We start from the raw sequence: 57196 nt of genomic DNA on the forward strand, positions 1-57196 counted from the left end.
CCCGAAAACAAAAAACCACAGAAAACCAACAATCCAGGGAATTATATGAATTGAGAAAAACATGACGGGCGGACAGAATCCGTTTGCCCCTCCCCCGTCAGCATAAATCCTATCCATTTTAAGATGGACGCATCGGGACAGATTCTGAGACATACCCCTGAATTATTACACCATATTGCTGCAAGCAGGTTCCCATGCCGAATCCTTCGACCAAACCCTCCCTTCTTCATGAAGTGAACGATCATGTGGCCGTGCGCATGACGATCATATTCGGAAGCATCTGGTGCGTTTATGCCTTTCTGGTCTTTTCCCTTATCCCGCTGGCCGCACCCGGGTGGCAGAATACGCTGCTTTACATAAGCAACTGTATCCAGCTGGTTGCCCTCCCTGCCCTTATGGTGGGCAATGCGGTACTCAGCCGGGGGACCGACCGGCGCGCGGCGGAAGATCACGCAGCCCTGTTGGAAATATTGAATGATGTCAGATCTGAAGTCGCGGAACTGAAAACAGTGACAGATGATCTGGCCCGCAAAACGAACGAAGCGGCCAGCCGCACACCTTCGGAAGTCGTATCGTTTTCCGATGAAGCTGTTATAAATGTAACGGAAAACGGTGCCCATGCAGCGCCTGCAGCCAAGACATAACGTCACCATCACATTTTATGGAAACATCATGTCCCCTGTCCTGAACCGTCCTGAAATCGTCGCGGAACTGACCGCCATGTCCGATCGCTATGAAAAGGCGCTGGGTGAAAATAACCTTCAGGAACTTGATGCGCTCTTTTACCACGGGCCGGAAACCGTGCGGTATGGGGTTGGCGAAACGCTGTACGGGTTTGATGAAATCGCCGCGTTCCGCCGCAACCGGACAGGAGGGTCCCCCCCGCGCGATGTGCTGCGGCGCCATATTACCGCCATCGGTACGGATGCCGGCACGGTTGACCTGGAATTCCGTCGCCATGGCGGCGAACGGATCGGACGGCAGAGCCAGACATGGATCCGCACCCCCGATGGATGGAAGGTCATTGCCGCGCATGTCTCCCTTATGGCGGATATATCCTGAATTACCTGATCCCGTCGGAGCTGTCGGTGTCCTGCAGATGCGCCAGGACATCGACAAATCCGGTCGCGAAGGAGGCAGGTCCACCTGCGCTCCGGGCCGCGATTTCCGCTGCACGCGCATATAATGCGTGAATGGCGGCCACAGCGACCAGCCTGTCCGGTTCCTCCGGGGTCACAGCAAGGGCCGCTGCCACCAGCCCCCCCAAGGCGCATCCCGCCCCTGTCACGACCGTCAGCAGCCGGTGGCCGCCGGGCACGACAAGATGACGTCCATCAGGGCCGAGTATATGGTCCTCCGGCCCGCTGATCGCCACGATCACCTGTTTATTACGGGCCAGATCCTGCCCCATTGGCACCGCCTGCGCGATGGATGCCGTGGTTTCCACCCCCCGCGCCGTCGCCGCACCACCGGCCAGGGCCATGACCTCGCTGGCATTCCCCCGTATGACGGCTGGTCCCTGTCGCGCCAGGTCACGGATAATTGCGTCATATTCCCCGATACCCGCCCCCATGGCCACGGGGTCGAGCACCCATGGCACCCCTGCGGCATTCGCAGCCCGCACGGCGTCCAGCATATCCTGCGCGGTGCAGTTGATCAGCCCCGCAGCATTGACCCATATTGCCCCTGCCTGCCCCCCGAAACCGGCCGGCCAGCCCGGCGCTGCGCCAATCGCGGGCGCCGCCCCCGCCGCCAGCAGTACATTGGCGCTGAGGGCCGCCGCAACATAGTTGGTCAACCCGTACACAAACGGCGCCTGCTGCCTGACCTGCCGCAGGACGGCGCGGCAGGCAGGATGATCGTAATTCATGGATATGGCTGCTGCGTGCATGAGGTTGCGCTCCTTTCCCACGCGTCCAGCCCATGGGGGCCCGACACGGACAGGGGTTGCCTTTTGGTGGTAATCGACTGAAAAACAAAGAGCGCAGCCGGTCAATCGTACCGGTAGCCCTCTTGATCTCATATATGTTTTTACCAGCCGACATATCGTAGCAGGAACATACCGTGCGACCAGCTTTCCTCTCTGCCCCTGTCATTCTTGCCGCAGGACTACTGGCCTCCTCTTCCGCATGGGCTGCGGACGCACTGGGACAGCCAACGGCCAGGTTATGTTTCACCCTGCGCGACGCAGCCCTTGCCGGCGGGTATTCCTGGGGCAAGGGACGCCTGTATTTTGGCGAACACTCCTATCCGGTCAAGATTACTGGCGGTGGAGCAATCGGGATTGGGTACAGCAAGCTCAGGGGCGAAGGGACGGTCTATAATCTTGCCCGCCTGTCCGATATCAATGGCACGTACTGGTCCGTCCGGGCGGAAGGCACCATGGGCCGTGGGCGCAATGTCGCGGTGCTGGATAACAACCATGGCGTGGACATAAAGACGACCATGCATACCAGTGGCGCACATCTGGCCGCCGCCGTCATGCGGCTGACCCTGCGCGTGGACCCGGGCCGGGAGCGGGCCGATACCCTGCCGGCCCGCTGCACCTTTCCCCTGCGCTGAAGACCGGACCGTTTTTTCTAGATCGTGCTGATCACGATCTCGACAAGGTTGGGACGGCCAGATGCCATTGCGGCCTCGATCGCCGGGGCAATATCCGTCGCACGGGTAATAAGGCAGGCGTCCAGGCCATAGGACGTGGCCATGGCCTGATAATCGATCGGTGGATTACACAGGTCCATCGCCAGAAAATTCCCTTCCTGCGCGGAAATGTAGTGCGTCTGTCCGCGCATGAAGCCCTTCAACACGTTATATTCACGATTGTTCATCACCACGAAGGTCACCGGCAGGCTTTCATGCGCCGCCGTCCACAGGGCCTGCGGGGAATACAGTGCCGCACCATCCCCAACCAGGCAGACCACCGGCTCCCGCCCCAGCCCGAGCGAGGCCCCGACCGCGGCCGGCATCCCCCACCCCAGCGCACCACCGCGCAGGAAGGAATATTGCGCAGCCCAGTCGCTATCAAGGAACATGCGCGTATAGGAGGATGTCGCAATCGCTTCATCCACAATGGCAATCCGGGGACCAATGGCACGCACGACCTCATGCGCGGCGACACAGGGTGCTATGACCGGGTCATCGCGGTGACGGGCCACAAGGCCCTCCGCCTCGGCACGCCTGCTGGCGCGGGCGGCGATAATACGATGGCGGGCTGCCGTGAATTCGGCCCGGCGGGGCTGCGTCGCCTGCTGCAGCAGGGGTAGCAGCACATCCAGTGACGCACGGATATTCCCCACCAGCGAAAGCGGGGTCTGGAATGTACGCCCCAGATCACGCACATCGGCCGATACCTGATAAACCGCGCAGCCCGGCGGCACGGGCGAGCCTTCGGAATACAGGATGGTAATCAGCGATTTGCCACCCAGCGCGAAGATCGCGTCATAATCCGCAAGCCTGTGGGCGATGTCGGTCGCACGCGTGGGCATGTTTCCCGCCCATAATGGGCAGGACGTCGCAAACGGAATACGCGATGGCCAGGACGCGCCATAAACCGGCGCACCAAGAATTTCGGCCACTGCCGCGACCTGTGCCGCCGCATCCGCGCCGTGGACCTCATCCCCCGCGATGATCGCCAGCCGCCCCGGCGTAATCCCCGCCAGCGCACGCGCCAGATCCGGCAGGCCGCCAGCTATGGAGTCGCGATTGATGACGGATGGGGAGCCAACATCCACATCACTGGTTTCCTCCATCACGTCCATGGGCAGCGACAGGAAGACCGGCCCGGACGGAGCGGCCATCGAATCATTGAAGGCCCGCCGCACCAGCACAGGCAACTGGTCCGCATGCAGGACTTCCTGCGCCCATTTGACGGCAGGGGTCGCGATACTGACCAGATCCCCGAACAGCAGCGGGTCGGAAATCGTATGCCGCGAGTCCTGCTGTCCCGCCGTCACCACAAGCGGCGTCTGTGACACGCTAGCGTTCAGCAGATTGCCCATGCCATGCCCCAGCCCCCCTGCGGTGTGCAGGTTGAGGAAACCGGGACGACCCGCGGCCTGTGCATAACCATCGGCCATGGCCACTACGCTCGCTTCCTGCAGCGCGAGGATATATTTCAGGTCCGGACGGCCCTGAAGCGCATCGATCAGGGGCAGTTCCGTCGTGCCGGGATTGCCAAAAATGTAGCTAACCCCTTCACTTTCCAGAATTTCCAGCAGGATATCGGCACCCCGCCGCCCCCCTGTCCGCCGTGCTGCGACCTCAAGCGGTGTAATAGCCATGCTGTCCCCTGCGTATGCATTGACGGTGCGGCTATCGCACCACGTTTCTGGGACCGGGTCCACCATCGGGATAATCAGGGCAGATGCCATTTTTATCTTGATAATGATAATTATTATCATTATCAATTTCCTTACCCGTGGGTCGCCCGACAGATTCCCGATCGTCGATTTCCCAACTTGTCCACGGAACCTTACGGCATCACCCGGTTCCCGGATGATGCCGTTTTTTTATCCGGCCTTTTCAGCCCGCAGGCATTTGGACCGGAAGGAAGGATATTTTTTCATGCCGGAGCGGGGATAATCGTACTCTTTCAATTGACCCACGTTCCGGACGTGAAGATGATGCGGTAACACGCAGTCATGAAAGTGAGCCCCTTGTCCGCTGACAGTCCCGCTACCCTGTCTGCCCTGCCATCCGACGGGAATAACGCGGAGAATGCGCCCCTGTCGCCCGTAATCGATGCGCTGCATCGCGGCGGCCTGATTACCGCGCACCACATGGCGGCAGCCCGGTTCTGGGCCACGGATTACCGGATTGGCGTCATGGGACAGGAAGACCCGGATCTGGACAAGACATCCCTCGGCCTGTCCATGCGGCCGCTGAACGGGCGGATGGGGTCAATCAACCGTTACAGATATATTCATGACATCATTGGCCACCGCTACGAGCGGATTCTGGTCGCCACCATGATCAACAACCAGCCGATGCATGAAATCGCCTACCATGCCCGGTATGATCCCCGGCATATGGGCAGTGTGCTGGCGCTGCTGCTGGATTTCCTGACCCGGCATTATGACGCCATGCCCGGGCACCTGTGGCGCGGCTGATCCCGGATATGAAAAAGGGCGCCCCGCCAATGACGGGACGCCCCTTCAGGCCGTATCAGCGATAGGCTTCGGCAAAGGCTGCCGCCGCACCCAGCAGCCCGGGCTGGGGATAGGTAATCAGCTTGACCGGCATTTCCGACATCATGCCTTCAAACCGGCCCTTGGCCACGAAACGTTCGGCAAAACCGGAACGGGGCAGGTGTTCGGCCAGACGCAGCCCAAGGCCACCGGCGATCACGACCGCGCTGCCCCCCTGCGCCAGGGCCAGGTCACCCGCGACCGTGCCAAGGCTGAGGCAGAAACGTTCCAGCGCCGCGGCAGCCACCGGGTCGGACCCTTCCAGCGCCATGGTCCACAGCGCCTTGTCATCACGCGCCTTGACCGACAGTTCCCCCATTTCGGCAATCGCCTCGTACAGGTTCAGCAGCCCCGGCCCCGACACCACGCGCTCGACCGATACACGCCGGTAGCGACGGCGCAGCACGCTCAGGATCCGGTCTTCAAGCTGATCCAGCGGGGAAAAGTCGATATGGCCGCCTTCGGTCTCGCACACGAAATAACCATTCTTGCGGCGTACGATATAGGCGGATCCCAGACCGGTGCCCGGCCCTACAACGGTAATCACACCCTGTTCAGGCAGGGGCAGCTCGGGGCCGCAGATATGCTGCAGGCTGTCTTCGCCCACCTGCGCCACGGCATGGGCCACGGCGCCGAAATCATTCACCAGGATCAGTTCGTCCACACCCAGCTTGACCGGCAGCCACGCGGGCTGGATGACCCATGGGTTATTGGTCAGCTTGAGGATGTCGCCCTTGATCGGGCAGGCCACGGCAATGCCTGCGGCCCTGGGCAGGGGACGGTCAACCACGCGGGCAAAGGCTTCCCATGCCAGCTGCAGGCTGGCGTGATCGGCACATTTCAGGGTCGTGGCGTCCCCCAGCGTGACAACCCGCCCCTGATCAACCTGGGCAATGGCAAAGCGCGCATGCGTGCCGCCAATATCAACTGCTACGATCTCTTTCATGTCCGGTCACGCTCCGTGGCCATACGGCAGCTCCTTGCCCCGCTATTACAATAAAAACAGTCTGCGATTGTGCCCTTTCCCATGCATTTTATGCAACAGAACAGGCAATTCAGGCGCCGCAGACATACCGATTAACACATCTGACCAGAAAACAAGACCAGCTATCGCGCAATTTCATTGATAAATGTCACGAAATGGCCACAATCGTTCCGATCAACATTAAAACATATTATACGGCCCCTGCCCCCACCGCAGGCAGTTCAGTCCATCTGGTCGGCCTTGATGGCCGACAGGATTCGCCGCTTGAGTGGCCACGGCACCAGCGTATCCACCAGCCGCAGCACTGAAAACACGAACGGAAAGACCAGGTGCGGCCGGTTGCGGTCCACGGCACGGGCGATCCTGCGCGCGGCGGAAGGTGCGCTCTGCAGGAAGGGCTTGGCCCCCACCACGCGGCGGCTCATGGGGGTATCCACAAACCCGGGCGAAACCAGCGTCACCCCGATCCCCAGCGGGGCCAGCGCCATCTGCTGCGCCTCGGCAAAGCGTTTCAGCCCCGCCTTGGACCCGGAATAGGCCGCGGCGAATGGCAGGGCATGAAAGGCGGCAACGGAACTGATCATCACGATATGTCCCCGCCCGCGCGGAGCCATGCGCTCGGCCGCGGCGGCCGCCATGGCCGATGGCGTGGCATAATTGACCATCCCCAGGCGCAGCACGTCCTCCGCGCGTTCCACCACGTCGTCCCCGCGCCGCATGTCCCCAAGTCCCGCGGCAAGGATGGCGATATCCACCGGATGGCTGTCATCATCCTCACGCAGGGCTGCAATCGCCGCCGCCCCATCAGACAGGTCCAGCACGCGCGTATGCACGCTGACGCCGTAACTGCGGGCGCGTACGGCCACATTTTCCAGCCGTTCGGCATTGCGCCCCCACAGCACCAGCGGCCGACCACGGGCCGCATACAGCCACGCCAGTTCCGCCCCGATCCCGCTGGATGCCCCCGTAATCAGCACATATGCCCCTTCATCCATGCGTGAACCGGACCGAACCGTCATTGTCTATCTTCCTTTTAAGGGTCCTTCTGTGCCATCAGCACAGCAACAGGACGGACCACCGAATCATTTCTTTTAACCCATGCCTGCATAGCCTGCCCCGTTCCGTGACGGAATGAAGGTCGATGCGGGTAATGTTCAGGATGCAACGAACCGGTCATGAACGAAACCGATCGTCTTACTATCATTCCCGTTTCCGGCTTTCGTCAGATGACCACCTTTATCCAGCTGCCCCGCCGCCTGTACGCCGGGTTGCCGGGTTATGTCGCGCCCCTGGACCTGACCCAGCGCGACCTGCTGACCCCACGCAAGAGTCCATTTTTCCGTCAGGGCCGTGCGCAGTATTTCCTGGCCATGCGGGGCAACCGGGCCGTGGGGCGCATATCCGCCCAGATCGACCCGGTTTCCATGGAACATTATGGCGAACCGGTCGGCTTTTTCGGCGCGCTGGACGCCATTGACGATCTGAAGGTTGTATCCGCCCTGCTGGACGCGGCGGGCACATGGCTGCGCCAGCACGGCATGAAGCTCATGCGCGGGCCGCAGACGCTGGATAGCAATGGTGAATTCGGCATGATGATCGAGGGCCACCACGCCCTGCCCATGGTGGCCATGCCGTGGCACCCCCAATGGCTGCCCGGCATGATGGAAGCCTGCGGCTGCACCAAGGTGCGCGACCTTGTCGCCTACCAGATGCGCACCGGCCCGGATGCGGAGGAAGCCCACCTTGTCCCCGCCAGCCTGCGTCTGGGCGAAGGGCGTCTGGGCAATGTCACCACCCGTGGCCTGCGCATGGACCGCATTGACGAAGATGGGGAGATCCTGCGCACGCTGTACAACGACGCATGGCGCAACAACTGGGGATCGATCCCGCTGGCGCGGGAAGACATGCAGGCCATGATCGTGGAAATGAAGCCGATCCTGCGGCCCGAGCATTTCGTGCTGATCGAACAGGATGGCAAGCCGGTCTGCGTGGCGCTGGTTGTGCCCAATGTGTTCGACATTTCCGCCGACCTCAACGGAGATCCCTCACCGCTGGGATGGCTGAAGCTGGGCAAGCGCCTGCTGCGGCATGAATTCCATTCCGCCCGCGTTATCCTGCTGGGGGTCAGTTCCGTGCTGGATGGCACGGCACTGGGCGCGATCATGCCCGCGCTCGCCATTACCGAACTCATGAAACGCGGGCGCAGCCTGCCCTACCGCACGGTCGAACTGGGCTGGGTGCTGGAAACAAACCTGCCCATGCGCCGCCTGATCGAACGCATCACGCCCGAACCGTGCAAGCGCTACCGGGTCTATGACCGTTCCCTGACCGACTGAACGGCATATCGTGGCCGGGGCTCAGCCCCTGTCCGGCACATGGCTCCAGCCGCGCCGGGCCAGCACCATCTCGTGCCCTGCACCGTCGCGCACCTGCACGCCATTTCCCGCCACCACCTGACCGATGCGCGTCACCGCCACCCCGGACCGTGCGGCATGGCGCAGCAGGCGATCTTCATGCGCAGGCGGGACGGCCAGCAGCAGTTCATAATCATCCCCCCCGCTCAGGCAGGTGGGCAGCCATTGCGGGCCAAGCGCACGCACGGCCGGCGAAAGCGGCACCTGATCCGCATGGATCACGATACCGACCCCGCTTTCACGCGCCATGTGCCCCAGATCCTGCACCAGCCCATCGGATACATCCATCCCGGCGGATGCCACATCGCCCAGCGCCAGCCCCAGCCGGGGTCGTGGCAACTGGTACCGTCGCGCCAGGAAATGATCGGGGTCGGCCACCTGGCCCCGTCGCGCCAGCAGGCCCATCGCGCCATCACCAATGGTGCCCGTCACCCATATGCCGTCACCCACGCGGGCGGTACTGCGCCGTAACGCCTGCCCCGGTGCCACATGCCCCAGCACCGTCAGGGACAAAACAAGCGGCCCGGAGGTCGAGGTGGTATCCCCCCCCAGCAACGTAATGCCAAAGCGTTTCTGGTCACGCACCAGACCGGATGCAAAGCCTGCGAACCATGCCTCATCCCGCTCGGGCGGCATGGACACCGTCATGAGATAGCCCAGCGGGGTCGCATCCATTGCGGCAAGATCAGACAGATTGCAGCGCAGCAGCTTGCGCCCGACGGTATCAGACGGATCATCAGGCAGGAAATGGACGCCTTCAACCATGGCGTCGGCGGCAATGACCAGTTCACGCCCGGCAGGCGGCATGAACACGGCGGCATCATCGCGCAGGTCCAGCGCCCCATTTCCCGCAAGCGGGCGGAAAATACGGGCAATAAACCCGAATTCCGCCGGCAGGCCATTATCTGACAGCGTGTCCTGTCCCATGGCCGTCATGCCCTTCCGCCGGGTTCAGGCAGGCCTGGTGTCGGGCGCGGCATCGGCGGCGGGAACTTCTTCTTCATCCACCGCGACCGTTTCCACGCCATCCGTATCCGCCACGGGCGCTACCGGGTCATTAATCCGCCGCGAAAGGGCATCGAGCACGCCGTTGAGCATGCGCGGCTCATCCCCGGCGAGGAACCCATGGGCGATATCCATGTATTCATTGATGATGACACGGGCGGGAACAGGGTCCGCGCCGGTCATCTCGCCACCCGCGGCATGCATGATCGCACGCAGCACCGGGTCCAGCCGGGCCAGCGGCCACGAGGCGGGCAGGATGTCGTGCAGAAACGCATCAATGCGGTCCTGCCGGGCCATGGCGCCCCGCACCACGATCCCGAACAGGCGCGCATCCGCATCAGGCACCTGACCGTCGGCATAGGCACACTGTTCGGATGCGGACGTGCCCAGCCGGTGGCGCATGAACTGGTTTATGACACGTTCCGGGCTTTCATTGCCCTGTTCGATCTGGAACAGGGCCTGCACCGCGGCAACACGCGATGCGGTACGGGAACGGACCCTGGGCTGCCGGTCACCGTCTGTCTGTGTCATGGCGCGTTACTCCTGCTATGGCATTGCTGCAAATTCTGGGTTTCATCGCCTCTTTGCGCGGCGGGGTCCAGTTCAATCTTTGTCTTTCGGGTCGGATGGGGAAAACTCTTCGCCCGCATCCCCCGATACGGATGCTGAAATCGTATCCAGAATATCCGCGAAATCCTTGGTTTCCCGGAAATCCCAATGCACGCTGGCGAAACGGATATAGGCCACGGAATCAATTTCACGCAGCGTTTCCATGATCAGCCGGCCAATATCGCGTGACGGAATATCCGTCTCACCCATTGCTTCAAGATGCCGGACCAGACCATTGACGATCCGTTCAATCCGATCGGCATCCACCGGGCGTTTGCGCAGCGCGATACGGACCGACCGCGCCATCTTGTCGCGTTCGAACGGCACGCGGCGCCCGTCGGCCTTGATCACCACAAGATCCCGCAACTGCACGCGCTCGATGGTGGTGAAACGCTGCCCGCATGATCCGCATATGCGCCTGCGCCGGATGGCCGCACCGTCTTCATGCGGGCGGCTGTCCTTCACCTGCGTATCGTCATTTCCACAAAAAGGGCAACGCATGCAAAACCGTTTCCTGATTACGCGATGAAACAGAACACGCCACGCAGGGGCGACGTGACGGGCTAGGCGCCGACATCAGCCAGTACATCCAGCACCGCAGCACCATAGCGGGCCAGCTTGGAGCCACCCACCCCCCGGATCATGCCAAGTTCATCCAGCGAGGTCGGGCATTCCAGTGCAATATCATGCAGCACGGCATCATGGAAAATGACATAGGGCGGAATTTCCTGCTCCCGCGCCTCACCCAGCCGCCATTGCCGCAGCGCCTCGTACCGTGCTGCGGCTTCCGGCGTCAGGTCCACCATCTGGGGCCGCTGCCCGCTGCCTGAACCGCGACCTGCCGCCTTCAAATCCTCGGTCGCGTCCTCGCGCAGCATGATCTGCTCCTCGCCACGCAATATGGGACGCGCACGTCCCTCCTCAAGGGCAAGGGCATTATATTCGCCTGTCACCTTTATCGCACCACGCGCGATCAGCTGGCGGATCACGCCACGCCAGAAGGGTTCGGGCCGATCGCGGCCAATACCGAACACACTCAGCTTTTCATGCCCATGGCGCGACGTCATGTCCGACGCCTTGCCCCGCAGCACGCCTGCCACATGCACCGCGCCAAAACGCTGCCCCGTGCGATAGATGGCCGACAGCACCTTCTGTGCCGCCACCGTGCCATCAAACGTCGCGACCGGATTGCGGCAGTTGTCGCAGTGCCCGCAGGCGGTAGACAGTTCCTCGCCAAAACAGGACAGCAGCGCCTGCGTGCGGCATCCCGTGGTCTCGGTCAGGGCGATCATGGCTTCCAGGCGGGCACTCATGATCCGTTTCTGGGCCTCGGGCGCGTTGGACTGTTCCAGCCAGTACCGGGCACGGGCCATGTCATCGCCACCATACAGCAGCACGGTCTCGGCCTGCGCGCCATCACGCCCGGCGCGGCCGATCTGCTGATAGTACCCTTCGGGCGAGGACGGCATGTCCAGATGCACGACGGCGCGCACGTCGGGCCGGTCGATTCCCATGCCAAAGGCGATGGTGGCGACGATCACCACCGGCTCCCCCGAGCGGAACCGCATGAGGGCCGCGCGCTTTTCCACCGGCGACAGGCCGGCATGGAACGGCAGCGCGGCATAGCCCTTCCCCGCAAGCGAACGGGCAATCCGCTCGGTCTTGCTGCGGCTGCCGCAATAGACGATGGACGCCGTCCCCCGGTGCCGGTCCAGTATGCCTGTCAACTGCCGCAGTTCCGATGTCTTGGGACGCACGGCGATATCAAGGTTGGGCCGGTGGAAGCTGGCCTTCAGCACCGTTGCATCGGGCATCGCCAGCGCATCGAGGATATCACTGCGCGTACGCGCATCCGCCGTGGCGGTCAGGGCGATGCGGGGCACATTGGGAAAATGCTGTGGCAGGGCCGCAAGTTCGCGGTATTCGGGCCGGAATTCATGGCCCCACGCGGAAATGCAGTGAGCTTCGTCAATCGCGATGACCGACAGCGTCAGGCGCCCGAGCCGTTCCAGCATGCCGGGAGAAAGCAGCCGTTCAGGCGAGACATAAAGAATGTCCAGCCGCCCCGCCATAAGGTCCGATCGGACACGGGCGGCATCATCGGCTTCCTGTTCGGAATGCAGCGCGCCAGCATTCACCCCCAGCTGGCGCAGGGCCGCCACCTGATCGTCCATCAGCGCGATCAGGGGGGAAATGACCAGCCCGGTCCCGGGGCGCGCCAGGGCGGGCACCTGATAGCAGACACTCTTGCCGCCACCCGTCGGCATGAGCACAAGACAGTCCCGGCCTGCCATGACCTCATCCACGGCCTGCTGCTGCAGGCCACGGAAATCAGGGAAGCCGAATACCTCGGCCAGCACATTACGCGGATTGCGCGATGCGCCGTCATGGGCAGTCATATCGTCAGAAAAAGGACCGTCGCTCAGCGTCCACCAACCTCGATTTCGACACGGCGCGACGCCAGCGCACCATTTTCGTTGTTCAGCGGGCCGCGCGGCTGCTGGCGGATACGGCTGGCGTCCACGCCGTCAACCGCAAGCTGGCGGGCCACGATCTTGGCACGGTCGATGGCTAGCAGCTCATCAGCCGACAGGTCGTGGCTGGCAGCGGCGTAACCTTCAACACGCACATTGGCGTGGCTCGAGACCGCGCGCTGCGCAGCCTGCGTGATCACGGTCTGGGCCGGCGTGTCGAGCTGGGTGGAGTTCTCGGTAAAGAACACGACATATTTACCCGGATGGCCACCAGCACACCCTGTCAGCAGACCAAGACCAAGAAGAAGGGACAGGCGACGCATGATGAATTTACTCCTGATTCAGGTATTCAAGACGGATCGCTCTCAGCCTTATGGTATGCCCGATCCGGTTTTCCGCTACTTCGTGCCCTGTAGGGATAGCCGCGTCAATCCTTTCGACCGGCATGGCCGCCCCTTTGTCACCGGACACTGACCATTTTTCCGCCAGAAATACGCCATATTTTGTCCAGTTTTTCGATGCCTGTCAGGCGGTGCGCGATCAGGATGACGGTGCGCCCCTGTGTGACATCATTCAGGGTCTGGAGGAATTCCTGCTCGGTGCGGGCATCAAGCCCCGTGGCCGGTTCATCCAGTATCAGGATGGGCGCGCGTGACAGCAGCACCCGAGCCAGCGCCAGACGCCGCCCCTGCCCGCCGGACAGGCTTGCGCCGCCTTCACCCAGCCAGCTGTCCAGACCTTCAGGCAGGTCACGCACCACATCCGCAACCCGGGCCTGTTCCAGCGCGGTCCACAAATCGGCTTCCGTGGCATCGGGACGGCCCAGCAGCAGGTTGACACGAATCGTATCGGCAAACAGGTGCGTCGCCTGCGACAGCCATGCGATCCGCCCGCGCAGGTCCTCATCGCGGATGGTGGCGATATCGCGGCCACCCAGCGTAATGCACCCCGCCTGGGGCGCCACCGCCTTGAGCAGCAGCGCCGCCAGCGTGGACTTCCCGGCGCCCGACGATCCCAGCACCGCAATGCGCTGGCCTGCCGGAATGCCCAGGCTCAGGTCATCAAGCACCGGGGCACGATTGGCGTCCCAGCGGAAGGAAACATGATCGAAGCAGATGTCGGTCCCTGCCGGCGCGGGCTCGGTGCCTTCGGGCGGGGCATGTTCCGGCATGTCGCTTACGGCCACGACACGGGCCGCGGCCCGTGTAATGCTGCCTGCCAGCGCACCCGCGCGGGTCAGTCCCCCAACGCTTTCAAAGGCCGCAACTGTCAGGAACAGGACTGCCGCCGCAGGCAGGGGCGCAATATGCGGCAGCCCGATGCCCAGTGCCGCGGCCAGCACCACCAGCACCGCCGCCTGTCCGCACAGGTAAGACGCGGCGCCTGCCATGGCCAGCATGCGCGCCTGCTTCATCTGGGCACGGTACAGGGCATCGTCACGGTCACGGACATGGGCCAGCATGCGGCCTTCCGCCCCGAAGGTTGCGATTTCGCGCAGCCCCCCCACCATGTCCAGCACGCCAATCCGCAACTGCGCGCTGGCGTGGTTGACCAGGCCGCCCTCGCGTCGTCCCAGCATGGCGGCGACCAGCGGCAGGCCAAAGGCACTGCAGGCAAACAGCCCGGCCACGACAACCGCCAGCACCGTATTGACCATGTTGATGGCAATGAACAGGAACGGCAGCACCAGACAGGCGCCAAGCAGCGGGATGATGATGCGCAGGTACAGCCCGTCCAGCGTCTCGACATCAGACACCAGCCGCGACAGCAGATCACCCGCGCGACGGAAGCCCAGCCCCGCCGCAGCCCCGCGGGCGAGGTTGCGGAAGAACCATACCCGCACATCCGCCAGCGCGCGGAACATCGCGTCATGCGTGACCAGACGTTCGGTGTAGCGCAGGATCACACGCGCGCTGCCGAAGATACGCAGCGCCCCGGTCGTCACCACGACCATGCCCACCGTCATGGCCGCGACCCGCATGCCCGCCTCGCGCATCAGCACAAGGCCGATCAGCACGGCCAGCAGGGACAGAAGCGCGCCCGCTGTCAGCAACGGGGCGCGGCGCTGCCATATGTGCAGGATCTGCACCACCGGCCCCATCACGCCTTCACGCCGCGCCTGCCGCGCGAATTCCCGGTTTTCCGAGGATTTCACGATGCATTCTCCCCACTGGTGACAATACGGCCATGATCAAGGTCCACCCGCTGTCCCCCGAACCCGTCCACCGCTGCCGAATGGCTGGCGAGGATAACCGTGCGACGGGCCGCAAGCGCACGCAGGCTGTCGAACACGTCCGCCTCGGTCTGCGGGTCAAGGTGGGATGTCGGTTCATCCAGCAAAAGCAGCGGCGCGTCCTTGAGGAAGGCACGCGCAATCGCCACGCGCTGCGCCTGCCCGCCCGACAGGCCGAACCCGCCTTCGCCGATCAGGGTCTCAAGGCCATGCGGCAGGGTGGCGATGAACGTGTCCGCCGCCGCCGCCCTAATGGCGGCCTGCAACTGCGCATCCGTGGCGTCGGGACGGGCAAACAGGATATTTTCGCGCAGGGTGCCCGCGAACAGGACCGGCTTCTGTCCGATCCACGATGTCATGGCCACCAGCGCCTCGGGCAGGATGGTGGTCATGTCGACACCGTTGAAGGTAATGCGCCCGCTTTCAGGCTGGATGAAGCCCAGCAGCATTTCGATCACGGTGGACTTGCCCGACCCCGACGGTCCGCACAGCACCAGCGTCTGGCCTGCAGGCGCGGTAAACGTAATATCATCCAGCGTCGCGCCGCGCGCGGGATCCCACATGAAGCCCACATGCTCGAACGCGACACTGACCCCCTGCCCCGTTTCGCACACTGCCTGCCCGGCGGTGCGCACGGCGGTGGCATCAGGCAGGATCCGCATGGCCGCGGCAGCGCCCGATGCATGGGCGCGATCCTGATACGCCAGCGCCAGACTGCGGAAGGGCGCGAAGAATTCCGGCACCAGCAGCACGACAAACAGCCCGCGCGCCACATGCGCCGCCATCAGCGCCGCCGACATGCCCTGATCATGCAGCGCCATAAGCTGCGCCCCGTTGCGCAACGCCACCAGCACAAGGGCCACGACCATCGCGCAGTCAATGGATGCCGAGGACAGGAACGCAACCCGCAGCACCTTCATGGTGCGCAGGCGCAGTTCTTCCGCCGCAGCCGCAAGCCTGCGCGTTTCATCGTCCGTCCGCCCGGACAGGACAATGGTGGCGATGCCCCTCACCCGGTCAAGGAAGCGGGCCTGCAGGCGGGTCATGGCGAGGAACTGGTTGCGCGACGCAACCGCGGCACCGATGCCGAACAGGGCCTGCCCGAAGGGCACGGCAATACCGCATATCGCCATGATCAGCGCCGAACCCGGCTGCACCAGGGCGGCAAGGACACCAATGACAAGCGGGGCCGCGACCCACAGCACGGAAGCAGGCAGCCAGCGGGCGAAGAACCCGTCCAGCGCCTCGATCCGGTCAACGGCCAGTGCCGCCAGTTCCCCTGTATGGTGACGGCGCAGCAGACCCGGCCCGCCGCGCAGGATGGCGTCCAGCACCCCGCCACGCAGGCGCGCGCGCGCCTTCATGCCCGCACGGGCGGCCAGCATGTCCGACCCCATCTGCAAGACAGCGCGGATGATGGCCAGCACCACCAGCCCGGCCAGCGGCCACGTCACCGCAGGCTGGCCGCCGCCCACCAGCACGTACGCCAGCACGTTGGCCACGCACCAGACCTGTCCCACCGCGGTGGCCGCCGTGGCCAGCCCCAGCAACACAACCGGCATGGCCTGCCGGCGCCCAAGACGCGACTGTGCCTTCGTCCACGCCTTCATCACTGTCTTGTCATCGTTCATGACCGTTCCCTATACCGAAGGACACGGCACAGGGACAGCCATCATCCATGGCCTGAATCTGCCCACGCCATAACTCTGCCATGCATTTTTGCATGGATTCACGCGGATGTTTCATCCTGTTCGGGCTGCTTTAACGGAAAAACAAGGACATAGCGGGTCCCGTTTTCCTCAAACATCTGCAGTTCTCCCCCCAGTTGCCGGGCAAAACCACGGATCAGCTGCATGCCGATCCCGCTGCGCCCTTCCTCTGCCGCGGCATGGTTGCGCGCCGCCGCCATGCCCACGCCGTTATCGGCAATCCACAGGCAGGCCCGGTCGCCAGACAGCGCGCGCAGGCCAACTTCCAGCGTGCCGTGCTGGCGGTCGGGAAAGGCGTATTTGATGGTATTGCTGACCGCTTCCGTCACGATCAGGGCCAGCGGCACCGCCTGGTCCGGCACCATCAGCAGATCATCGACGCGGATATCAAGCGTGATGCGGCTTTCGTCGGATTCACCAATGGCGTGCATGATCTGGCCGCACAGTTCGCGCACGAAACTCTGCATGTTCAGGCTGTACAGCTCGCCATCGGCGTAAAGGTAGCGGTGCAGGGTGGCCAGCGCGCGCACACGGTCACGCGCCTGCGCGAATTCCTCGCGCGCGGCGGGCTGGCGGATGCGCCCGGCCTGCAGGTTCAGCAGCGACGCCACGATCTGCAGGTTGTTCTTGACGCGATGATGCATTTCCTTGAGCAGCAGTTCCTGCCGCGCCTGCGCGCGTTCCAGCCGCTTCTCATGCCGCGCCAGCCTGCGGGTGGCCTTGCTGAAGGCATGGGCAAGCTGCCTGACCTCCAGCGGCATGGCCCAGTTGGAACGCACGTCATACATGCCCCCCAGCTGCCACTGGTTGACGGATGCCGTCAGCTGCCGCAACGGCGTGATCACCAGTACGTCGGCGCTCTTGGATGCCCCAAGCAGGCCCGCCAGCAACAGCAGCCCGCTACTGACCAGCGATACGGCGAACATGACCACCGCATGCCGCTCCCCCGCATTGCGACGCGTCATGGTCAGGACATGTACGCCCCCCTGCACGCGACCGATGGAAAACGATCCCTCCGGCAGGGTTATGTGCGCATGGTCAGCCCCCGTCCCCAGGGTTACGCGCGCCCACTGCATGATGCGGTCGGTCGGGCGGGCGGCCCAGTTGCAGTCGGAACACAGCGGGGCTGCGGCGCGGGCCAGACTGTCCACCACCCATATCTGGATGGGCCCGTTCTGCTGCACCAGGTCCAGCCGCGGGTCACTGGCCTGCAGGATGGCGCTGCGCCACGACAGCGGCATGACCGCAGTCAGGTAACCCGGACGCGCGGGCCTGCCCGCGTCGTCATAGATGGCGGCGGAAACCGTAATCCGGAAATAACCGGGCACATGGGTCAGGGGATCGGTCAGCGCGACCATACGGACGTCGCCCTGGAAACGGGGCATGGCATCCGCCCCCAGCGCAGGCGCATCGCCCTGCCGTCCCACGGCGGTCAGGATGTTGCCCCGGTCATCCGCCAGGGCGATCTGGCTGTAATGCCGGCCGGTCAGGGACTGCACCAGTTCAAGCATATGCCGCAGGCCCGCATCATCAAGCCGCATGCGCGACACGGCCTGCAGCAGGGAGCCGAGGTGATCGGCCTCATGCCGCAGTTCAAGGTCGATGCGCGATACCGTCAGGTCGGTCCGCTCACCGGGTGCTTCAAGGGTGGAATGGTAACTGTGCCATGCCTGCACCGCACCGATCAGGGCAATGGGCATGGCCGCCAGCAGGATGATCGCCATCATCCGGCCACGCACGGCGTCGAACACGCGACCGACGCGGGTAAACAGGCTCCGGTGACGGACCTGCCTGCCGTGACCGGAAGAAGGGAACACGGACATCCGTTATTTTGTCCGTTTCCGGTCTTCCTCAATCAAACGCAGGAGTTCCTCGGGCACTGGCTCTTTTGTTACATCATCGAACAACTGATGCAGCCCCCGCTTCAACCATAGCTCGAACGCGTCATCCGATCTGTTTATGGGCTTCTTTCCTGGTTGCCTGGGAGGACACTTGTCCTTCAGAGCCATCGCATTATCCCGAAGTAAATTCCCACTTCACACAATCCCCGCCCGTATCAGGGCCGCATCCTACCCTGCAAATGCCAGGGTAGCGGTGAAGATGTTACTGTCAGTGCCATATTCACGCCGCAATTCAAAGTGGGAATCCTCTCAATTCAGACCGATGCCGCAGGACGCGCCTCCATGCGCGAACGCAGGCGCTGCACCGCACCGCGCAGTTCGACGGTGGAAATGTCGCGTTCCTCGCCATACAGCCACGTGGCCAGCTGGCGGCGGGCGCGGAAAACGCGGCTTTTGGCGGTACCGACTGCGCAGCCGGTCGCCGCGGCCAGTTCGTCGTAGCTCATGCCCTGCATCACCACCAGCACCAGCGCCTCGCGCTGGTCGGCGGGCAGGCGGTTCATGGCCTCGACCAGTTCCTTGACCACCAGACGTTCCTCATGCGCGCCGCTGCCGGCCATGGCGGACGCGGGCACGTCCTCGATATTGCCGGTTTCGCGCTTCTTGCGCAGGTCGGAAATGAAGCGATTGCGCAGGATGCGGTGCATCCATGCGGAAAAGTTGGTGCCCGGGGTAAAGCTGTGCTGTGCGGCCAGCGCATTGCACACGGCGTCCTGCACCAGATCATCCGCTGCCGCGCGGTTACGTGTCAGCGACAGGGCCTGAACGCGCAGACGGGGCAGGATTGCAATCATTTCGTCATGAAAGCTGTTGGTCATGTTCATCTCCCCTTTGATGTCGTTCATGCGGGTGCAATGAACGGGGGGGACAAAAGGTTACATCCATCGACATAACGAAAACGCGAGGACGACGCCGCGGGTATCCCTCACCCCTTTTCCGGCGGAGGGGTCATGTATTCCATGATCTGGCTGCGCGCGCGTGATACGCGGGCCTTGATGGTGCCCACCGTGACGCCACACACATGGGCAGCCTCGGCATAGGTCATTTCCTGCACGCCAACCAGCACCAGCGCCTCACGCAGGCGGGGGCTCAGCCGCCAGATCGCGCCATCAAGGTCGCGCAGCGCATCCGCCTCCCCTTCCCCCGTGCCACTTTCGGGCCGGTCGGGGCGGCGGGCGTAGTCGGACATGACATCGCGCTCGCGCCGTCCGTGGCGCACCTGTTCATAAAAAAGATTGCGCGCGATCGTGTACAGCCACGCCTTCATGCTGGTGCCGGGGGCAAACTGGTCCAGCGCCGCCAGCGCCCGCAGCACGGTTTCCTGAACAAGGTCGTCCGCCAGCGCGGCCTGCCCCGTCAGAAAACGGGCAAAACCACGTAATTGCGGCAGAAGGGACAGGATCTCCCCACGCAAGTGCGTGACCGCTGACGGATCGGGTGGTATTCTTGCTTCCAGTTTGTTTACTCTTCAACTCTTGCAGCACAGTCTAACGCTGTCATGATCCGGAGTGTAACAGTTTATCTGGGGAGATGAATGCCTCATGCCGCTATCACGGCGTCAAGACCTGCTTCGCGCCCTGCCCTATGCCCGGCGGTACGCCCGCGCATTATGTGGCAGTCAGTCGAGTGGCGACCTGCTGGTTGCCGAAAGCCTGCGCGAACTCATGGCGGTGGACGATCCCTCCATGCCGCCGAGGCTGCGCCTTTACCAGTGGATATCCCGACACCATGCCGAACACGGCCGCGAAGACGAGACGGCGGGCGGCATGCCGCCGCTGGGGCGCAAGCTGCTGCTCCTGACCTCGCTGGAGGAACTGCCGGTCAGTGACGCGGCGCGTGTCCTGTCACTGTCCCCCGCGCAGGCCGCCACCATACTGGAGGACGCCCACACCCGCCTGCGTTCATGCGCCCAGACCAGCGTGCTGATCATCGAGGACGAACCGATCATCGCGATGGATATCGAGGAACTGGTACGCCAGTGCGGCCATACCATTGCGGGCGTCGCCAGCAGCGAGGCGGAAGCCATAAGGCTTGCGCGCGAAACCCGGCCGGGCCTGATCCTGGCCGACATCAACCTTGGTGATGGCGGCGACGGGATGAAGGCGGTTTCCAGCATCCTGCAGCATCAGGACATTCCCATCATCTTCGTCACCGCCTACCCCGAACGCCTGCTGACGGGCGATACGATCGAACCGGCATTCGTGATTACCAAACCCTTTGAACCACTTACGCTGGCCGTTTCCACCTATCAGGCCGTTTCGGGTGGCGTTTCCCTGAACTGATACATCCGCATGCCAGTACCGCGCCTGCGCCATCCCCCCCATATGGCCCGGCGTGTATGGTGCCTGTTCTGGCCGCATGGTCGGCTGGGGCTGATCCGCCACGCGACAGCTTATCAGAGAGGGCAGAATGAAACGGCTGGTCATCGTATCCAATCGCGTTCCCGTTCCCAAGGAAGGGCTGCGGCCCGGCGGCCTCGCGGTTGTGCTGAAGGACCTGCTGGCGCGCAAGGGGGGCATGTGGTTCGGCTGGAACGGCACCTGCCATCCCGACGCAGCCCATCTGCCGCCTGAAATCCAGCAGGCGGACGGAGTGGAATACGCCACCATCGGCCTGACGCCCGCCGAACACCGTAATTATTACACCGGCTTTTCCAATTCCACGCTGTGGCCGCTCATGCATTCCCTGCCCGAGCACATCCACTTCGAACGGCGTGAACTGGCCACCTACTGGTCGGTCAACGAACGGTTCTGTGAAAACCTGCTGCCCCTGCTGCGGGCGGACGACGTGATCTGGATCCACGACTACCACCTGCTGCCGCTTGCGGCCCTGCTACGCCGCCATGGCGTGCGCCAGCCCATCGGCTTTTTCCTCCATACCCCTTTCCCCGCGCCCGACATGCTGGCCACGGCACCCGATGGCGGCACGTTCCTGCGTGACCTGCTGCGTGCGGACCTGCTGGGTTTCCAGACGGCGGACGACACGGCCAATTTCATCTTTGCCGCCACCCGCAAGGCAGGCGCCACGGCGGAAGATGACAGCACCCTGACATTCGAGGGGCGCAGGGTACGCGTCGGCACCTTTCCCGTTGAAATCGATCCCCAGGCCTTCGCCCATGCGGCAACTGCTGCCGCCGGGTCACAGGACCTGCGCCGGCTGTCCGGTTCGCTTGCGGGACGCAAGCTGGTCTTTGGCGTGGACCGCATGGACCCGACCAAGGGGCTTGACCATCGCCTTGCCGGATATGAACGCCTGCTGGAAACCTATCCCGAACGGGAACGGCAGGTCACGTTCCTGCAGATCGCGGCCGAAAGCCGGACGGACGTGCCGTCCTATCAGGCGCTGCGCAACAAGCTAGAACACCAGATCGGCAAGCTGAACGCCCATAAGGGACAGGCCGACTGGACGCCGCTGCGCTTCCTGACGCGCGGCAGCCCCCGTCCCACCGTGGCAGGCTACATGCGGCTGGCGGATATTGGCTACATCACCCCGCTGCGCGATGGCATGAACCTGGTGGCCAAGGAATTCATCGCAGCCCAGGACCCCGAAAACCCCGGCGTGCTGATCCTCTCGCGCCTTGCGGGAGCGGCCAAGCAGCTTGAGGCGGCCCTTCTGGTCAACCCGCTGGATCATGACGGGATGGCTGATGCGCTGGAACGCGCGCTGGCCATGTCGATGGAAGAACGGCGCGAACGCTGGCAGGCATGCTGGAACAGCATCGCCAACCGCACGGCCCTTGGCTGGGGACTGTCGTTCCTGAACATCCTTGAAAACGCGGCGCGGCGGTAGTCCCCCACACCGGCCTTGCGCAGGGGGTGGTTGAGAATACATAAGTGGGCATGGCCTCACCTCCCCTTCTTCTCCTTCAGGATATTACCCTGACCCTTGGCGGCGCGCCGCTGCTCAATGGCGCGGGCTTCGGCGTTGGCCCGGGCGAGCGCATCTGCCTTGTCGGGCGCAATGGCTGCGGCAAGTCCACCCTTCTGCGCATTGCCGCGGGTGAGATACAGGCCGATGACGGCACCGTTTTCATCCAGCCCGGCACCACCGTGCGCTACCTGCCGCAGGAACCCGACCTGTCGGGCTTCGCCACCACGCTGGATTATGTCCGCGCGGGCATGGGACCGGGCGACCCGGAATACCGCGCCGAACTGCTTCTGACCGAACTGGGGCTGAACGGCACGGAAGACCCGGCCACGCTGTCTGGCGGTGAAGCCCGCCGCTGCGCGCTGGCCCGCGCACTTGCGCCCGAGCCAGACCTGCTTCTGCTGGACGAACCCACCAACCATCTGGACATGCCCACCATTGAATGGCTGGAGCGCGAACTGCTGTCGCTGTCTTCCGCCATGGTCATCATAAGCCATGACCGCCGCCTGCTGGAAACGCTGTCGCGTTCGGTCGTGTGGCTGGACCGGGGCGTGACCCGCAGGCTGGACCAGGGATTCGCCCGGTTCGAGACATGGCGCGAGGAGGTGCTGGAGCAGGAAGAACGCGACAGCCACAAGCTTGACCGCCAGATCGCGCGTGAAGAAGACTGGATGCGCTATGGCGTAACCGCGCGGCGCAAGCGCAATGTCCGCCGCGTGGCCGAACTGGCCGAACTGCGCAATACCCGCCGCACCGCCATCCGGCAGCCCGGCGGCCTGAAGATGGAAGCACGCGAAAGCGACCTGTCGGGCAAGCTGGTTGCGGTGGCGGAAGACATGTCACGCGCCTATGACCCCGCCCACCCGGTGGTCAGCCATCTGGACCTGCGTGTCCTGCGCGGCGACCGGCTGGGAATCGTGGGGGCCAACGGCGCGGGCAAGAGTACGCTGCTGCGCCTGCTGACGGGACTGGACAAACCGGATTCCGGCACCATCAATATCGGCAGCGCGCTCAATGTCGTGACACTGGACCAGCAGCGCCGCTCGCTCGATCCCGATACCACGCTGGCGGACACGCTGACAGGTGGCGGCGGTGACATGGTGCAGGTTGGCGATGAGAAACGCCACGTCATCGGCTACATGAAGGACTTCCTGTTCCGCCCTGAACAGGCGCGCACCCCGGTGGGCGTGCTGTCGGGGGGCGAGCGCGGGCGGCTCATGCTGGCCTGCGCGCTGGCGCGGCCGTCCAACCTGCTGGTGCTGGATGAGCCGACCAACGACCTTGACCTTGAAACGCTTGACCTGCTGCAGGACATGCTGGCCGCCTATTCCGGCACGGTGCTGCTGGTCAGCCATGACCGTGACTTCCTTGACCGGGTCGCCTCCTCCATCCTGATGGCGGAAGGCGGCGGGAAATGGGTGGAATATGCCGGTGGCTACAGCGACATGCTGGCCCAGCGGCAGGACGCGACACTGGCCGCCCGCCCCCGTCAGGTCCGCGCTGATGCCGCACCGGCCAGAACCGATGTGGCGCCGTCGTCCTCACCCCGGCAGCCATCGCGCAAGATGTCATATAAAGACAAGCACGCGCTGGAACAGTTGCCCAGGCAGATGGCGGCGCTGGAGGCGGAAATCGAGCGCCTGCGGGCCATCCTGTCCGATGGGGGACTGTATGCGCGCGACCCCGCCACCTTTACTGCCGCCACCGCGGCGCTGGAAAAGGCGGAGGCCGATCTGACAGCAGCGGAGGAACGCTGGCTGGAACTCGAAATGCTGCGTGAGACGCTTCAGTCTTCCTGACCGGCAGGGATGATCAGGCCGGACGCCTCCATCCGCGCACGGGTGGCGGCGATTCCCTGTGTCACCGCCAGCGCCGCAGCCAGCGCCCGGCGGCCCGCCACCGCGTCCACCAGCACCTGTGCGCCATCAAGGCATGAGGCCGCGAAGGCGGCATGTTCGGCCGCCAGCGTATCATGGTCGCGCCACGTTACGGATTCGCGACGGAACCCGCCAGATCCGGGCAGCGGCAGTCCGCGCGTGCGCCCGATCATGGTCAGTTCACGCTTCATGAAATCAGCGGACAGGTAGCCTTCCTGCGAGAAAACGCGCATCCGCCGCTCGGTCTTGAGGGAAATGCGACTGGCCGCGATGGTGGCGACACAGCCGTTTTCGAAACGCACGCGGGCGTTGGCAATATCCTCGAAGGGCGAACTGACGGCAGCCCCCAGCGCATCGACACTTTCGATCGGGCTGTCCACGATGGACAGTACCAGGTCAAGGTCATGGATCATGAGATCAAGGATGACCGACACATCCGTCCCGCGCGGCTTGTAGGGCGCAAGGCGCGTGGCCTCGATATAGAGGGGGCGCGAAATCCGGTCTGTAATGGCCTGGTGCTCGGCGGAATAGCGCAGAAGGTGCCCCACCTGCAGCACCACGCCGTACAGCTGCGCCAGATGCGCCAGTTCATCGGCCTGCGCCAGTGTCGCCGCCATGGGCTTTTCCACCAGCACATGCTTTCCCGCCGCAAGGGCCTGCCGGGCAAGGTCGAAATGATGTTCGGCGGGGGCTGCGACAATAATCGCATCCGAACAGGCCAGCAGGTCGGGATAGGACAGGACCGGCGCGCCGCCGGCCTCCGCCGCGACCCTGCGCGCACGCGCCGTATCGGGGTCATGGATGCCTGTCAGCACTTCCCGCGCGGCGGCCTGCACCTTGAGCGCATGAAAACGGCCAAAATGCCCCGCCCCCACGATCCCGACGCGTAACAACCCCGTTCCTGACTGCGCCATGCCCTGCTCCTGCCTGTTCATGTCCGTAACCTGCCTTCCGGATTAGCAGCCAGCCACGCATGCGCCCACCCCCGCTGGCCGCACGCGCGGCATGACGGGCCGTGCGAATTGCGGCAAAACGGCAACGGATGCGGTCTGGCTGGCGGATCAGCGGTTGCATCATCGGGCGGGGACCGGCATGTTCCCGCCACTGATTTTCGCACACGCGATACACTGATCATGCCGGGCGTAGGGAGCTTTCCATCAAGTCATGATGTATTACAGTCGGCTCAGAATGGCTTCGGTCATTGGCGTTTGTCTGATCGGGCTGGCGCTGTGCCTGCCCAATGTCATCCGCCAGCCCATGGCGTCCCTGCCGTGGCGGCAGATCCACCTGGGCCTTGACCTGCGGGGCGGGTCCTACCTGCTGCTGCAGGTCGATATGAACAGCGTGACAGCCGACCGGCTGCGCGGACTGCAGGACGAAACCCGCCAGACCCTGCTGAAGAATTCGCTGGGATACCGCAACCTGACCACCAGCGCGCATGGCGTGACGTTCACGCCCCGCACGCCCGAAGAAGCCCAGCCCGACATCAGGGCGCTACGCGCCATGCCGATGAACGTGCCGGGCGAATTCAGGGTTGAGCAGGCCGAGGGCGGCCAGATTACCCTTACCCTGTCGGAAGAGGCCGCACGCCAGCGCTCCTATGACGCGGTGACCCAGTCGATCGAGATCGTGCGCCGCCGTATCGACGCGACGGGCGCCATTGACCCCGAAATCACCCGCCAGGGCGATGACCGGATCATTGTCGAACTGCCCGGTATCAGCGACCCCGAACGGGTCAAGAACCTGCTGGGCACCACCGCGAAGATGACGTTCCACCTGGTTGCGGATTCCGCCATCGGGTCCTCCGTGCCGCCGCCGGGCGTGGAACTGCTGCCCATGACCGACGGGCAGAGCAAGCTGCCGGTCTTTTCGCACGTGGATGTGGATGGCGCGGACCTGACCAACGCCAGCGCCTCGATCGACCAGCAGAGCGGCGAATGGGCGGTGAACTTCACCTTTGATTCGACCGGCGCTCAGGAATTCGGTGACGTCACCCGCGCCAATGTGGGCAAGCGCTTCGCCATCGTGCTGGATAACAAGGTGATCGAGGCCCCGGTCATCCGCACCGCCATTACCGGCGGCAGCGGGCAGATCACCGGCGGGTTCAGCGCCCAGCAGGCGACCGACATGGCGCTGCTGCTGCGCGCGGGTGCGCTGCCCGCACCGCTGAACGTGATCGAACAGCGCTCCATCGGCCCGTCGCTGGGGGCTGATTCGATCCGGGCGGGCGGCTACAGCCTTGCCGCCGGCTTCGTGCTGGTGATCGCGTTCATGGCGCTGTTCTATGGCCGGTTCGGGTGGTACGCGAACATTGCCCTGCTGGCCAATCTGGTGCTGATGACGGCCATCCTGTCACTGTTCGAGGCGACGCTGACCCTGCCGGGCATGGCGGGCATGCTGCTGACCCTGGGCATGGCGGTGGATGCGAACATCCTGATCAACGAACGCATCCGCGAGGAAGTGGGCCGTGGCCGCAGCGCGCTGCAGGCCATGCAGGCGGGCTTTGAACGCGCGACCGGCACGATCGTGGACAGTAATGCCACCGCCCTGCTGGCGCATGTCATGCTGTTCGTTTTCGGGACCGGGCCGGTTCGCGGCTTCGCGCTGACCATTACGATCGGTATCGTGACCACCCTTTTCACCACCCTTCTCCTATCCCGGATGCTGATGGTGCGCTGGTATGCCCGCACGCGCCCCAGCGCCCTGCCGGTCTGAGGCGCGCCAGATGATGTTTGATCGTCCCCTTCTCCGGTTCGTGCCGCGTGGCACGAAAATCAACTTCATGCGCGGCCGCTTTATCGGCCTCGCCACATCGGCGGTGCTGTCCATTGCCTCGCTGATCCTGTTCTTCCACCCCGGCCTGACGCTGGGGCTGGATTTCCGTGGCGGCATCGTGGTGGAAGCCCGCACGCAGGGACCGGCGGATTTCAACGCCATCCGCGCAGCACTTGCAGCCCAGCATGTCTCCGCTGCGGGCGTGCAGTCCTTTGGCGGGCCGGATGACGTGCTGATCCGCCTTGATACGCCACCTGACAGCGAACCCGACCATGAAGCGCGCACGCAGGCCATGGTCGATTCCGTACGCCATGCCATCGGCACCCTGCCCGGCGCGCAGGTGCTGCGTGCGGATGCGGTGGGCGCTTCGGTTTCAAAAGAACTGTTCCGTAACGGCATGCTGGCCCTTGGCATCAGCCTGCTGATGATCCTGGCCTATATCTGGTTCCGCTTTGAATGGGAGTTCGCGGTCAGCGCGGTGGTGACGCTGATCCTGGACCTGACCAAGGCCATCGGCTTCCTGGTCATCACGCATTTCGAATTCGATCTGGTCATGGTGGCCGCCATCCTGACCATCCTTGGCTATTCCACCAATGACAAGGTGGTGGTCTATGACCGCGTGCGTGAAAACCTGCGCAAATACCGCACCATGCCGCTGGCGGAACTGATTGACCTGTCAATCAACGAAACACTCAGCCGCACACTGGGCACGTCCTCGACCGTGTTCCTTGCCGCCCTGCCGCTGGCGCTGTTTGGCGGCGCCAGCCTGTCGGGGTTCGCGTGGGTGATGCTGTTCGGGATCGTGGTGGGCACGTCATCCTCCATCTTCATCGCGGCACCACTGCTGCTGCTGATGGGGGAAAGGCGCCTGCGGCGCGACGCGCGACCGCCCACGCGCACATAACCAGGCGTCCCCGCCCACGCACCGGAATGCGTGGGGAGCGGGGACGACCTTACCTGCCGGGGGCGGGCATGGCCGATTGCGGCTGGGCCTGCCCCTTTTTTGCATCTGCCCCCACAAAACCAGCCGGCAGGCAACGGGCCGACGCCCCGCCGGGGAAGGTGGAGGGATCGGGCTGGTTGGTGCACGCGACCATCAGCTCCACCGCGCGCTGGCCATCACGGCGCGCCCTGCCCGAGGGTTTGGTCAGGGCGGCGAGCAGCATGCTCTTGCCGTATTTGAGTGCGGTCGCCATGTCATACACCTGCTGGCCCGACAGGCCGCCATCCTGCAGGCGGCTGACCATGCCCCCTTCGGCCATGAAATAGGATGTGATCAGCAGGTAATCCTGTGCCGGGGCCGACAGGTGCGACATGTCCTGCCGTGGGGCGCTGTGGCACCCCGCCAGCCCGGCCGCCACGGACAGGGCCAGCAGCCCCCGGCGCACATGTCGTGTAATATCAATCATAAGCCAGCCCTTCACCATACCGGGGGATATTGGGCAGTCCCGTCCCCCCACACAAGGGCGGTCATGGGTACGCAAAAAAAACGGGCACCCGATCGGGTGCCCGTCCTGCCGTGCCGCAACCTGATATGTGTGGATCAGGCCTTGGGCGCGGGTGCCGCCGGCTTCTGGGCCGCTTCCGCCTTCAGCACATCGAGGATGTCCTGCAGCAGCACTTCGTTGCGCGGCGGTGCGGGCGGGGTCGTGGGCTTTTCGGCCTCTTTCTTCACCGTCAGGCGATTGATGGCCTTCACAACCCAGAAAATCACGAAACCGATGATGATGAACTGGATCACGGCGTTCAGGAACAGGCCGATATTGATCGTGACCGCCCCGGCCTTCTGCGCGTCGGCCAGTGTCGCCATATGCGGACCGCGCAGGGTGATGAACAGGTTGGTAAAGTCGATACCACCGATCAGCAGGCCCAGCACCGGCGTGAACACGTCCTTCACGAGGCTGTTCACAATGGCGGTAAACGCAGCGCCAACGATCACACCGACCGCCAGGTCAACCACATTGCCACGCATCAGGAATGCGCGGAATTCCCCCAGCCAACCGGGTACATGAAGATCCTTGACGTGCAGTTCGGGCACGTGATCCGGCAGTTTCGCCATGGATGCCAATCCTTTATTTGATAGAAGATGCCATAGCTCTAGCAACATCCCGACATCATGACGACCATATATTGTCACATGGCTTTTTCATTCCGCGCCATATGATGCAAGCGGGTAACACTACGCCGGCAAACCCGGGGAACCGGCTTTTCTTGCCATCGGGTGTTGATCTTGCCGGTGCTTGTCGTCTATACGCCTGCCGATACAACGCCCCCGGTCGGCATCGGTGGGCCCAGCGCGAAAGTGTTTGAAATGAAATCCGGCATCCACCCCGACTATCACGAAATCAATGTCATCATGACCGATGGCACCGAGTACACGACCCGCTCCTGCTACGGCAAGGCTGGTGACACGCTTCGTCTCGACATCGACCCGAAGTCCCACCCGGCATGGACCGGCGTGCAGCGCATGATGGACACCGGGGGCCAGGTCGCCAAGTTCAACAAGAAGTTCGGCGCGCTGGGCCAGCGCAAGAAGGGCTGATCACCCCGCCCTCCCGAACAGGTCTGACGTTTATGGAAATGCCCGGTCCCTTGAACAGGGGGCCGGGCATTCCCATGTCTGGAGTGCGCCGGACGCCCACGCGGGTCCATGCGCATCACCCGAAAATCGCGGTCCGCTCAGCCGAGGGGCCGCAAGACGACAGACCTTGCTTCATGGAGGTTTCAAACATGGCTTATGATTTCGCGCCGCTGTTTCGCAGCGCCATAGGATTCGACCGTCTGGCCCAGCTTGTCGATACGGCGGCACAGAACCCGGTCAGCCCGTCCTATCCCCCCTACAATATCGAAAAACTGTCGGACGCCCAGTATGCCCTGACAATGGCGGTCGCGGGCTTCGGTCCCGATGATATTGAACTGACGGTGCAGGACAATACCCTGATCGTGTCAGGGCGCGTCAGCGACAGTGCGCAGGGGCGGGAAATGCTGTATCGCGGCATCGCCACGCGGGCCTTTGAACGCCGCTTCGTGCTGGCGGACCATGTGGTGGTGGAAAAGGCCGACCTGACCAACGGACTGCTTCGCATCGCCGTACGCCAGATCATGCCTGAGGCGCTCAAGCCGCGCCGTATTCCCATTTCATCGGGGCAGGCCATGGCAGACAATGAAGCGTCAGGCGACGCGCCTGCCCCCGCAACCAGTGAAATGGATGGGCAGATCGCAGCCCGGACCGACGCGACACCTGCCCCGCAGCCCACGCGGCAGGCAGCGTAACATTCCACCTTCACCATATTTTACCGCAGGGGCGGGCCGTTGGCCTGCCCCTGTTTTTATTGATGCGAAACATCCCGGGCGGGTGGATTGAAGTCTTGACCTTTGCGGTCCGCAACCGTCATATCACTTCCACGAGTGTTTTCTGTTTCTGGCGCGCCAGCAGGTACGCACGGTCCCCACTTTGTCAGGGGGCTGTTTCAAACACCATTTCAGGTGCCTGCGTGTGGCGCCACACGCTGTAGGACCTGAGAATGACTGCCCTGCCCTTAATGCCCAAGGCAACCGCCGTGTGGCTTATTGAAAAGACGGCGCTGACCTTTACCCAGATTGCCGAATTCTGTGGAATGCACCCCCTGGAAGTACAGGCCATTGCCGATGGGGAAGTTGCACAGGGAATCGTGGGCTATGACCCGATTGCCAACCACCAGCTGACCCAGGCGGAAATCGACCGCTGCGAAAAGGACCCGGAATCCCGGCTCAAGATCCTGCCGCCAGCCAACCCGATCAACCGCCGGTCCAAGGGCGCGCGCTATACCCCGGTCGCCAAGCGTAACGACCGGCCGGACGCGATTGCCTTCATCCTGCGTAATTTCCCGCAGCTGTCGGAACAGCAGACCAGCAAGCTGCTGGGCACGACCAAGGACACCATTGAAAAGGTGCGCACCAAGCAGCACTGGAACAGCGCCAACATCAAGCCGCGCGACCCGGTGACGCTGGGCCTGTGCAGCCAGACGGACCTGAACGCCATGGTGGCCGCCGCCAACGAGCGCCTGGCGCGCGAAGGCCAGGCCGTGCCGCCGCCGCTGGAACTGGACGACGACAGCGAACACGGAATGTGACCCGCCCCCTGCCGCCCGGCCCACCGGGCGGCAGGGATGCTGTCAGCCCAGCCGGGCCAGACGCTCGATTTCCTCCTTCACACGAAGTTTCTCAAGCTTGAGCCGACGCAGGGCGCCCTCATCGGGCATGGGCCTGCGGTCTTCATCGAAAATGCGGGCATCAAGCCGCGCATGACGGGTTTTGAGGCTGTTGATACGTGCTTCGTACGACATGGAACCCTCCAGCGTCTTTGCTACAACCCGATCAGGCTAGACCAGACCGTGCGGCAATTTCCATGCTAAAATTGCAGCCCCCGGGGGGCATGCCGGGCATTTCGCCTTTTGCCGCGGATATGCTTAGGATACGACATGTCCACCTAAAAGATGAGCCGCCATGCTGACAGACCGGGACACCCTTCTTCGCAAGCTGCACGAACTGCGCAGCGAACACCGTGACCTTGATACGGTCATAAGCCGCATGGCCCTGCAGGTAACGGACCAGTTGCAGCTACAGCGGCTGAAAAAGCGCAAGCTGCTGCTGAAAGACGAGATCACATGGCTGGAAAGCCGCATGATCCCCGACAGTATCGCCTGATACCCAGACAAGAGTATTTCAATCGTGAGCCACCCCCCCCTTCCGTCCTCCGGCACGAAATCCCCGCGCGTGGGGCTGATCATGGGCAGCCAGTCCGACTGGGAAACCATGCGCCACGCCACCGTCGTGCTGGACGCGCTGGACATTGCGCATGAGGTGCGCATCGTGTCCGCCCACCGCACGCCCGACCGGCTGGCGGAGTATGCGAAATCAGCACAGGGACGTGGCCTGTCGGTCATTATCGCCGGCGCGGGAGGGGCGGCCCACCTGCCGGGCATGTGCGCCGCATGGACGGCGCTGCCGGTACTTGGCGTTCCGGTCGAATCCCATGCGCTGAAGGGCATGGACAGCCTGCTGTCCATCGTGCAGATGCCCGGCGGCATTCCCGTGGGCACGCTGGCCATTGGCAAGGCGGGGGCAACCAACGCAGCCCTTCTGGCGGCGTCCATCCTTGCCCTGTCGGATGCCCCCCTGGGGGAACGTCTGGCGGCATGGCGGGCGAAACAGACTGCCGCCGTGGCGCAGGAACCTGTGCGATGACACAGCTTCCCCCCGGTTCGGTCCTTGGCATTGTCGGGGGCGGGCAGCTTGGCCGCATGTCGGCCATTGCCGCCGCCCGCCTTGGCTATCATGCCCATATCCTGACAACGGAAAACGATGGCCCGGCCGCGCAGGTGGCCGATGCCATCACCCTTGGCCGGTATGATGATCATGACGCCCTGCGCCGCTTTGCCGATGCGGTGGATGTCATCACCTTTGAATTCGAGAATATCAGCGCCGACGGGCTGGACCTGCTGTCCAGCATCCGCCCGGTCCACCCCGCAGGCCATATCCTGCGGATCAGCCAGGACCGGATCGCGGAAAAGACCTTCATGGCGGAAAACGATATTCCGGTGGCCCCGTGGCGGGGGGTGCACGACCGCGCCGATCTGGACAGGGCAGCGCAGGCACTGGGCTACCCCTTCATCCTCAAGACCACGCGCCTTGGCTATGATGGCAAGGGACAGGCCCGAATCCATGATGCGGATGGTCTGGACGCCGCATTCGACAGCCTGCGCCCCCATCCGCTGGTAGCTGAAGGCATGGTGCGCTTTGCCTGTGAGGTCAGCGTGATGGTGGCCCGCAACGCGCACGGCGACATCGTGACCTTTGACGTAACCGAAAACCGCCATCGCGACGGTATTCTGGACATCAGTCTGGCCCCGGCCCGAATCGCGCCCGACCTTGCGGCGCAGGCGCGCGATCTTGCACGCCGCATTGCCACTGCGCTGGATCTGGTTGGCCTGCTGGGGGTTGAAATGTTCGTGGACCGTGATGGCAGCCTGCGCGTGAATGAAATCGCGCCCCGGCCCCATAATTCGGGACACTGGACCATGGATGCCTGCCCCGTGGACCAGTTTGAAATGCATGTGCGCGCCGTAACCGGCCTGCCCCTGCCCCCGGCCAGCCGCCACAGCGACGCCGTCATGAAAAACCTGATCGGCCCCGATGACATGGCCCTATGGCCTGAAATCATGGCGACGTCCGGCCTGCTGGCCCATCATTATGGCAAGGCGGAAGCCCGCCCGGGGCGCAAGATGGGACATGTGAACGTCCTGTTCCCCAAGGGCGCGCTGCCGGGGGAATTCGGGGTGGAGGCGGCTCTTGGCCCGCTGGCGCGCCCGGTGAACGCCGCATAGCTAGATCAGCAGCCCCGCCTCGCGGAAGCTGTGGGTGCGGCCATTGCCCACGATGATATGGTCATGGACCGTGACCTGCATGATCCGCCCGATCTGGGCGATGCGCAGCGTCATTTCGATATCGGCGGGCGACGGCTCCGGCTGGCCCGCAGGGTGGTTATGCGCCAGCACCAGCAGCCGTGCCCCAAGCGCCAGGGCGCGGCGCATGATCTCACGCGGGTACACCGGCGAATGGTTGACCGTGCCGGTGCCCATCAGTTCATCGGCCAGCAGGTGGAAGCCTTCATCAAGGAACAGCACCCGGAACTGCTCGATCACTTCATGGCCCATGCAGGCCTGCAGGTAAGCCTCCAGCCCCCCACGCCCCGCCAGCACGTCCGTGCGGCGCACGCGGGCGCGGTACAGGCGCAGCGCCGCCTCCCGCACCACCGCAAGCAGCGGCGGCAGCGCGGTTTCCCGTCCCGCCACTTCATCCAGTCCCCCCACATGCGCTGACAGCGCCATACCCGCCGAACCGAAATGCGCCAGAAAGCTGGCAGCCAGCCGGTCCGGCGCGGGGTGGGTGGTATCCAGCGTGCGGATCAGATTCTGCACGAAGGCATGGTCATCCGCCCGGCTTATGCCGCCCCCAAGGGGTAACGTGACCGGCGCGTACTGCCTGTGTTCGGACAAAACGGGGATTTCCCAACAATTTCAGGACAAGGCCGCCCGGAATGATGCATGATGTGTTCAGGACAAGGAGGTTATGAACCTGCATGCTGCTTCACAAGAACCATACCGTACTTTTTGACCTGGACGGAACCATCGTGCGGTCCCGCGATGGTATTGTAGAATCCATTTATGCCGTACTGCGTGACCTCGGGCATGAACCGGACATGTCGGTTGACCTGACATGGGTGGTCGGGCCACCGCTGGAGGAACTGATCGCCCATATCCTCGCCCATTATGGCGATGACCGGGTGCATGAGGCGATGGCGCTTTACCGCAAGCACTACGAATCGGAAGGCATGCACAAAAGCCCGGTCTTCGATCACATGCGCAACGTGATCGAAACCCTGTCGGCGGAAGGAGTGCGGCTGTTTGTCGCGACATCCAAGCCACGCCACCTTGCACGCAAGATCCTGCACCTGCGCAACCTCGTGCAGTATTTTGATGGCCTGTCCGGCGCGCGCGCCGATGACAGCGGCGCCGAAAAGCCCGAACTGATCGCCGCCGTGCTGCGCGAACATGACATCCGCCGCGAAGACGCGCTGATGATCGGCGACCGGCGTTTTGACATAAGCGGCGCCCATGCCAACCACGTCCGTGCCCTGGGCGTGCTATGGGGATATGGCACGCGGGAGGAACTGACGCAGGCAGGCGCGGACGCGCTGGTCAGCCAGCCGTCCGAACTGCTGGACGCCATCCGTCAGCAGTTTGCCGCAGCCGAAGCCCATCCCCACGCCTGACCGGCTGCCTAGAGCAGATCCGGTTTGAATGGACACATTCGAACTGGTGAATATGCTATATAAACAATAAGTTAGAGAAATTTCACTGAGCCGGAGTTCAGTGAAATTGCTCTAGGCCACGATCATGGCCCGCAGGCTGGTGCTGGTCCCACCGCCGCGTACCACGCAGTCATGCAGGGTCAGGCCCAGCAGGCGGGCATGGGTATGCAGCATGCGGCCGAAACGCAGCTCCGCGGGACTGCCGCCTTTCGGCGGGGTCTGCCGGCCCATGTCCCTGACCGCGACGAGGGAGACGGCATGCAGTTCCAGCGCCCGCGCCAGCACTGCACGGCACATGTCGGCAGGCTGGCCGGTGGCCGTCACCTCATCGGCCAGCACATGCCGCACGGAATCCAGGTAGAACACCCGCCATCCGTCCGCGTCATGCACCGGCAGCCGGTCACAGTATTCCAGCACCGCCGCCATATCCGTGAACATTACCTGCGCACGCAGGTCGGGATGGGCCAGACGCCACGCGACGCGCGCGGGACACCCCAGCACCGCCACCCCACGCGGCCCCAGCCCCGCCGCGCGCAATGCGGCGGGCGTAGCATCCAGCACAGCCTCCAGACTGCCAAATCTGGCCAGCAGCGCCTTGGCCTTCGGCTTGGTATCGCGCCGGGGCACTGCCGCGAACAGAAGTACTTCCAGCAGTTCATAATCCGCCAGCGAATGCGCGCCCGCCGTGCGGATGCGCCTGCGCATGCGCGCCCTGTGGCCGCCCGGTCCCGTACCCGTTTTCATGCCGTCCCTGCTTCCCACCGCATTTCCCCCTGGCCACGACTGATAGCATTGGTTCCCCCGCGCCGGGGTTGCTATAGAAGATACCGTGATGGACAGCCTTATCCCAACCGGCCGCGCGCCGGATTACCTGAACCGCCTCAATCCCGAACAGCGGGCCGCGATCGAGACCACCGATGGTCCGCTTCTGGTCCTTGCCGGCGCGGGCACGGGCAAGACGCGGGTGCTGACAACGCGGTTCGCGCATATCCTGCTGTCGGGCCGGGCGCGCCCCAACCAGATCCTTGCCGTAACCTTCACCAACAAGGCCGCGCGCGAAATGCGCGAACGCGTCAGCGCCCTGCTAGGTGAACCGGCGGAAGGGCTGTGGCTGGGCACGTTCCATGCCCTGTGCGCGCGCATGCTGCGCCGCCATGCGGAATATGTCGGGCTGACCAGCAGCTTCACCATCCTTGATACCGATGACCAGCTGCGTCTGCTCAAACAGATTCTCGAACCCTACCGTATCGATACCAAGCGCTGGCCGCCACAGGCCATAATGGGCGTGATCCAGCGATGGAAGGACCGCGGGCTGGTGCCCGACGCCATCACGGCGGCGGAGGATACGGATTTCGCCAATGGCCGGTGCGCCGAAATCTATACCGATTACCAGCAGCGCCTGCGGCAGATAAACGCCTGCGACTTTGGCGACCTCATGCTGCACATGACGGAAATCCTGCGCAGGCACCCCGATGTGCTGGCGCAGTATCACCGTTTCTTCCGGTATATTCTGGTGGACGAATATCAGGACACCAACACCATCCAGTACCTGTGGCTGCGGCTGCTGGCGCACCGCGACGGCCAGCCATCGAACATCTGCTGCGTGGGGGATGATGACCAGTCGATCTATTCATGGCGCGGGGCGGAAGTGGAAAACATCCTGCGCTTCGAACGCGATTTCCCCGGGGCGAAGGTCGTGCGGCTGGAACGCAACTACCGCTCCACCCGGCAGATCCTTGGCGCGGCGTCGGGCCTGATCGCCCATAACGAGGAACGTCTGGGCAAGACGCTTCACCCCGGCCGCGAGGATGCGGAAGGCGAGAAGGTCCGCGTCATTTCCGTGCAGGATTCGGATGACGAAGCCCGCATGGTCGGCAGCGAGATCGAACGCCTGCGCGCCGATGGCCACCCGATGGCGGAAATCGCCATCCTTGTCCGCGCTGGCTTCCAGACCCGCGCGTTCGAGGAACGGCTGATCACCCTTGGCCTGCCCTATCGCGTGGTGGGCGGCCTGCGCTTTTACGAACGCGCCGAAATCCGCGACGCCATCGCCTACATGCGCGTGGTCAACCAGCCGTCCGATGACCTTGCGTTCGAACGCATCATCAACGTGCCGCGCCGGGGCGTGGGCACCACGGGCCTGCAGAAAATGCACATGCACGCCCGCGAACGCCAGATCCCGCTGACCGCGGCCGTACTGGAAATGCTGGGGGCGGGCGACATCAAAGGCCGGGCGAAGGAACAGCTTGCCACCCTCATGCGCACGCTGGCCACCACGCGGGACATGCTGGGGCGCGAGGGGCATGTCGTCGCCATTGATTACCTGCTGGAAGACAGCGGGTATATCGACATGTGGAAGGCCGACAAATCCCCCGATGCCCCCGGACGGCTGGAAAACCTGAAGGAACTGGTGCGCTCGCTGGCGGATTATGAAAACCTCAGCGGGTTCCTTGAACATGTCGCCCTTGTCATGGACACCGAAGACAGGTCGGGCGAGGACAGCATGAGCATCATGACGCTGCATGGCGCCAAGGGGCTGGAATTCGACACCGTATTCCTGCCGGGGTGGGAAGAAGGCGTCTTCCCGTCCCAGCGCACGCTGGATGAAGGCGGCCTGAAAGGACTGGAGGAGGAGCGCCGCCTTGCCTATGTCGGCATTACGCGCGCGCGCAGACTGGCGATTATCAGCCACGCCGCCAACCGCCGCATATATGGCAACTGGCAGTCCGCCATTCCCAGCCGCTTTGTCGAGGAACTGCCGGGGGAACATGTCGAGATACGCGGCGATACATCCAACAGCAGGCGCAGCTTCCTGGGCCGTCCGGCCGTGTTTGGCAGCACGCCCTTCCCGCTGGTGGCGTCGCGCCGCGTGCATGACGTAACCCCGTCCACCAACGCCACGTCGGCCATGAAGGTGGGCGCGCGTGTATTCCACCAGAAATTCGGCTACGGCACGATTACCTCGGTCGAGGGAAACCGGCTGGAAGTCGCGTTTGAAAAAGCAGGCCCCAAGCGGGTGATCGATACATTTGTTGAGCAGGTATAGATGAGCCTTTCCCCCCGGCGTCACGCCACAGAACTGGAAACCATATCGGTCTCCGTCCCGCCGGACGCGGTCGAAGCATACGAATCCGCCCTGTCCACCGTCTGCGCCACCATCGGTATCTTTGAAGTCGATGACAGCCAGACCCTGTGGCGCGTGGAAGGCGTCAAGGATACCGGCAGCGGGGAAGACGAACTGCGCGCCGCCCTGATCCTTGCGGCGCTGACCAGCGGCGTCGATGCGGAACTGGAACGCAGCCACACGGAATCCGAAGGCTGGCTGGCCCGCACGTACGAATCCTTTCCCGAGCAGCTTGCTGGCAAGCGCTTCGCGATCCGTGGCACGCACCTTGAACGCACCACCAGCCCCCAGCGCATCACCATCACGCTGGATGCGGGCGTCGCCTTCGGATCGGGGGAACACGGCTCGACCCGTGGCTGCCTGCGCGCGCTGGAAATGGTCGCCTGTCGCAGGCCGCAGCGTATCCTCGACCTTGGCTGCGGATCGGGCATCCTGGCCATGGCCGCGGCAGCCCTGCTGCACAAACGCGTGCTTGCGACCGACATCGACCCGTGGTCCGTGCGCGTGACCCGGCGCAACGCGGCCATGAACGGGCTGTCCAATCTGGTGGACTGCCACCTTGGCAATGGCTGGGCCACGCCCGCCATCCGCCACCATGCCCCCTATGACCTTGTCTTCGCCAATATCCTTGCCCGCCCGCTGTGCAGCATGGCGGCGGACCTTGCGCGCAACCTGCTGCCCGGTGGCACCGCCATCCTTGCGGGACTGCTGAACACGCAGGTACGCATGGTGCTGGCCGCCCATCGCCGCCACGGGCTTATTCTGGAACGCCACCTGCGTGAAGGCGACTGGGGCACGCTTATCCTGCGCAAACCCAATGGCTGACACGCCCCCCCTGCTGATCCGTGATGCAACGGATGCGGATATTCCCGCCATTGTCGAAATCGTCAATCACGCCATCCGCAACAGCACATCCATGTGGGAAACCCACGAAACCACCATCGCCGCCCGGCTGGACTGGCTGCATTCCAGCCAGGCCAGCGGGTTTCCCGTGCTGGTGGCCGAAACACCCGATGGCCATGTGGCGGGATACAGCAGCTGGAAAACATTCCGGCCCTTTTCCGGCTACAGGCACACGGTCGAACATTCGCTGTACATCGCTCCGGCCTACAAGCGCCGTGGCATTGGCAGCGCGCTGCTACAGGCCCTGTGCGACCGCGCGAAGGCGGCGGAGGTACATGTCATGATCGCGGGCATCACCTCCACCAACATCGCATCACGCAAGCTGCATGAACGCTTTGGCTTCCAGCATGGTGGCCTGCTGCCGGAATGTGGCACGAAATACGGACGGTGGATGGACCTTCTGTTCCTGTACCGCATCATGTCCGTTGCCTGATCCCCTGCACCCGAAGGAGATGCCCATGCCCCCAGCCCCGAACCGCCCCGATGCGCTGCGCACCGTGCTGAAACAGATGGGTGTCGACGGATTCATCCTGCCCCGTGGGGATGAGCACCTGGGCGAATATGTCGCCCCCTGCGCCGAACGGCTGGCATGGCTGACCGGCTTTACCGGCAGTGCGGGCATGGCGGCGGTACTGCCGGACCGGGCGGCCGTGTTTTCCGATGGCCGCTACATCACCCAGATGGACCAGCAGGTCGATGCCGCCGCATGGGAACGGCTGCATATCCGCGAGATGCCCCCCGCCACATGGCTGGCGCGGCATGGCGCGACCTGCCGGATCGGCTACGACCCACGCCTGATCAGCGAAAGCGCGCTGCGCCCGTTCAGTGACGCGGGGCTGGAACTTGTGGCGCTGCCCGCCAACCCGGTTGACCGGATATGGACCGACCGCCCGACCGCCCCCTGCACGCCCTGCGTGCCGCAGCCCGAGGAATGGGCCGGGCAGTCCAGTCAGGACAAGCGCACGGCCATTGCCGACGGATTGCGCGATGCGGGGGATGCCGCACTGGTGCTGAGCGACCCGGCCTCGATCGCATGGCTGCTGAACATACGCGGCCGTGACGTGCCGTACACGCCGCTCAGCCTGTCATTCGCCATCGTGCATGATACCGGTCGCGTCACATTGCTGATCGATCCGGCCAAAGTATCCGACGCCACGCGGCAATGGCTGGGCGCAGATGTCACGATTGCCCCCCCCGATGCGCTGGAACCCGGCCTGCGCGCCCTGTCTGGCGCACGCGTGCAGGTGGACCCGGTCAGCAACGCCGTCTGGTTCATGCAGACGCTGGAAGATGCGGGGGCTACGGTCATCCGCAAGGGCGATCCCTGCCAGATGCCCAAGGCGATCAAGAACGCAACCGAACAGGACGGCAGCCGCCGCGCCCATCTGCTGGACGGCATCGCCATCTGCCGTTTCCTGCACTGGCTGGATGAAAACGCCACGAATACGGCGGAACTGGAGGCGGCGAACCAGCTGGAGCGTTTCCGCGCGGCCTGCCCGGATTACCGCGAGGAAAGCTTTCCCGCCATTTCCGGTTCCGGCCCGAACGGGGCCATCATCCATTACCGCGTCACCCCCGAAACCGACCGCAGGCTGCAGCCGAACGAGGTGTACCTGATCGACAGTGGTGGCCAGTACCCCTTTGGCACCACCGATATTACCCGCACGGTCTGGACCGGGCCGGACGCACCGGGGGCGGAGGTGCGCGATGCCTTCACCCGCGTGCTGCGCGGACATATCGCGCTGGCCCGCGCGCATTTCCCGCGTGGCGTGACCGGCCACGCGCTGGATGCCCTTGCCCGCCATGCCCTGTGGGAGGGGGGACTGGATTATGACCATGGCACCGGCCACGGCATTGGCAGCTATCTGTCGGTGCATGAGGGACCGGCCACCATTTCCCCCGTTTTCCGTCCCGTAAAGCTGCATGCAGGCATGATCCTGTCCAACGAGCCAGGCTATTACCGCCCCGGCGCATTTGGCATCCGCCTGGAGAACCTGCATCTGGTCCAGCCATCCCCCACGGCGGAGGAAGGACGCAGCTTCCTGCAGTTCGAAGTGCTGACCCTTGCGCCATTTGACCGGCGGCTGATTGACGCAGGCAGCCTGCAGAAAAACGAGATTGCCTGGCTGGACGCCTATCATGCACGGGTTTTTGAAATGATCGCCCCACATCTGGGAAGTCAGGAACGCACATGGCTTGGCGTCGCATGCGCACCGCTGAACGCCGGATAATGTGACTGCAAAACCACAGCCATGGCCCGGTGGCCCGATTGTCACGCGGGGCTGGGGGGCCTAGGACTTTTAACCAGTTCCGACGGGGCGCCCGGCAACGAACCGGGTCCGCCAAGCCGGTGCATGCTGAAACGCTTTTCAGTAGCAAGCACAAAGGGAGACGTCCGAGAATGTCTACAGAAAAAACAATTCCCGCCACCCTGATTCCCGGTGATGGAATCGGGCCTGAAATCGTCCAGTCCGTTACCGAGATCCTGGATGCGGTTGGTGCCCCTTTCAAATGGGAAAAGGCTCTTGGTGGTGTCGCGGCTCTTGATGCCACCGGCAGCCCGCTGCCCAAGGAAACGATCGAAAGCATCCGCCGCACCGGCCTTGCGCTGAAAGGCCCGCTGACAACCCCGGTCGGTGGTGGCTTCAAATCCATCAACGTGACACTGCGTCAGGAGTTCGGCCTGTTCGCGAATGTCCGTCCGACCAAGACGATCGTGCCCGGTGGCCGTTTCGAGAACATCAACCTCGTCATCTTCCGCGAAAACCTCGAAGGGTATTACGCGGCGATGGAAAACTACATTCCCTACGGTGACGACCCGCATGCCATCGCCACCAGCGCAGGCTACACCACGCGCAAGGAATGCAACCGCATCGTGCGCTATGCCTTTGAATACGCGGTCAAGAACAACCGCAAGCGCGTCACCCTGGTGCACAAGGCCAACATCCTGAAGCTGCTGACGGGCCTGTTCCTTGAAGAAGGCCGCAAGGTCGCCAAGGAATATGAAGGTCGCGTGGAAGTGAACGAACGGATTGTCGATGCCTGCGCCATGCAGCTGGTGACCGATCCGTGGCAGTATGACTGCATTGTCACCACCAACCTGTTTGGTGACATCCTGTCCGACCTGACCGCCGGTCTGGTTGGTGGTCTTGGCCTTGCGCCGGGTGCCAACATTGGCGAAAAAGCCGCCGTGTTTGAAGCCGTCCATGGTTCGGCGCCGGACATCGCGGGCCAGAACAAGGCCAACCCGACGTCCCTGCTGCTGGCCGCGAACATGATGCTGGCGCATGTGGGCCGCCAGGATCTGGCCACCCGTATCGACAAGGCCATTGAAAAGGTCATCACCTCGGGCGCCGTGCGCACGGGCGACCTGGGCGGCAAGGCCAGCACGACCGACCTGACCGCAGCCCTGAAGCAGGCACTGGTCTGATCCGGTTTTTCCCGCGGCGGCCAGTCTGCTGCGGGATACGAAAAAGGGCCATGGCGTTACATACGCCATGGCCCTTTCTGTTAGAGACTGTTTAAAAACAACTCATTGATGAAAAAAGAATAAAAGTTTTGAAATGCCACCTTTTTGCAAAAAGCTTCACCAAAACTGTCTTTAATTTTAAAACGCCATCATAAGCTGACTTTTTAAATAATCCCTCGACCCGCTCAACTACCGCGATAGGTCGAAAACCCGTAGGGCGAGACCAGCAGCGGCACATGGTAATGGCCGCCCTTTTCCCCCGGTGCCACCTGCGCCATGCCAAAGGCAATGGGCACCACGTCAAGGAACGGTGGATCCGACAGCGCGACATCACGGGCACGGAAATACGCCGCTACGGCAAATTCCAGCCGGTAGGCCCCCGCCTGCATGTCCCCTGTCGTCTGGCTCAGTTCCGGGCAGCGGCCATCTGCATTGGTCACGCCGCGAAACAGGCATTCGCGTCCTGCCCACAGGCTGATCGCCATGCCTGCGGCGGGCTGGCCCGAAACAAGGTCAAGGACATGGGTGGAAAGGGTGCTCATGGTTCCTGCTCCAGCCGCGCCAGCACGTCCGCCAGCCGCAGGGCGGCAATCTTGTTGATTTCACACAGCGCGGCCTGCTGTTCTTCTTCCGGCGTATTGTCCAGCCGGATGCGCATTCCGTTCAGGATTCCTTCCTTGTCCGACCGCCGCACACAGATAATGAACGGAATGCCGAACCTGGCTGCATAGGCATCATTCAGGGCGCGGAATGTTGTGAATTCCTCCGGCGTCAGCCGATCCAGCCCGGCGGATGCCTGCTCCGCCGCTGATGCGGATGTCAGCGTCGGGTCCACGCCCATGCGCTGCGCCAGTTCAGGATGGGCACGGATCAACGCCATTTTTTCCGCATCCGTCGCCCGGTCCAGTTCATGACGCATGGCAGCCAGCATAGCGTCCCTGTCGGCAAAGGGGCCATGGGCATGCGCACGCTGGGCGATCCATGGGGAATGTTCGTATATTGGGCCGAACAGTTCCACAAACCGGACTGTGGACGCCCCGTTGACCCGATCCATCACGTTTTTCATGCTGGATGTACATCCAGCCAGTGCCGGGCGATATCCAGCCGGGTCGCGACCCATACTTTTTCGCGCGTGGCGATATAGTCAAGGAAACGCGCCACCGCCCGCGCACGCCCCGGACGCCCCGCCACACGGCAGTGCAGGCCAACCGACATCATGCGCGGCCTGTCGGCACCCTCCTCATACAGTTCATCAAAGGTATCGCGCAGGTAGTTGAAGAACTGTTCACCTTCGGTAAAGCCGTTCAGCGCGACAAAGCGCATGTCGTTCACATCCAGCGTATAGGGCACGATCAGCTGTGCGCGGCCGTTGCTGCGGTCATAATATGGCAGGTCATCGGCGTAGGAATCCGCGTCGTATACAAAGCCGCCTTCTTCCGCCACCAGACGCGCGGTATTGGGGCTGGTGCGCCCCTGGTACCAGCCCAGCGGGCGTGATCCGGTCAGCTTCGTATGCAGCGCGATACATTCCTGGATATGCGCGCGTTCCACCGCTTCGGGCACGTGCTGGTAATCGATCCAGCGCAGCCCATGGGACGCGATTTCCCAGCCTGCGTCCTTCATCGCCGCAACCGCTGCCGGGTTACGCGCCATGGCCGCCGCCACGGCAAAGACCGTCAGGGGCTGCTTACGTTCGGTAAAGATGCGGTGCAGCCGCCAGAACCCGGCACGGGAGCCATATTCATACAGGCTTTCCATCGCAATCGCGCGCGCGCCGGTAATCGACTGCGCCCCGACCATTTCCGACAGGAACGCTTCCGACCCGCGGTCACCATGAAGGACCGAGTTCTCGGCCCCCTCTTCATAATTGATGACGAACTGCACCGCGATCCGCGCGCCGCCGGGCCATTTCGCATCCGGCGGGTTGCCCGCGTACCCAACCAGATCGCGGGGATAGCTATCCGTTCCAGACATTATGCCAGATCCCCCGTTCTTATGCGTTATAGGCCGCAAGGGCGGCATCGACGCCGCTGCCTGCGGCAAAGCTGTAGCCTTCGTGGCGCAGGACGGTTTCCAGCGCGCCGATGGTCAGCAGTACCTTGTGCTTTTCCGCGTTGTAGCCCATCGCGCCAATACGCCAGATCTTGCCCTGCAGCGGCCCGAAGGCGGAACCGATCTCGATTTCGAAATCCTCGCGCATGCGGCCACGCACCTTTTCACCGTCAATGCCCTTGGGAATGTAGACGCCGGTCACGTTGGTCATGCGGTAGTCGTCGCAACCAAACAGTTCCAGCCCTAGCGCGCGCATGCCCGCGCACATCGCGCGTGACGCACTGGCATGGCGGGCGAAGCGGGCCTGAAGCCCTTCTTCCAGCACGATACGGGCGGCTTCACGCGCGCCATACAGCATGGAGGTGGCTTCGGTATGATGGTTCAGCCGCTTTTCGGACCAGTAGTCCATGATCATGGCCAGGTCGAAATAGTTCGAGGGAATGCGCACGCGCGTGCCATCATGCGTATCCGCGCCGCGGATCCCGGCTTCGACATGGCGACGGGCGAAAATATGTTCCGCCGCACGGTCGGAAATGGTGATGGGGGCCGAACCCGGCGGGCCGCCCATGCATTTCTGCAGACCCGAACTGACTACGTCCACACCCCAGCGGTCGGTCGCAACTTCCATGCCGCCCAGCGTGGCGGTGGTATCGACATAGGACAGCACGCCATATTTGCGGCACAGCGCGCCAACACCATCAAGCGGCTGGGCAACGGTGGTGGAGGTATCGCCATGGATGCACGCCAGCACATGCGGACGGTGGGTGGTGAGTGCGTCCTCGATCTGCTCCAGCGTCGCGACCTCGCCCCACGGAATGTCCAGCGTCACGATTTCAGCGCCAATGCGCTGCGCGATTTCGGACAGCAGCAGCCCGAAGCGGCCTGCGCGCACGATCAGCAGTTTCATGCCCGGTTCGACCAGCGAGACAAGCGATGCCTCGATCCCGGCGCGCGCCGTGCCATCGACCAGGAATGTCCAGCGGTTGTTGGTCATGAACACCTGACGGTACAGGTCCATCGTCTGGTTCATGTATTCGGTCATTTCCGGGTCGAACTGACCCAGCATGTCAGCCGCCATGGCCCGCAGCACACGCGGGTGCGCATTGACCGGTCCCGGCCCCATCAGCAGCCGGGCGGGAGGGTTGATCTGGCCGAAAAATGTCTGGGTCATCCGAAACGTCTCTCAAAAAGTCCGATAAAAGTAATCATCGCCCGCAGCGCGGCATCCGTATCATCATCGGTCACGGATTCAGCCGGGTTATGGCTGATACCACCCGCGCACCGGATAAACAGCATGGAAACCGGGGCCAGATGCGCCATGATCATCGCGTCATGTCCCGCGCCGCTGACCAGCAGCGGGGCCGGGGCATGGGTCACGTCATGCACCGCCAGTTCCATAAGCGCGGTCAGCGCAGGGTCGCATGGCGTGGCGTCCAGATCCTGCTGCAGCGCCACATCCATCTCCAGCCCGCGCCGGTCCGCGACCTGACGGGCCTCCTCCAGGATTTCCGCCGCCGCGCGGTCGCGCGTGGCGTCAGTGCCGGCACGGACATCAATGGTGAACACCACTTCGCCCGGCACGACATTGGCTGCCCCCGGCATGACATCCAGCGACCCGACAGTGGCCACCAGCCCGTCCGCGCCGGCACGGCCAATGCGTTCAGCGGCAAGGATGATGTCCGCCGCCCCCGCCAGCGCGTCGCGCCGCAGCTTCATGGCCACCGTGCCCGCATGGCCCGCCATGCCGCGCAGCGTCACGCGGTAGCGGTACTGGGCCGCGATGGCGCTGACCACGCCAAGGGCGCAGCCTTCGGCCTCCAGCGCCGGGCCCTGTTCGATATGCGCCTCGACATAGGCCACGACCGGGTCGCCCCTGCGGGACGCGGCCTGCATCTGACCCACATCCAGCCCGAATGCTTCCAGCGCGCTGGCCAGGGTGGCGGTCTCGGCCCAGTCGGACATGGCCGGATCTGGACTATCCAGCACGCCTGCCACGGCATGGGAGGTCAGCATGCCGGACGGAAACCGCGATCCTTCCTCGTCCCCGAAGCCGATGACTTCCAGCGCGAAGGGAAAGCGTTTTCCCTGCCGCGCGAAATGGGCCACCGTCTCGATGCCAAGGATCACGCCCAGCATCCCGTCAAAGAACCCGCCATCGCGCACGCTGTCGATATGCGAGCCAAGCAGCACGACCGGGGCATCGGGCGTCAGGCCGTCATACCGCCCGACAAGGTTGCCTGCGGCATCGATGCGCGTGGTCATGCCTGCATCGCGCATCCACTCCGCCAGCCGCCCACAGGTCGCGCGGTAGGACGGGCTGAGATAGGGGCGGAACAGCCCCCCTTCCATATCCGAATACGGCGCACGGCCCAGTTCGGTGCACCGCGCCACGGCACGTGCGCCACAGGGATGATCCATTATTTTACCTGCCTGCATTACCATGCCGCCACGCATCCATCGCTACGCGGGTCGGTCGCCCCTTCCAGCAGGCCCGATCCATGGCGCACCAGCGCGCCCGCATGGCCCATTGTGGAAGAAAACGGTTCAACCCGTTCCATCTGGTGTCCCGCCGCCTGCATCCGGGCGATGACCTCAGGGTCGAAGCGATCCTCGTATTTCAGGCTGACGCTGCTTTCGCCCCATGTCCGCCCCAGCAGCCAGCGTGGCGCCGTGACGGCTTCCTGCAGTTCCATGCCGTAGCGCGCGTAGCGGGTGAAAATGGCGGACTGCGTCTGTGGCTGTCCCTCGCCCCCCATGGTGCCATAGACCATGGTCCGCCCGTCATCAAAACGGGCACCGGCGGGGTTGAGTGTATGGAACGGCTTGCGGCCCGGACGCAGGCCATTCCAGCCCTGCGGGTCCAGTCCGAAGCTGGTGCCACGGTTCTGCCAGACAATGCCGGTGCGCGGCAGCACGACGCCGGACCCGTATTCGAAATACAGGCTCTGGATCATGCTGACGGCCAGTCCGTCGGAATCAATCACACCCAGCCAGACCGTGTCCCCCGCCTGCGACTGCCACGGCCACGGCGCCGCCCGGTCGGGATCAATGCTGGCGGCCATGCGATCAAGCGCCTTGCGGTCATCAAGGATGTCCTGCGCCTGAACGGTCATGTAGGCGGGATCGCCCACATGGGTATCGCGGTAACGGAACGCCTGCTTGGTCGCTTCGACCAGCCCGTGCAGGTAATCGAAATCATCCGCCTTCGCCGCCTTCAGCCGGTCGAACAGCGCAAGGATCAGCAGCGACGCGACCCCCTGCGTCGGCGGCGCGAGGTTGTACAGGTCCGCCCCATGGATACGCGCATGCAGCGCGGGCTGGTGGGTTGCCCTGTGCCCCTGCAGGTCCGCAAGCGCAAGCGGACTGCCCACGTCGTTCAGGTCGGCTGCGATCTCGCGCGCCACATTTCCACGATAGAAACTGGACAGCCCTTCATCCGCCAGCTGCCGCAGGGTCTTGGCAAGGCGGGGATTGTGCAGGATGTCACCAGGCTGCGGCAGGCGACCACCGGGCGTGAACAGGTCCCGGAAACCGGGCACGTCCTTCAGTTCATCAAACTTCGCGCGGGTCAGGTTGGCCGCGCTGTCGGTTACGGGCACGCCCTGTTCCGCATAATACAGCGCATCACGCAGCACCCGCCCCAGTGGCAGGGCGGACGTCATGGCATGGCTCCATGACAGCGCCATGTCCCAGCCCGATACGGTGCCCGCCACGGTATTGGCCGCAAGCGGACCGCGCCAGGGAATCGTATCCAGCCCTGCGGCGTGGTAAAAGGCGGGATCGGCCTTCTGTGCCGCCGCCCCACAGGCATCAATGGTTTCCACGCGCCCATCGGGCCACATGGTCAGCCAGAACGCATCCCCGCCAATCCCGGTCATGTGTGGATAGACCACAGCCAGGGCCGCGGCGGTGGCGACAGCGGCCTCGATTGCCGTGCCCCCCGCCTTGAGCACGTCAAGCCCGGCCTGACTGGCCAGGTGGTGGGGGGATGTGACCATCCCCCGGCATGAACGCGGCGTATTCAGCATCAGCTGTCCTTCCGTGCGTATCCTGCCTCGATCGGGCGGCAGGCCGCGAGACCCGCGCGCTGCAGTTCGGCCGCCACGGCAAACAGCTTCGCTTCCCCGCCCGGCGCACCGATAAGCTGGATGCCCTGCGGCAGGCCATCAACCGCAAGCGGGGCCGCCAGCACCGGCAGCCCGGCAAGGCTGATCGGCTGCGTGAAAATGCCAAGGTTGGCGCGGGCGGACACCGTCCTGCCATTCACGGTGATGGATGGCTGGTCAATCCGGGGGGCGACACCCACCGTGGTTGGCGCCACCAGCACATCCGCATGGGCAAGGGCGGCATGCACATGCCCACGGAACCAGCGGCGGAAACGCTGCGCCTGCACGAATGTCGCGGCAGGCAGCATGGCCCCGGCCATAAGCCGCCCGCGCGTGGCGGGATCATACTGCATGGCCCGGCGGCGCAGGCGCGGCAGGTGCAGGTTGCCCCCTTCCGCCGCGCTGATCAGGAATGCCGCGGCGCGCGCACGCGCGACTTCAGGCAGTTCGATCACCCGGTCATGCCCCAGATGCGCCATGACACGGTCAATGCCTGCCGCAAGTTCCGGGCTGATATTTTCGGCAAACCATCCGCCAAGGCGGGCCACACGCACATCACCCACGTCGGGTTCGCCCACATGCACCCCGCCGGCCATGATGCCGTACACCGCCCGCAGGTCCTCGACCGTGTCGGCCATCGGACCAACCACATCCAGGCTGGCCACGAACGGATAGACCCCGCGCAGCGGCATCTGCCCGTAAGTCGGCTTCAGCCCCCATACCCCGCATAGCGAGGACGGGACGCGGATGGACCCGTTGGTGTCCGATCCCAGCGTGAACGGCAGCAGGCCCGCGGCCACCGATGCCGCCGACCCACCCGATGACCCACCGGCCAGACGCGCGGGATCATGCGGATTGCGCGTTGTGCCGGTATGGGCGTTTTCGGTGGAAAAGCCGTAGGCGAACTCATCCATGTTCAGCGTCGCGACCGGCACGGCGCCTGCCGCGCGCAGGCGTTCGACCACCTCTGCATCGCGCGTGGCGGGCAGGTTGTCGCGCAGGACAATGGACCCTGCCGTGGTGACCTCGCCCCGGACGTCAAACAGGTCCTTCACGCCAAAGGGCACGCCCGCCAGCGGGCCGGGATCGCGCCCCGCCGCAACGGCCTTGTCCACCTCCTCGGCCTGCGCCACGGCGGCGGGGCCAAGGATGCGGGTCACACTGTTGAAACGGGTATCACGGACCTCGATATCCGCGATGACGGCGGTCACGACCGACACGGCGCTGCGGCGTCCGGCCCGCACATCCGCCGCAATGGCAAGGGCGGCGCCCGCCTTGTGCCCCTGAACGGTCATGGCGTGTACTCATAGGCGGGTTCGCAGTCATCAGGCAGCGCAAAACCGCTGACCAGATCGGCATACCCCTGCAGCAGGGCGGTATTCGCCACGACATCGGGCATGCAGGCGGCCGGAATGGACAGGCCGATAATCCGCGCCATATCGGCCACGGGTGGACCCTTGCGGTCATCATGCCCCCCCGCGCCGGCAACCGGCGCGGAAGGGGAAAGGCGTGCTGCACTGCTCATCTGATCAACTTTCTCCCGAATGGATAACTCTACCCGGGATGCATCATGCAACAGGAGGGTCAAGACTGACCAGTTCCGGCACGTCATAGGCCAGCAGACTTTCAAGATGCTGCCTGCCATCGGCCACGTACAGGTCACGCCCCAGCCCATGGGCCAGACGCTCCACGCCAAAGCGCATGCCGCTGATGGACGCGCCCGACAGGCCCATGCTGGGCGTGGCCGAGAACGTGAAGTTATGGATGTTCGCCAGCATGGGCGCCAGCGGGTCATCCGCGCGGCGCGGCAGGAACTGGTAGTTTTCCCCCAGATAGGGATAGCTTTCCAGCACGGCGCTTTCCGACCCTGCGGGTGCGGTGTAACGATCGCCCCACAGCGCGACGGAGGACGCGAAGGATTTCGTTTCGGCCCTGCGGGACAGGTCGGTTGTGAAACCCGTGCCGATAATCACGAAATCGAACCGCATTTCGCCGGTGGGCGAATCGACCACGATCTCATCCCCGTCCATGCGCACGCCCGTCCAGGGGCAGCCCGTGCGGAAGGAGAAGTTCGCATGCCGGCGGCAGCGCCAGAACGTATCCTGCGGCGGCGGCTGGTTAAGTTCGAAAATCCGGCGCATGAAGCCCCAGCGCAGCTCATCCGACAGGGCGGGGTAATAGGCGAGGAAGCCGGTATTTTCCATCCACCGATATGGGTTGATGGACGGGATTTCCTTGCGTCGCAGGCACAGCGTCACGCTGCCCGCACCGTCTTCCAGCGCCGTGGCCGCATTATCAAACGCCGAGGCGCCAGCCCCCAGCACACCGATCCGCTTGCCCTTCAGCGCCGCGAAATCAATGTTTTCCGACGTATGGGCATACCGCGCGCGTGGCAGGGCGTCGCGGATGAAATCGGGCACATGCCACGAACCACAGCCTTCGATCCCGGTGGCCAGCACCAGCTTGCGCGCGTAATGCACATGGGTCGAGCCGTCGGGGCGACGGAAGGTCAGGCGCAGCAGTCCGCCTTCCCATGTCACGCCCTGGAAATCATGGTCGTTGGCGACCGGCAGCTTCAGGATGTCGCGGTACCAGTCCAGATAGGCCTGCCACTGCCCACGCGGGATCTTGTCCAGCTTTTCCCAGGCTTCGGCGCCATACTGCGCTTCGTACCACGAACGCGGGGTCAGGGACGGCACGCCAAGGTCGGGGCCGGTCACGTATTTGGGCGTGCGCAGCGTGATCATGCGTGCGAATGTCACCCACGGGCCTTCGCCCCCCTTGGCCGCACGGTCAAAGATGCGGACATTGGTGATGTTGTTACGCTTGAGCGCAAAGGCCGTGGCAAGGCCACCCTGCCCGCCCCCGATAATGGCCACGTCCAGCACGCGCTGGCCGTCACGTTCCATGGGGGGAACCCATTCCTTGCGGGGATAGCGGATGATTTCCAGATCCCGGCGCACTGCCGCATTCAGTGCAGCAAGCCCGCCGGCCGTCCCGGCATTCGGCTGCGTTGTGGTATCCATCTGCGGGTTCCCATCCATTTTTTTACTGTGTGTTGATGCAGCCCGCATGACGTCCCCCGACGCCATGCGGATATTCCCCCAACCGCACCATGATGGGGAAATCTAACCAGCCTTCCCCCTGTTTCGTCTAGTATAATGATCTGACCGTTCCGTTGCGCAAAACGCAACACATGTCAGACCACCCGTTCATCGCTGACACCCTGCACGCGCCGCAGTTCCAGGCGCAGTTCCTCGATTACCGTTTCCAGCAATGGCGGCAGCCAGCGGGATTCCCGCACGTAGGCCCCAAGGTCCGTAACCGCCCGGGTATCACGCAGCGGCACGTGGCGCAGGGTGTCCTGTCCCGGCTGCACGCCCACCGCCAGCGGGGACTGGAACGCCAGCCCGACGCCCGCCTGCACCATGCGGTTGGTCAGTTCGATCGACCCGGTCTGCAACACCACGTTCAGACGGTCCTGCCACGGGCGCAGCATGGGTTCCATGACACGGTACAGCGACAGCGTGCGCGTGGGCAGGATCAGGCGATAGGCCGTGCATTCCTCCACCGTGACCGTGCGCAGGTGCGCCAGCGGATGATCCGCGCGCACCACCGCGCCAACGGGGAAATGCCCTACCGCCACCCGCCGCAGTTCGGGATACAGCGCCAGCGAAAACGCAATGCCCAGATCCACCCGTCCGTCCTGCAGGGCGGAGACGATGGTCTTGGGCGCGCCGACTTCCACATGCAGCTCCACGGCCGGATAGGCGGAAATGATGCGTTCCAGCAGGGCAGGCAGCAACTGTCCCGCGATGCCTTCCACCGCCATGATACGCAGCCGCCCGTCATGCCGGCCGGACAGGGCGTTGATCTGTTCTTCCGTCCGGGCGGCGTCCTGCATGACCGTGACGATATGTCGGGCCATGATCGTGCCCACCTCCGTCAGGACCATGCCATCGGGCAGGCGGTCGAACAGGGGGGCGCCGATTTCCGCCTCCATCTGCGCAAGCTGGCGGGTCAGGGCGGATGGCGTGACGTTCAGCCTTCGCGCCGCCTCGCGGATGGAGCGGCATTCCCGCACGGCGTTGAAATAGGAAATGCCCCGCGCGTGCAGCCGCATCATGCGGGGCGTGCGGGAAAGCGGATCATTCATGGGCTGGTGTCATCCCCGTTTACATGACCGCCCGCCTGCACGGGGTGCAGGAAGCGGGTGACAATTTCCGCCGCGACCAGTGCGGCGATAACGGCGGGCCGCTTGTCGCGCACGCCCCGGTCCCCGATCGGGCAGACCAGTGCGGCGATGCGGTCTTCCGGCAGGCCGATCTGGCGGAACCCGGCTTCGAACCGGCGGCGCTTCGTGTGCGAACCAATCAGGCCGACATATCGAAAATCCCCCCGTTCCAGGATGGATGCAACAATCACGCTGTCCAGCGCATGGCTCTGCGTCAGGACCAGCGCGCCTGAACCCGCGGGCGCGCTGGCGACCAGCCGTTCCCATGCGCCATCGTCATGCACCTCCACCCCCTGGGGAATGGTTGATCCGAATTCATGCGGACGCGAATCGCACCATGCCAGGCGCAGCGGCAGCGGGGCCAGCACATGCGCCAGCGCACGGCCCACATGCCCCGCCCCGAACAGCAGCAGCAGCGGCTGCGTACGGCGCTGACGGTCCAGCTGTTCCATGATGGCGTCCAGCCCGTCGGCGGGGGGCAGGTCAAGGTTCAGCCAGACCTCCCCCCCGCAGCACTGTCCCGAATTTCCCCCCAGGCTTATGCGCTGGACCAGCGCGTCGCCGCCATGTTCCAGCAGCCTGCGGGCCTGGTGGATGGCGTTCCATTCCAGATCCCCCCCGCCAATCGTGCCGGACTGTTCCGTGAGGGTGACCAGCATGAAGGTTCCGGCCTCACGCGGGGTGGACCCCCGCGCGTCCGATACACTGATCCGGGCGATGGGCTGGCCTGACATCCGCCATCGCACCAGATCCGCGCGCATCTGCATGCCCATGTGATCAGGCGGCGGGCGGATTGCCGTGCCGCATGCGTTCGGCCACGCGCAGGATCATTTCCGGCGTGGCGGGCGCGTCCAGACGGGGACAGGTGCGGTAGTCATCCAGACTGGCCAGCGCATCGGACACCGCCTGCAGCACCGACACGCCATGAACGAATGGCGGTTCCCCCACGGCCTTGGAACGGAAGATGCTGTATTCCCGGTTGGGCGCGTTTTCCAGCAGTTCGACATTGAACACCCGCGGACGGTCGGAACAGGCCGGGATCTTGTACGTGCTGGGCGCGTGCGTGCGCAGGCGGCCCGCTTTGTCCCAGACCAGTTCCTCGCAGGTCAGCCATCCTGCGCCCTGCACGAAGCCGCCTTCGACCTGACCGATGTCCAGAACGGGGTTCAGGGACTGCCCCGCGTCATGCAGGATGTCCACGCGGTCGATCTTCATCTCCCCCGTCAGCAGGTCGATCACGACCTCCGAACACGCTGCCCCGTATGCAAAGTAGTAGAAAGGACGGCCCTGCCCCGTATCCCCGTTCCATGAAATCTTGGGCGTCTTGTAAAATCCGTTGGCAGACATGGATACGCGCGCGAAATAGGCCTGCCGCGTCAGGTGCGAAAACGCGATCACCTTCTGCCCCACATGCACGCCATCGGGCGCGAAGCGGACGTCGTCCTCGGCCACGTTCCAGTGACCGGCCGCGAATTCCACCAGCCTGCGCTTGATCCGGCGCACCGCGTCAAGCACCGCCATGCCATTGAGGTCCGCGCCGGACGACGCGGCGGTGGCCGACGTATTGGGCACCTTGCCCGTCGTGGTGGCGGTAATGCGCACCTGATCCGTGCCCAGCCCCAGTTCGCGCATGACGACCTGCACCATCTTGGTATGCAGGCCCTGCCCCATTTCCGTGCCGCCGTGATTCACCTGTACCGACCCGTCGGTATAGACATGAACCAGCGCGCCCGCCTGGTTGTAATGCGTGGCGGTAAAGGAAATGCCGAACTTGACCGGCGTGATCGCAATGCCGCGCCGCAGGTAGGGACTGCCGGCATTGAATGCACGGCAGGCCGCGCGCCGTTTCACATAATGGCAGCGCCGCGCCAGTTCAGGCAGGACGTCGGCGGTGATCGAGTCCTCGACCACCATGTTGTAGGGCGTGACGTTGCGGTCATGCGTGCCATAGACATTGCGCAGCCTGACCTCCAGCGGGTCAAGGCCGGTGGCGAAGGCGATTTCCTCAATCACGCGCTCGGCCGCGACAATGCCCTGCGGGCCGCCAAAACCGCGATAGGCGGTGTTGGACTGCGTATTGGTGCGCAGCGGTTCGGAGCGCAGACGCACATCGGGATAGAAATAGGCATTGTCCGCATGGAACAGCGCGCGGTCGATCACGGGACCGGACAGGTCGGCCGACCACCCGCACCGCGCCGCCAGCACCATGTCCACCGCAAGGATATGTCCCTCATCGGTATAGCCGACATCGTAATCAATGACGAAATCATGCCGCTTGCCGGTCATGGTCATGTCGTCGTCACGGTCCAGCCGCATCTTGGCCGCGCGCCCGGTCAGGTCGGCCACCAGCGCCGAAAGGCAGGCACAGGCATTGGCCTGCGTTTCCTTGCCGCCAAAGCCGCCGCCCATGCGCCGGACCTCCACCGTCACCAGGTTGGCGGGACGGTCCAGAACATGGGCGACCATGTGCTGGGTTTCGGTCGGATGCTGGGTGGAGGACGTAACGTGCATCTCCCCTTCCTCACCCGGGCGGGCAAGGGCGATCTGCCCTTCGAGGTAGAAATGTTCCTGCCCGCCCACGGTAATGCGGCCGGACAGCCTGCGGGGCGCGTGCTCCAGCCCGGCCACCACGTCGCCACGCTTCATTTCCATCGGCCGCCAGACCATGGGGCTGCCCGCCGCACGGGCCTCGGCCACGTTCAGGATGGCGGGCAGGTCTTCATATTCCACTTTCGCCAGCCGCACGGCCCGGCGCGCAGCCATGCGCGTGGTCGCGGCGACCACGAATAACGGCTGGCCATAAAACGAGACCTCGGAGCCCGCCAGCAGGGGTTCATCCCCCTTGCCGACAGGGCTGATCTGGTTCTCACCGGGAATGTCGGCGGCGGTATAGACCCCCACGACGCCTTCGGCCTGCCGCACTGCGTCAAGGTCCATGGACACGATGCGGGCATGGGCGCGCGCGCTCAGCCCCGGGACAAGGTGCAGCGTGCCACGCGGTTCGGGCAGGTCATCAATATAGGCGGCGCTGCCCTGCACATGCATGGCGGCGCTTTCATGCCGCAGGCTGCGTGATGCGCCACCGGGCACGATGCCGTCGCCCGGCGTGGGGGCTGTCGTGGCAAAGCTGTTTCCATCAGCCATGTGCATGTTCTCCCGCAGCGGTGCATGCAGCACGCACGCTGGTCTGCGCGCGCGCGTCCCGTGGGCCGCAATCGGCGTAAAGCCGGGTCAGCAGATTGGCCGCGACGGTGCGGCGATACCAGTCGCTGGCCCGCATGTCGGTAATGGGGGCGAAATCGTCCATCATGGCCTGCCGCGCGGCAGCCAGCGTGGTATCGTCCCACTTCCGGCCTTCCAGTGCGGCTTCCGTCCGGCTGGCGCGACGCGGCGTGGCCGCCATGCCGCCAAAGGCCACGCGGGCATTGGTGATGGTGCCATCAGGGCCGATCGTAAGCGAAAATGCCCCCAGAATGGCCGAAATATCCTGATCGAACCGTTTGGAGACCTTCCATGCCCGGACCACGGTATCCGGCGAGGGGCGGGGAATGCTCACGCCTTCCACGAACTCACCCGGCGCGCGGTCCTGCCTGCCGTAATCAATGAAGAAATCTTCCAGCGCGATGACACGCCGCGCGTCCCCGCGGCGCAGGTGCAGCTTCGCCCCCGCCGCGATCAGCACCGGCGGCCCGTCACCAATGGGCGAACCATTGGCGATATTGCCGCATACCGTGCCGCTGTTGCGCACCTGCACGGACCCGATGCGCCGGATCACCTCCGCATCCGGCTGAGGCAGGATGTCCGCCAGCGCCGCGCGCGCTTCCTGCCATGTCACAGCCGCGCCAAGGTACACGCCGTCCGCACTGCATTCGATCCGGCGCAGATCGGGCACCTGACCTATGGTGACGACATGCGGCAGGTCGCGCATGCCCTTGGTCACCCACAGGCCCACATCGGTCGCCCCGGCCACGATCCGCGCATCGGGGTCCGCCAGCATGGCCTGCGCCAGCGCGTCCCCTGTCGCGGGAATGGTCAGACGGCCCGCAGACCCGCTGAGTTCCACCGTCGCGCCATCGCGAAGGGCGCGCAGGCGATCCGCAATCGCGTGGGCCTGCGCATCAAAATGGTCCGGCCCCGCTTCCATGGCCTGCCGCATGGCGCGCACGATGGGCGCGTATCCGGTGCAGCGGCACAGGTTGCCCGCCAGCATGTCGTCAATTGCGTGTTCATCCTGCGCCAGCCCGTCAGCCTTGCGGCCCGCCACCATGGACATGACAAAGCCGGGCGTGCAGAAGCCGCACTGCGAGCCGTGCTGGTCCACCATGGCCTGCTGCACCGGATGCAGGCTGCCATCGGGGGCGCGCACGTCCTCGATGGTCAGGACCTGCGCACCATCCAGCATGGAGACGAACTGGATGCAG

At 64.1% G+C, this 57196-nt stretch carries 56 protein-coding genes (1 of these 56 cut by a window edge); 22 read left to right on the forward strand and 34 right to left on the reverse strand.

Annotation, left to right across the window (positions count from 1 at the left end; genetic code table 11):
* Positions 1-194 precede the first annotated feature (194 nt).
* A complete protein-coding gene (locus B7449_RS01390) occupies positions 195-644 on the forward strand; it encodes a hypothetical protein (RefSeq protein WP_039733071.1) in 450 nt (149 codons plus the stop codon).
* Between the two features lie 28 nt (positions 645-672).
* Positions 673-1062: an oxalurate catabolism protein HpxZ gene (gene hpxZ / locus B7449_RS01395; protein WP_039733089.1), complete on the forward strand. Its 390-nt coding sequence runs from the start codon at positions 673-675 to the stop codon at positions 1060-1062.
* Position 1063: 1 nt separating this feature from the next.
* On the opposite strand, the gene B7449_RS01400 is transcribed toward hpxZ, so the two are convergent.
* Positions 1064-1891, reverse strand: a complete 828-nt coding sequence (locus B7449_RS01400) for a hydroxyethylthiazole kinase (protein ID WP_039733072.1) — start codon at positions 1889-1891, stop codon at positions 1064-1066.
* A 173-nt stretch (positions 1892-2064) separates the two neighbouring features.
* On the opposite strand from B7449_RS01400, the gene B7449_RS01405 reads away from it, so the two are divergent.
* Positions 2065-2562: a hypothetical protein gene (locus tag B7449_RS01405; protein WP_199858388.1), complete on the forward strand. Its 498-nt coding sequence runs from the start codon at positions 2065-2067 to the stop codon at positions 2560-2562.
* A 17-nt stretch (positions 2563-2579) separates the two neighbouring features.
* Here B7449_RS01405 and B7449_RS01410 read toward each other — a convergent pair whose 3' ends face one another.
* The gene (locus B7449_RS01410) at positions 2580-4280 is read right to left on the reverse strand and encodes a thiamine pyrophosphate-binding protein (protein ID WP_039733092.1); all 1701 of its coding nucleotides are present in this window, start codon (positions 4278-4280) and stop codon (positions 2580-2582) included.
* Positions 4281-4646: 366 nt separating this feature from the next.
* Here B7449_RS01410 and B7449_RS01420 point away from each other — a divergent pair, with 366 nt between their 5' ends.
* Positions 4647-5108: a hypothetical protein gene (locus B7449_RS01420; RefSeq protein WP_235721196.1), complete on the forward strand. Its 462-nt coding sequence runs from the start codon at positions 4647-4649 to the stop codon at positions 5106-5108.
* Positions 5109-5163: 55 nt separating this feature from the next.
* On the opposite strand, the gene glk is transcribed toward B7449_RS01420, so the two are convergent.
* Both glk and B7449_RS01430 read right to left on the reverse strand, forming a co-directional pair.
* Complete coding sequence (gene glk, locus B7449_RS01425) at positions 5164-6132, reverse strand: glucokinase (RefSeq protein WP_039733074.1); 969 nt, start codon at positions 6130-6132, stop codon at positions 5164-5166.
* Between the two features lie 260 nt (positions 6133-6392).
* Positions 6393-7190, reverse strand: a complete 798-nt coding sequence (locus tag B7449_RS01430; protein ID WP_039733075.1) for an SDR family NAD(P)-dependent oxidoreductase — start codon at positions 7188-7190, stop codon at positions 6393-6395.
* A gap of 156 nt (positions 7191-7346) precedes the next feature.
* Here B7449_RS01430 and B7449_RS01435 point away from each other — a divergent pair, with 156 nt between their 5' ends.
* Complete coding sequence (locus B7449_RS01435) at positions 7347-8507, forward strand: hypothetical protein (protein ID WP_039733076.1); 1161 nt, start codon at positions 7347-7349, stop codon at positions 8505-8507.
* Positions 8508-8528: 21 nt separating this feature from the next.
* Here the strand turns inward: B7449_RS01435 and thiL are convergent, their stop codons facing one another.
* The 11 genes from thiL to B7449_RS01485 form a co-directional block, all read right to left on the reverse strand.
* The gene (gene thiL, locus B7449_RS01440) at positions 8529-9521 is read right to left on the reverse strand and encodes a thiamine-phosphate kinase (protein ID WP_048883138.1); all 993 of its coding nucleotides are present in this window, start codon (positions 9519-9521) and stop codon (positions 8529-8531) included.
* Between the two features lie 15 nt (positions 9522-9536).
* Positions 9537-10121, reverse strand: a complete 585-nt coding sequence (gene nusB, locus B7449_RS01445) for a transcription antitermination factor NusB (RefSeq protein WP_039733077.1) — start codon at positions 10119-10121, stop codon at positions 9537-9539.
* 72 nt (positions 10122-10193) lie between these two features.
* The gene (gene nrdR / locus B7449_RS01450) at positions 10194-10700 is read right to left on the reverse strand and encodes a transcriptional regulator NrdR (protein WP_029329466.1); all 507 of its coding nucleotides are present in this window, start codon (positions 10698-10700) and stop codon (positions 10194-10196) included.
* A gap of 62 nt (positions 10701-10762) precedes the next feature.
* The gene (gene recQ, locus B7449_RS01455) at positions 10763-12598 is read right to left on the reverse strand and encodes a DNA helicase RecQ (protein ID WP_039733078.1); all 1836 of its coding nucleotides are present in this window, start codon (positions 12596-12598) and stop codon (positions 10763-10765) included.
* Positions 12599-12621: 23 nt separating this feature from the next.
* On the reverse strand, positions 12622-12996 hold the full coding sequence (locus tag B7449_RS01460; RefSeq protein WP_010514394.1) for an OmpA family protein: 375 nt from the start codon (positions 12994-12996) through the stop codon (positions 12622-12624).
* 137 nt (positions 12997-13133) lie between these two features.
* Entirely contained in the window at positions 13134-14828 is a 1695-nt protein-coding gene (gene cydC / locus B7449_RS01465) for a thiol reductant ABC exporter subunit CydC (RefSeq protein WP_039733079.1), read from the reverse strand.
* Entirely contained in the window at positions 14825-16537 is a 1713-nt protein-coding gene (gene cydD, locus B7449_RS01470) for a thiol reductant ABC exporter subunit CydD (protein ID WP_039733081.1), read from the reverse strand. The genes cydC and cydD overlap by 4 nt, the downstream gene beginning before the upstream one ends.
* A 98-nt stretch (positions 16538-16635) precedes the next feature.
* Positions 16636-18438, reverse strand: a complete 1803-nt coding sequence (locus tag B7449_RS01475) for a sensor histidine kinase (protein ID WP_048883140.1) — start codon at positions 18436-18438, stop codon at positions 16636-16638.
* 3 nt (positions 18439-18441) lie between these two features.
* The gene (locus B7449_RS22750) at positions 18442-18624 is read right to left on the reverse strand and encodes a hypothetical protein (RefSeq protein WP_039733082.1); all 183 of its coding nucleotides are present in this window, start codon (positions 18622-18624) and stop codon (positions 18442-18444) included.
* Positions 18625-18770: 146 nt separating this feature from the next.
* A complete protein-coding gene (locus B7449_RS01480; RefSeq protein WP_029329465.1) occupies positions 18771-19334 on the reverse strand; it encodes a sigma-70 family RNA polymerase sigma factor in 564 nt (187 codons plus the stop codon).
* Between the two features lie 107 nt (positions 19335-19441).
* Positions 19442-19930, reverse strand: a complete 489-nt coding sequence (locus tag B7449_RS01485) for a sigma-70 family RNA polymerase sigma factor (protein WP_039733083.1) — start codon at positions 19928-19930, stop codon at positions 19442-19444.
* Between the two features lie 127 nt (positions 19931-20057).
* Here B7449_RS01485 and B7449_RS01490 point away from each other — a divergent pair, with 127 nt between their 5' ends.
* The 3 genes from B7449_RS01490 (at position 20058) to B7449_RS01500 (ending at position 24182) form a co-directional block, all read left to right on the forward strand.
* Entirely contained in the window at positions 20058-20798 is a 741-nt protein-coding gene (locus B7449_RS01490) for a response regulator (RefSeq protein ID WP_039733085.1), read from the forward strand.
* Between the two features lie 127 nt (positions 20799-20925).
* On the forward strand, positions 20926-22305 hold the full coding sequence (locus tag B7449_RS01495; protein WP_039733087.1) for an alpha,alpha-trehalose-phosphate synthase (UDP-forming): 1380 nt from the start codon (positions 20926-20928) through the stop codon (positions 22303-22305).
* Between the two features lie 50 nt (positions 22306-22355).
* Positions 22356-24182: an ABC-F family ATP-binding cassette domain-containing protein gene (locus tag B7449_RS01500; protein ID WP_048883143.1), complete on the forward strand. Its 1827-nt coding sequence runs from the start codon at positions 22356-22358 to the stop codon at positions 24180-24182.
* Here the strand turns inward: B7449_RS01500 and B7449_RS01505 are convergent.
* The gene (locus B7449_RS01505) at positions 24170-25174 is read right to left on the reverse strand and encodes a Gfo/Idh/MocA family protein (protein WP_039733228.1); all 1005 of its coding nucleotides are present in this window, start codon (positions 25172-25174) and stop codon (positions 24170-24172) included. The genes B7449_RS01500 and B7449_RS01505 overlap by 13 nt on opposite strands.
* Positions 25175-25424: 250 nt before the next feature.
* Between B7449_RS01505 and secD the strand changes: the two genes are divergently transcribed.
* Positions 25425-26975, forward strand: coding sequence for a protein translocase subunit SecD (gene secD / locus B7449_RS01510; RefSeq protein WP_082084719.1), 1551 nt, complete (start codon positions 25425-25427; stop codon positions 26973-26975).
* A gap of 13 nt (positions 26976-26988) precedes the next feature.
* A complete protein-coding gene (secF, locus tag B7449_RS01515; protein WP_039733227.1) occupies positions 26989-27939 on the forward strand; it encodes a protein translocase subunit SecF in 951 nt (316 codons plus the stop codon).
* A gap of 49 nt (positions 27940-27988) precedes the next feature.
* Here secF and B7449_RS01520 read toward each other — a convergent pair whose 3' ends face one another.
* Positions 27989-28444 carry a hypothetical protein gene (locus B7449_RS01520; protein WP_039733226.1) on the reverse strand — a complete coding sequence of 152 codons (456 nt, stop codon included), beginning with the start codon at positions 28442-28444 and terminating at the stop codon, positions 27989-27991.
* A gap of 134 nt (positions 28445-28578) precedes the next feature.
* Positions 28579-29094 (reverse strand): large conductance mechanosensitive channel protein MscL, encoded by a 516-nt coding sequence (gene mscL, locus B7449_RS01525; protein ID WP_039733222.1) that lies wholly within the window; start codon positions 29092-29094, stop codon positions 28579-28581.
* A gap of 252 nt (positions 29095-29346) precedes the next feature.
* Here mscL and rpmE point away from each other — a divergent pair, with 252 nt between their 5' ends.
* From rpmE to B7449_RS01540, 3 genes are all read left to right on the forward strand, one after another.
* Positions 29347-29577 carry a 50S ribosomal protein L31 gene (rpmE, locus tag B7449_RS01530; RefSeq protein ID WP_010507580.1) on the forward strand — a complete coding sequence of 77 codons (231 nt, stop codon included), beginning with the start codon at positions 29347-29349 and terminating at the stop codon, positions 29575-29577.
* Between the two features lie 188 nt (positions 29578-29765).
* A complete protein-coding gene (locus tag B7449_RS01535) occupies positions 29766-30308 on the forward strand; it encodes an Hsp20 family protein (RefSeq protein ID WP_039733220.1) in 543 nt (180 codons plus the stop codon).
* A gap of 251 nt (positions 30309-30559) precedes the next feature.
* Positions 30560-31147, forward strand: a complete 588-nt coding sequence (locus B7449_RS01540) for a DUF1013 domain-containing protein (RefSeq protein ID WP_048883146.1) — start codon at positions 30560-30562, stop codon at positions 31145-31147.
* A gap of 42 nt (positions 31148-31189) precedes the next feature.
* On the opposite strand, the gene B7449_RS01545 is transcribed toward B7449_RS01540, so the two are convergent.
* On the reverse strand, positions 31190-31360 hold the full coding sequence (locus B7449_RS01545) for a YdcH family protein (protein WP_010507586.1): 171 nt from the start codon (positions 31358-31360) through the stop codon (positions 31190-31192).
* Positions 31361-31520: 160 nt separating this feature from the next.
* On the opposite strand from B7449_RS01545, the gene B7449_RS01550 reads away from it, so the two are divergent.
* From B7449_RS01550 to B7449_RS01560, 3 genes are read left to right on the forward strand one after another with little or no spacing between them, the layout of a single operon-like run.
* Positions 31521-31721: a DUF465 domain-containing protein gene (locus B7449_RS01550; RefSeq protein ID WP_010514370.1), complete on the forward strand. Its 201-nt coding sequence runs from the start codon at positions 31521-31523 to the stop codon at positions 31719-31721.
* A gap of 24 nt (positions 31722-31745) precedes the next feature.
* Complete coding sequence (gene purE, locus B7449_RS01555) at positions 31746-32261, forward strand: 5-(carboxyamino)imidazole ribonucleotide mutase (RefSeq protein ID WP_039733218.1); 516 nt, start codon at positions 31746-31748, stop codon at positions 32259-32261.
* Positions 32258-33400 (forward strand): 5-(carboxyamino)imidazole ribonucleotide synthase, encoded by a 1143-nt coding sequence (locus B7449_RS01560; protein ID WP_039733217.1) that lies wholly within the window; start codon positions 32258-32260, stop codon positions 33398-33400. Before purE ends, B7449_RS01560 begins: the two co-directional genes overlap by 4 nt.
* Here B7449_RS01560 and B7449_RS01565 read toward each other — a convergent pair whose 3' ends face one another.
* Positions 33401-34072, reverse strand: a complete 672-nt coding sequence (locus tag B7449_RS01565; protein ID WP_039733216.1) for a JAB domain-containing protein — start codon at positions 34070-34072, stop codon at positions 33401-33403.
* 83 nt (positions 34073-34155) lie between these two features.
* Between B7449_RS01565 and B7449_RS01570 the strand changes: the two genes are divergently transcribed.
* Entirely contained in the window at positions 34156-34848 is a 693-nt protein-coding gene (locus B7449_RS01570) for an HAD hydrolase-like protein (protein ID WP_039733215.1), read from the forward strand.
* A gap of 111 nt (positions 34849-34959) precedes the next feature.
* Here B7449_RS01570 and B7449_RS01575 read toward each other — a convergent pair whose 3' ends face one another.
* A complete protein-coding gene (locus B7449_RS01575; protein WP_071406643.1) occupies positions 34960-35631 on the reverse strand; it encodes a JAB domain-containing protein in 672 nt (223 codons plus the stop codon).
* Between the two features lie 88 nt (positions 35632-35719).
* Between B7449_RS01575 and B7449_RS01580 the strand changes: the two genes are divergently transcribed.
* The 5 genes from B7449_RS01580 (at position 35720) to B7449_RS01600 (ending at position 42344) form a co-directional block, all read left to right on the forward strand.
* Positions 35720-37933 carry an ATP-dependent helicase gene (locus tag B7449_RS01580; RefSeq protein WP_048883147.1) on the forward strand — a complete coding sequence of 738 codons (2214 nt, stop codon included), beginning with the start codon at positions 35720-35722 and terminating at the stop codon, positions 37931-37933.
* Entirely contained in the window at positions 37934-38836 is a 903-nt protein-coding gene (locus tag B7449_RS01585) for a 50S ribosomal protein L11 methyltransferase (protein ID WP_039732831.1), read from the forward strand. It abuts the gene before it with no gap.
* A complete protein-coding gene (locus B7449_RS01590; protein ID WP_010514360.1) occupies positions 38829-39347 on the forward strand; it encodes a GNAT family N-acetyltransferase in 519 nt (172 codons plus the stop codon). Before B7449_RS01585 ends, B7449_RS01590 begins: the two co-directional genes overlap by 8 nt.
* Positions 39348-39372: 25 nt before the next feature.
* Complete coding sequence (locus tag B7449_RS01595) at positions 39373-41145, forward strand: aminopeptidase P family protein (protein ID WP_039732861.1); 1773 nt, start codon at positions 39373-39375, stop codon at positions 41143-41145.
* A gap of 170 nt (positions 41146-41315) precedes the next feature.
* The gene (locus tag B7449_RS01600; RefSeq protein WP_039732830.1) at positions 41316-42344 is read left to right on the forward strand and encodes an isocitrate/isopropylmalate dehydrogenase family protein; all 1029 of its coding nucleotides are present in this window, start codon (positions 41316-41318) and stop codon (positions 42342-42344) included.
* Between the two features lie 224 nt (positions 42345-42568).
* Here B7449_RS01600 and uraH read toward each other — a convergent pair whose 3' ends face one another.
* The 13 genes from uraH to xdhA all read right to left on the reverse strand — a co-directional run.
* Entirely contained in the window at positions 42569-42925 is a 357-nt protein-coding gene (gene uraH / locus B7449_RS01605) for a hydroxyisourate hydrolase (RefSeq protein ID WP_039732829.1), read from the reverse strand.
* Positions 42922-43437, reverse strand: a complete 516-nt coding sequence (gene uraD, locus B7449_RS01610) for a 2-oxo-4-hydroxy-4-carboxy-5-ureidoimidazoline decarboxylase (protein ID WP_039732828.1) — start codon at positions 43435-43437, stop codon at positions 42922-42924. The genes uraH and uraD overlap by 4 nt, the downstream gene beginning before the upstream one ends.
* Positions 43438-43445: 8 nt before the next feature.
* Positions 43446-44357 (reverse strand): allantoinase PuuE, encoded by a 912-nt coding sequence (gene puuE, locus B7449_RS01615; protein ID WP_039732827.1) that lies wholly within the window; start codon positions 44355-44357, stop codon positions 43446-43448.
* Between the two features lie 19 nt (positions 44358-44376).
* Entirely contained in the window at positions 44377-45606 is a 1230-nt protein-coding gene (locus tag B7449_RS01620) for a pyridoxal-phosphate-dependent aminotransferase family protein (protein ID WP_010514353.1), read from the reverse strand.
* Positions 45603-46877 carry an allantoate amidohydrolase gene (locus tag B7449_RS01625; protein ID WP_039732860.1) on the reverse strand — a complete coding sequence of 425 codons (1275 nt, stop codon included), beginning with the start codon at positions 46875-46877 and terminating at the stop codon, positions 45603-45605. Before B7449_RS01625 ends, B7449_RS01620 begins: the two co-directional genes overlap by 4 nt.
* Entirely contained in the window at positions 46871-48463 is a 1593-nt protein-coding gene (locus tag B7449_RS01630) for a gamma-glutamyltransferase family protein (protein WP_039732826.1), read from the reverse strand. Before B7449_RS01630 ends, B7449_RS01625 begins: the two co-directional genes overlap by 7 nt.
* A complete protein-coding gene (locus tag B7449_RS01635) occupies positions 48463-49836 on the reverse strand; it encodes an AtzE family amidohydrolase (RefSeq protein ID WP_039732825.1) in 1374 nt (457 codons plus the stop codon). Before B7449_RS01635 ends, B7449_RS01630 begins: the two co-directional genes overlap by 1 nt.
* Positions 49833-50066, reverse strand: a complete 234-nt coding sequence (locus B7449_RS01640; RefSeq protein WP_039732824.1) for a DUF4089 domain-containing protein — start codon at positions 50064-50066, stop codon at positions 49833-49835. The genes B7449_RS01635 and B7449_RS01640 overlap by 4 nt, the downstream gene beginning before the upstream one ends.
* 43 nt (positions 50067-50109) lie before the next feature.
* On the reverse strand, positions 50110-51567 hold the full coding sequence (locus B7449_RS01645) for an NAD(P)-binding domain-containing protein (protein ID WP_039732859.1): 1458 nt from the start codon (positions 51565-51567) through the stop codon (positions 50110-50112).
* Between the two features lie 173 nt (positions 51568-51740).
* A complete protein-coding gene (locus tag B7449_RS01650; protein WP_010514343.1) occupies positions 51741-52697 on the reverse strand; it encodes a LysR family transcriptional regulator in 957 nt (318 codons plus the stop codon).
* Positions 52694-53548 (reverse strand): xanthine dehydrogenase accessory protein XdhC, encoded by an 855-nt coding sequence (xdhC, locus tag B7449_RS01655; protein ID WP_039732823.1) that lies wholly within the window; start codon positions 53546-53548, stop codon positions 52694-52696. Before xdhC ends, B7449_RS01650 begins: the two co-directional genes overlap by 4 nt.
* A 4-nt stretch (positions 53549-53552) precedes the next feature.
* Complete coding sequence (gene xdhB / locus B7449_RS01660; RefSeq protein ID WP_048883152.1) at positions 53553-55919, reverse strand: xanthine dehydrogenase molybdopterin binding subunit; 2367 nt, start codon at positions 55917-55919, stop codon at positions 53553-53555.
* Positions 55912-57196, reverse strand: the 3' portion of a protein-coding gene (gene xdhA / locus B7449_RS01665; protein ID WP_082084721.1) for a xanthine dehydrogenase small subunit. Its footprint extends 215 nt past the window's final position; 1285 of the gene's 1500 nt are visible here — the last part of the coding sequence; the start codon falls outside the window, past its right edge — the gene reads right to left on this strand; the stop codon is at positions 55912-55914. Before xdhA ends, xdhB begins: the two co-directional genes overlap by 8 nt.

Source organism: Komagataeibacter intermedius TF2 (assembly GCF_000964425.1).
In the GTDB taxonomy this organism is placed as follows: Bacteria; Pseudomonadota; Alphaproteobacteria; order Acetobacterales; family Acetobacteraceae; genus Komagataeibacter; species Komagataeibacter intermedius.

Coding starts and splice junctions, on each gene's coding strand:
- B7449_RS01390 (WP_039733071.1), top strand. CDS start 195: ATGCCGAATCCTTCGACCAAACCCTCCCTTCTTCATGAAGTGAACGAT.
- hpxZ (WP_039733089.1), top strand. CDS start 673: ATGTCCCCTGTCCTGAACCGTCCTGAAATCGTCGCGGAACTGACCGCC.
- B7449_RS01400 (WP_039733072.1), bottom strand. CDS start 1,891: ATGCACGCAGCAGCCATATCCATGAATTACGATCATCCTGCCTGCCGC.
- B7449_RS01410 (WP_039733092.1), bottom strand. CDS start 4,280: ATGGCTATTACACCGCTTGAGGTCGCAGCACGGCGGACAGGGGGGCGG.
- glk (WP_039733074.1), bottom strand. CDS start 6,132: ATGAAAGAGATCGTAGCAGTTGATATTGGCGGCACGCATGCGCGCTTT.
- B7449_RS01430 (WP_039733075.1), bottom strand. CDS start 7,190: ATGACGGTTCGGTCCGGTTCACGCATGGATGAAGGGGCATATGTGCTG.
- B7449_RS01435 (WP_039733076.1), top strand. CDS start 7,347: ATGAACGAAACCGATCGTCTTACTATCATTCCCGTTTCCGGCTTTCGT.
- thiL (WP_048883138.1), bottom strand. CDS start 9,521: ATGACGGCCATGGGACAGGACACGCTGTCAGATAATGGCCTGCCGGCG.
- nusB (WP_039733077.1), bottom strand. CDS start 10,121: ATGACACAGACAGACGGTGACCGGCAGCCCAGGGTCCGTTCCCGTACC.
- nrdR (WP_029329466.1), bottom strand. CDS start 10,700: ATGCGTTGCCCTTTTTGTGGAAATGACGATACGCAGGTGAAGGACAGC.
- recQ (WP_039733078.1), bottom strand. CDS start 12,598: ATGACTGCCCATGACGGCGCATCGCGCAATCCGCGTAATGTGCTGGCC.
- B7449_RS01460 (WP_010514394.1), bottom strand. CDS start 12,996: ATGCGTCGCCTGTCCCTTCTTCTTGGTCTTGGTCTGCTGACAGGGTGT.
- cydD (WP_039733081.1), bottom strand. CDS start 16,537: ATGAACGATGACAAGACAGTGATGAAGGCGTGGACGAAGGCACAGTCG.
- B7449_RS01475 (WP_048883140.1), bottom strand. CDS start 18,438: ATGTCCGTGTTCCCTTCTTCCGGTCACGGCAGGCAGGTCCGTCACCGG.
- B7449_RS22750 (WP_039733082.1), bottom strand. CDS start 18,624: ATGGCTCTGAAGGACAAGTGTCCTCCCAGGCAACCAGGAAAGAAGCCC.
- B7449_RS01480 (WP_029329465.1), bottom strand. CDS start 19,334: ATGACCAACAGCTTTCATGACGAAATGATTGCAATCCTGCCCCGTCTG.
- B7449_RS01490 (WP_039733085.1), top strand. CDS start 20,058: ATGCCGCTATCACGGCGTCAAGACCTGCTTCGCGCCCTGCCCTATGCC.
- B7449_RS01495 (WP_039733087.1), top strand. CDS start 20,926: ATGAAACGGCTGGTCATCGTATCCAATCGCGTTCCCGTTCCCAAGGAA.
- B7449_RS01500 (WP_048883143.1), top strand. CDS start 22,356: ATGGCCTCACCTCCCCTTCTTCTCCTTCAGGATATTACCCTGACCCTT.
- B7449_RS01505 (WP_039733228.1), bottom strand. CDS start 25,174: ATGGCGCAGTCAGGAACGGGGTTGTTACGCGTCGGGATCGTGGGGGCG.
- secD (WP_082084719.1), top strand. CDS start 25,425: ATGATGTATTACAGTCGGCTCAGAATGGCTTCGGTCATTGGCGTTTGT.
- secF (WP_039733227.1), top strand. CDS start 26,989: ATGTTTGATCGTCCCCTTCTCCGGTTCGTGCCGCGTGGCACGAAAATC.
- B7449_RS01520 (WP_039733226.1), bottom strand. CDS start 28,444: ATGATTGATATTACACGACATGTGCGCCGGGGGCTGCTGGCCCTGTCC.
- mscL (WP_039733222.1), bottom strand. CDS start 29,094: ATGGCGAAACTGCCGGATCACGTGCCCGAACTGCACGTCAAGGATCTT.
- rpmE (WP_010507580.1), top strand. CDS start 29,347: ATGAAATCCGGCATCCACCCCGACTATCACGAAATCAATGTCATCATG.
- B7449_RS01535 (WP_039733220.1), top strand. CDS start 29,766: ATGGCTTATGATTTCGCGCCGCTGTTTCGCAGCGCCATAGGATTCGAC.
- B7449_RS01540 (WP_048883146.1), top strand. CDS start 30,560: ATGACTGCCCTGCCCTTAATGCCCAAGGCAACCGCCGTGTGGCTTATT.
- B7449_RS01545 (WP_010507586.1), bottom strand. CDS start 31,360: ATGTCGTACGAAGCACGTATCAACAGCCTCAAAACCCGTCATGCGCGG.
- B7449_RS01550 (WP_010514370.1), top strand. CDS start 31,521: ATGCTGACAGACCGGGACACCCTTCTTCGCAAGCTGCACGAACTGCGC.
- B7449_RS01560 (WP_039733217.1), top strand. CDS start 32,258: ATGACACAGCTTCCCCCCGGTTCGGTCCTTGGCATTGTCGGGGGCGGG.
- B7449_RS01570 (WP_039733215.1), top strand. CDS start 34,156: ATGCTGCTTCACAAGAACCATACCGTACTTTTTGACCTGGACGGAACC.
- B7449_RS01575 (WP_071406643.1), bottom strand. CDS start 35,631: ATGAAAACGGGTACGGGACCGGGCGGCCACAGGGCGCGCATGCGCAGG.
- B7449_RS01580 (WP_048883147.1), top strand. CDS start 35,720: ATGGACAGCCTTATCCCAACCGGCCGCGCGCCGGATTACCTGAACCGC.
- B7449_RS01585 (WP_039732831.1), top strand. CDS start 37,934: ATGAGCCTTTCCCCCCGGCGTCACGCCACAGAACTGGAAACCATATCG.
- B7449_RS01590 (WP_010514360.1), top strand. CDS start 38,829: ATGGCTGACACGCCCCCCCTGCTGATCCGTGATGCAACGGATGCGGAT.
- B7449_RS01595 (WP_039732861.1), top strand. CDS start 39,373: ATGCCCCCAGCCCCGAACCGCCCCGATGCGCTGCGCACCGTGCTGAAA.
- B7449_RS01600 (WP_039732830.1), top strand. CDS start 41,316: ATGTCTACAGAAAAAACAATTCCCGCCACCCTGATTCCCGGTGATGGA.
- uraH (WP_039732829.1), bottom strand. CDS start 42,925: ATGAGCACCCTTTCCACCCATGTCCTTGACCTTGTTTCGGGCCAGCCC.
- uraD (WP_039732828.1), bottom strand. CDS start 43,437: ATGGATCGGGTCAACGGGGCGTCCACAGTCCGGTTTGTGGAACTGTTC.
- puuE (WP_039732827.1), bottom strand. CDS start 44,357: ATGTCTGGAACGGATAGCTATCCCCGCGATCTGGTTGGGTACGCGGGC.
- B7449_RS01620 (WP_010514353.1), bottom strand. CDS start 45,606: ATGACCCAGACATTTTTCGGCCAGATCAACCCTCCCGCCCGGCTGCTG.
- B7449_RS01625 (WP_039732860.1), bottom strand. CDS start 46,877: ATGGTAATGCAGGCAGGTAAAATAATGGATCATCCCTGTGGCGCACGT.
- B7449_RS01630 (WP_039732826.1), bottom strand. CDS start 48,463: ATGCTGAATACGCCGCGTTCATGCCGGGGGATGGTCACATCCCCCCAC.
- B7449_RS01635 (WP_039732825.1), bottom strand. CDS start 49,836: ATGACCGTTCAGGGGCACAAGGCGGGCGCCGCCCTTGCCATTGCGGCG.
- B7449_RS01640 (WP_039732824.1), bottom strand. CDS start 50,066: ATGAGCAGTGCAGCACGCCTTTCCCCTTCCGCGCCGGTTGCCGGCGCG.
- B7449_RS01645 (WP_039732859.1), bottom strand. CDS start 51,567: ATGGATACCACAACGCAGCCGAATGCCGGGACGGCCGGCGGGCTTGCT.
- B7449_RS01650 (WP_010514343.1), bottom strand. CDS start 52,697: ATGAATGATCCGCTTTCCCGCACGCCCCGCATGATGCGGCTGCACGCG.
- xdhC (WP_039732823.1), bottom strand. CDS start 53,548: ATGGGCATGCAGATGCGCGCGGATCTGGTGCGATGGCGGATGTCAGGC.
- xdhB (WP_048883152.1), bottom strand. CDS start 55,919: ATGGCTGATGGAAACAGCTTTGCCACGACAGCCCCCACGCCGGGCGAC.